At 69.1% G+C, this 57,671-nt stretch carries 48 protein-coding genes (1 of these 48 running past the window's edge); 31 read left to right on the top strand and 17 right to left on the bottom strand.

Annotated features, from left to right (window positions below):
• The 7 genes from ASF30_RS05450 to ASF30_RS05420 all read left to right on the top strand — a co-directional run.
• A protein-coding gene (locus tag ASF30_RS05450; RefSeq protein WP_055902683.1) for a TIGR03842 family LLM class F420-dependent oxidoreductase crosses the window boundary here: on the top strand, positions 1 to 547 show its 3' portion. Its footprint begins 470 nt before the window's first position; the window shows 547 of its 1,017 coding nt (coding positions 471-1,017); its start codon lies off the left edge, out of view; it ends in the stop codon at positions 545 to 547.
• Entirely contained in the window at positions 544 to 1,509 is a 966-nt protein-coding gene (locus ASF30_RS05445) for an ABC transporter permease (RefSeq protein WP_442914951.1), read from the top strand. The genes ASF30_RS05450 and ASF30_RS05445 overlap by 4 nt, the downstream gene beginning before the upstream one ends.
• On the top strand, positions 1,506 to 2,360 hold the full coding sequence (locus ASF30_RS05440) for an ABC transporter ATP-binding protein (protein ID WP_055902680.1): 855 nt from the start codon (positions 1,506 to 1,508) through the stop codon (positions 2,358 to 2,360). The genes ASF30_RS05445 and ASF30_RS05440 overlap by 4 nt, the downstream gene beginning before the upstream one ends.
• A complete protein-coding gene (locus tag ASF30_RS05435) occupies positions 2,357 to 3,127 on the top strand; it encodes an ABC transporter permease (RefSeq protein ID WP_055902677.1) in 771 nt (256 codons plus the stop codon). Before ASF30_RS05440 ends, ASF30_RS05435 begins: the two co-directional genes overlap by 4 nt.
• Positions 3,128 to 3,187: 60 nt before the next feature.
• Complete coding sequence (locus ASF30_RS05430) at positions 3,188 to 4,339, top strand: ABC transporter substrate-binding protein (protein ID WP_055902674.1); 1,152 nt, start codon at positions 3,188 to 3,190, stop codon at positions 4,337 to 4,339.
• Positions 4,340 to 4,468: 129 nt separating this feature from the next.
• Positions 4,469 to 5,791 carry an aspartate aminotransferase family protein gene (locus ASF30_RS05425; protein WP_055902671.1) on the top strand — a complete coding sequence of 441 codons (1,323 nt, stop codon included), beginning with the start codon at positions 4,469 to 4,471 and terminating at the stop codon, positions 5,789 to 5,791.
• A gap of 74 nt (positions 5,792 to 5,865) precedes the next feature.
• Positions 5,866 to 7,359, top strand: coding sequence for a CoA-acylating methylmalonate-semialdehyde dehydrogenase (locus tag ASF30_RS05420; protein WP_055902668.1), 1,494 nt, complete (start codon positions 5,866 to 5,868; stop codon positions 7,357 to 7,359).
• Between the two features lie 110 nt (positions 7,360 to 7,469).
• Here ASF30_RS05420 and ASF30_RS05415 read toward each other — a convergent pair whose 3' ends face one another.
• Positions 7,470 to 8,228, bottom strand: coding sequence for an enoyl-CoA hydratase/isomerase family protein (locus ASF30_RS05415; RefSeq protein WP_055902666.1), 759 nt, complete (start codon positions 8,226 to 8,228; stop codon positions 7,470 to 7,472).
• A gap of 135 nt (positions 8,229 to 8,363) precedes the next feature.
• Complete coding sequence (locus ASF30_RS05410) at positions 8,364 to 9,278, bottom strand: LysR family transcriptional regulator (protein WP_055902664.1); 915 nt, start codon at positions 9,276 to 9,278, stop codon at positions 8,364 to 8,366.
• Positions 9,279 to 9,375: 97 nt separating this feature from the next.
• On the opposite strand from ASF30_RS05410, the gene ASF30_RS23450 reads away from it, so the two are divergent.
• The 7 genes from ASF30_RS23450 to ASF30_RS05380 all read left to right on the top strand — a co-directional run bounded on the left by ASF30_RS23450 (position 9,376) and on the right by ASF30_RS05380 (position 16,311).
• Positions 9,376 to 9,498, top strand: coding sequence for a hypothetical protein (locus tag ASF30_RS23450; protein WP_268765537.1), 123 nt, complete (start codon positions 9,376 to 9,378; stop codon positions 9,496 to 9,498).
• Between the two features lie 253 nt (positions 9,499 to 9,751).
• A complete protein-coding gene (locus ASF30_RS05405) occupies positions 9,752 to 11,068 on the top strand; it encodes a threonine/serine ThrE exporter family protein (RefSeq protein ID WP_055902659.1) in 1,317 nt (438 codons plus the stop codon).
• 10 nt (positions 11,069 to 11,078) lie between these two features.
• On the top strand, positions 11,079 to 11,633 hold the full coding sequence (gene pyrE / locus ASF30_RS05400; protein ID WP_055902656.1) for an orotate phosphoribosyltransferase: 555 nt from the start codon (positions 11,079 to 11,081) through the stop codon (positions 11,631 to 11,633).
• Positions 11,626 to 13,416, top strand: coding sequence for a hypothetical protein (locus ASF30_RS05395; RefSeq protein WP_055902653.1), 1,791 nt, complete (start codon positions 11,626 to 11,628; stop codon positions 13,414 to 13,416). The genes pyrE and ASF30_RS05395 overlap by 8 nt, the downstream gene beginning before the upstream one ends.
• 3 nt (positions 13,417 to 13,419) lie before the next feature.
• The gene (locus tag ASF30_RS05390) at positions 13,420 to 14,412 is read left to right on the top strand and encodes a ribokinase (protein ID WP_082467486.1); all 993 of its coding nucleotides are present in this window, start codon (positions 13,420 to 13,422) and stop codon (positions 14,410 to 14,412) included.
• Entirely contained in the window at positions 14,409 to 15,347 is a 939-nt protein-coding gene (locus ASF30_RS05385; protein WP_055902646.1) for a nucleoside hydrolase, read from the top strand. Before ASF30_RS05390 ends, ASF30_RS05385 begins: the two co-directional genes overlap by 4 nt.
• A 160-nt stretch (positions 15,348 to 15,507) precedes the next feature.
• Positions 15,508 to 16,311 (top strand): LLM class flavin-dependent oxidoreductase, encoded by an 804-nt coding sequence (locus tag ASF30_RS05380; RefSeq protein ID WP_055902643.1) that lies wholly within the window; start codon positions 15,508 to 15,510, stop codon positions 16,309 to 16,311.
• Between the two features lie 6 nt (positions 16,312 to 16,317).
• Here the strand turns inward: ASF30_RS05380 and ASF30_RS05375 are convergent, their stop codons facing one another.
• The 3 genes from ASF30_RS05375 to ASF30_RS05365 are packed head-to-tail and all read right to left on the bottom strand — an operon-like array spanning position 16,318 to position 19,093.
• A complete protein-coding gene (locus ASF30_RS05375) occupies positions 16,318 to 17,115 on the bottom strand; it encodes an HAD-IIA family hydrolase (protein ID WP_055902640.1) in 798 nt (265 codons plus the stop codon).
• A 9-nt stretch (positions 17,116 to 17,124) separates the two neighbouring features.
• Positions 17,125 to 17,766, bottom strand: a complete 642-nt coding sequence (locus tag ASF30_RS05370; RefSeq protein ID WP_055902637.1) for a metal-dependent transcriptional regulator — start codon at positions 17,764 to 17,766, stop codon at positions 17,125 to 17,127.
• Positions 17,767 to 17,788: 22 nt separating this feature from the next.
• Complete coding sequence (locus ASF30_RS05365; protein ID WP_055902714.1) at positions 17,789 to 19,093, bottom strand: Nramp family divalent metal transporter; 1,305 nt, start codon at positions 19,091 to 19,093, stop codon at positions 17,789 to 17,791.
• 323 nt (positions 19,094 to 19,416) lie between these two features.
• Between ASF30_RS05365 and ASF30_RS05360 the strand changes: the two genes are divergently transcribed.
• Entirely contained in the window at positions 19,417 to 20,115 is a 699-nt protein-coding gene (locus ASF30_RS05360; RefSeq protein ID WP_055902634.1) for a TrmH family RNA methyltransferase, read from the top strand.
• A 45-nt stretch (positions 20,116 to 20,160) separates the two neighbouring features.
• Positions 20,161 to 21,714 carry a carboxylesterase/lipase family protein gene (locus tag ASF30_RS05355; RefSeq protein ID WP_055902629.1) on the top strand — a complete coding sequence of 518 codons (1,554 nt, stop codon included), beginning with the start codon at positions 20,161 to 20,163 and terminating at the stop codon, positions 21,712 to 21,714.
• 64 nt (positions 21,715 to 21,778) lie between these two features.
• Here the strand turns inward: ASF30_RS05355 and argG are convergent, their stop codons facing one another.
• Complete coding sequence (gene argG / locus ASF30_RS05350) at positions 21,779 to 23,209, bottom strand: argininosuccinate synthase (protein ID WP_055902626.1); 1,431 nt, start codon at positions 23,207 to 23,209, stop codon at positions 21,779 to 21,781.
• Positions 23,210 to 23,618: 409 nt separating this feature from the next.
• On the opposite strand from argG, the gene ASF30_RS22960 reads away from it, so the two are divergent.
• From ASF30_RS22960 to ASF30_RS05335, 3 genes are all read left to right on the top strand, one after another.
• Entirely contained in the window at positions 23,619 to 24,353 is a 735-nt protein-coding gene (locus tag ASF30_RS22960; protein WP_162240724.1) for a DUF3151 family protein, read from the top strand.
• 7 nt (positions 24,354 to 24,360) lie between these two features.
• Entirely contained in the window at positions 24,361 to 25,647 is a 1,287-nt protein-coding gene (locus tag ASF30_RS05340; protein WP_055902619.1) for an adenylosuccinate synthase, read from the top strand.
• A 277-nt stretch (positions 25,648 to 25,924) separates the two neighbouring features.
• Positions 25,925 to 35,329 (top strand): DUF5979 domain-containing protein, encoded by a 9,405-nt coding sequence (locus ASF30_RS05335; protein ID WP_157497022.1) that lies wholly within the window; start codon positions 25,925 to 25,927, stop codon positions 35,327 to 35,329.
• 43 nt (positions 35,330 to 35,372) lie between these two features.
• On the opposite strand, the gene ASF30_RS05330 is transcribed toward ASF30_RS05335, so the two are convergent.
• From ASF30_RS05330 to ASF30_RS05320, 3 genes are read right to left on the bottom strand one after another with little or no spacing between them, the layout of a single operon-like run.
• Complete coding sequence (locus ASF30_RS05330) at positions 35,373 to 37,382, bottom strand: YhgE/Pip domain-containing protein (RefSeq protein WP_055902614.1); 2,010 nt, start codon at positions 37,380 to 37,382, stop codon at positions 35,373 to 35,375.
• Positions 37,379 to 38,125, bottom strand: a complete 747-nt coding sequence (locus tag ASF30_RS05325) for a hypothetical protein (RefSeq protein ID WP_200918432.1) — start codon at positions 38,123 to 38,125, stop codon at positions 37,379 to 37,381. The genes ASF30_RS05330 and ASF30_RS05325 overlap by 4 nt, the downstream gene beginning before the upstream one ends.
• Positions 38,122 to 38,778, bottom strand: coding sequence for a TetR/AcrR family transcriptional regulator (locus ASF30_RS05320; protein WP_055902611.1), 657 nt, complete (start codon positions 38,776 to 38,778; stop codon positions 38,122 to 38,124). The genes ASF30_RS05325 and ASF30_RS05320 overlap by 4 nt, the downstream gene beginning before the upstream one ends.
• 223 nt (positions 38,779 to 39,001) lie before the next feature.
• Here ASF30_RS05320 and ASF30_RS05315 point away from each other — a divergent pair, with 223 nt between their 5' ends.
• Positions 39,002 to 39,643 carry a GNAT family N-acetyltransferase gene (locus ASF30_RS05315; protein WP_055902607.1) on the top strand — a complete coding sequence of 214 codons (642 nt, stop codon included), beginning with the start codon at positions 39,002 to 39,004 and terminating at the stop codon, positions 39,641 to 39,643.
• Positions 39,644 to 39,725: 82 nt separating this feature from the next.
• Here ASF30_RS05315 and ASF30_RS05310 read toward each other — a convergent pair whose 3' ends face one another.
• Genes ASF30_RS05310 through ASF30_RS05295 form a run of 4 tightly spaced genes read right to left on the bottom strand, consistent with a single transcriptional unit; the run spans position 39,726 to position 43,591 of the window.
• The gene (locus ASF30_RS05310) at positions 39,726 to 41,198 is read right to left on the bottom strand and encodes a sodium/solute symporter (RefSeq protein WP_055902604.1); all 1,473 of its coding nucleotides are present in this window, start codon (positions 41,196 to 41,198) and stop codon (positions 39,726 to 39,728) included.
• Between the two features lie 7 nt (positions 41,199 to 41,205).
• Positions 41,206 to 41,637: a hypothetical protein gene (locus ASF30_RS05305; protein WP_055902601.1), complete on the bottom strand. Its 432-nt coding sequence runs from the start codon at positions 41,635 to 41,637 to the stop codon at positions 41,206 to 41,208.
• Positions 41,634 to 42,389: a LytR/AlgR family response regulator transcription factor gene (locus ASF30_RS05300; protein WP_235480277.1), complete on the bottom strand. Its 756-nt coding sequence runs from the start codon at positions 42,387 to 42,389 to the stop codon at positions 41,634 to 41,636. The genes ASF30_RS05305 and ASF30_RS05300 overlap by 4 nt, the downstream gene beginning before the upstream one ends.
• Complete coding sequence (locus ASF30_RS05295) at positions 42,386 to 43,591, bottom strand: sensor histidine kinase (protein ID WP_055902600.1); 1,206 nt, start codon at positions 43,589 to 43,591, stop codon at positions 42,386 to 42,388. The genes ASF30_RS05300 and ASF30_RS05295 overlap by 4 nt, the downstream gene beginning before the upstream one ends.
• A gap of 195 nt (positions 43,592 to 43,786) precedes the next feature.
• Here ASF30_RS05295 and ASF30_RS05290 point away from each other — a divergent pair, with 195 nt between their 5' ends.
• The 9 genes from ASF30_RS05290 (at position 43,787) to ASF30_RS05250 (ending at position 52,034) form a co-directional block, all read left to right on the top strand.
• Complete coding sequence (locus tag ASF30_RS05290; RefSeq protein WP_055902704.1) at positions 43,787 to 44,143, top strand: DUF485 domain-containing protein; 357 nt, start codon at positions 43,787 to 43,789, stop codon at positions 44,141 to 44,143.
• Positions 44,143 to 45,747, top strand: a complete 1,605-nt coding sequence (locus ASF30_RS05285) for a solute symporter family protein (protein WP_055902596.1) — start codon at positions 44,143 to 44,145, stop codon at positions 45,745 to 45,747. Before ASF30_RS05290 ends, ASF30_RS05285 begins: the two co-directional genes overlap by 1 nt.
• Positions 45,748 to 45,848: 101 nt before the next feature.
• Positions 45,849 to 46,808 carry a DMT family transporter gene (locus ASF30_RS05280; RefSeq protein WP_268765536.1) on the top strand — a complete coding sequence of 320 codons (960 nt, stop codon included), beginning with the start codon at positions 45,849 to 45,851 and terminating at the stop codon, positions 46,806 to 46,808.
• A 110-nt stretch (positions 46,809 to 46,918) separates the two neighbouring features.
• On the top strand, positions 46,919 to 47,278 hold the full coding sequence (locus ASF30_RS05275) for a GntR family transcriptional regulator (RefSeq protein WP_055902593.1): 360 nt from the start codon (positions 46,919 to 46,921) through the stop codon (positions 47,276 to 47,278).
• Positions 47,275 to 48,180 carry an ABC transporter ATP-binding protein gene (locus ASF30_RS05270; RefSeq protein WP_055902591.1) on the top strand — a complete coding sequence of 302 codons (906 nt, stop codon included), beginning with the start codon at positions 47,275 to 47,277 and terminating at the stop codon, positions 48,178 to 48,180. The genes ASF30_RS05275 and ASF30_RS05270 overlap by 4 nt, the downstream gene beginning before the upstream one ends.
• Positions 48,177 to 48,941 (top strand): hypothetical protein, encoded by a 765-nt coding sequence (locus ASF30_RS05265; protein ID WP_055902588.1) that lies wholly within the window; start codon positions 48,177 to 48,179, stop codon positions 48,939 to 48,941. Before ASF30_RS05270 ends, ASF30_RS05265 begins: the two co-directional genes overlap by 4 nt.
• Positions 48,942 to 48,993: 52 nt before the next feature.
• Positions 48,994 to 50,733 (top strand): SulP family inorganic anion transporter, encoded by a 1,740-nt coding sequence (locus ASF30_RS05260; protein WP_055902585.1) that lies wholly within the window; start codon positions 48,994 to 48,996, stop codon positions 50,731 to 50,733.
• Positions 50,734 to 50,775: 42 nt separating this feature from the next.
• Complete coding sequence (locus ASF30_RS05255) at positions 50,776 to 51,129, top strand: chorismate mutase (RefSeq protein ID WP_055902583.1); 354 nt, start codon at positions 50,776 to 50,778, stop codon at positions 51,127 to 51,129.
• Positions 51,126 to 52,034, top strand: coding sequence for an SDR family NAD(P)-dependent oxidoreductase (locus ASF30_RS05250; protein ID WP_055902579.1), 909 nt, complete (start codon positions 51,126 to 51,128; stop codon positions 52,032 to 52,034). The genes ASF30_RS05255 and ASF30_RS05250 overlap by 4 nt, the downstream gene beginning before the upstream one ends.
• Here the strand turns inward: ASF30_RS05250 and ASF30_RS05245 are convergent.
• Positions 51,949 to 52,479 (bottom strand): GNAT family N-acetyltransferase, encoded by a 531-nt coding sequence (locus ASF30_RS05245; RefSeq protein ID WP_235480276.1) that lies wholly within the window; start codon positions 52,477 to 52,479, stop codon positions 51,949 to 51,951. The genes ASF30_RS05250 and ASF30_RS05245 overlap by 86 nt on opposite strands.
• 87 nt (positions 52,480 to 52,566) lie before the next feature.
• On the opposite strand from ASF30_RS05245, the gene ASF30_RS05240 reads away from it, so the two are divergent.
• Positions 52,567 to 52,974, top strand: coding sequence for a hypothetical protein (locus ASF30_RS05240; RefSeq protein ID WP_055902575.1), 408 nt, complete (start codon positions 52,567 to 52,569; stop codon positions 52,972 to 52,974).
• A gap of 85 nt (positions 52,975 to 53,059) precedes the next feature.
• Here the strand turns inward: ASF30_RS05240 and ASF30_RS05235 are convergent, their stop codons facing one another.
• Genes ASF30_RS05235 through purL form a run of 3 tightly spaced genes read right to left on the bottom strand, consistent with a single transcriptional unit; the run spans position 53,060 to position 56,522 of the window.
• The gene (locus ASF30_RS05235) at positions 53,060 to 53,551 is read right to left on the bottom strand and encodes an NUDIX domain-containing protein (RefSeq protein ID WP_157497020.1); all 492 of its coding nucleotides are present in this window, start codon (positions 53,549 to 53,551) and stop codon (positions 53,060 to 53,062) included.
• Positions 53,552 to 53,553: 2 nt separating this feature from the next.
• On the bottom strand, positions 53,554 to 54,207 hold the full coding sequence (locus ASF30_RS05230) for a hypothetical protein (protein WP_055902573.1): 654 nt from the start codon (positions 54,205 to 54,207) through the stop codon (positions 53,554 to 53,556).
• Positions 54,207 to 56,522: a phosphoribosylformylglycinamidine synthase subunit PurL gene (gene purL, locus ASF30_RS05225; protein WP_055902570.1), complete on the bottom strand. Its 2,316-nt coding sequence runs from the start codon at positions 56,520 to 56,522 to the stop codon at positions 54,207 to 54,209. Before purL ends, ASF30_RS05230 begins: the two co-directional genes overlap by 1 nt.
• A 216-nt stretch (positions 56,523 to 56,738) precedes the next feature.
• Between purL and ASF30_RS05220 the strand changes: the two genes are divergently transcribed.
• Complete coding sequence (locus tag ASF30_RS05220) at positions 56,739 to 57,269, top strand: adenine phosphoribosyltransferase (RefSeq protein WP_055902567.1); 531 nt, start codon at positions 56,739 to 56,741, stop codon at positions 57,267 to 57,269.
• Positions 57,270 to 57,671 lie beyond the last annotated feature (402 nt).

The raw sequence follows: 57,671 nt of genomic DNA, 5'->3' as shown, positions 1-57,671 counted from the left end.
GCTCAAGCTCACGGGTGAGGTCGGCGACGGCTTCATCCTGCAGCTCGCCGATCTCGACATCGCCGCCTGGATGATCAAGACGGTCCGGGATGCCGCTGAGGCAGCCGGGCGGGACCCGATGTCGATCAAGTTCTGCGTTGCCGCGCCCATGTACATCGGCGACGACTGGGAGCACATGCGCGACCAGTGCCGCTGGTTCGGCGGGATGGTCGGCAACCACGTGGCCGACATCGTCTCGAAGTACGGCGAGCACGGTGCCGTCCCCGATGCCCTCACCGACTACATCAAGGCGCGCGAGAGCTACGACTACAACGAGCACGGGCGCGCGGGCAACTCGCACACCAGCTTCGTGCCCGACGAGATCGTCGACAGGTTCTGCATCCTCGGCACCGCAGAACAGCACATCGAGAAGCTCGAGGCTCTGAAGGCCCTCGGCGTCGACCAGTTCGCCGGATACCTGCAGCACGACAACAAGGAGGAGACCCTCCGCGTCTACGGCGAGACCGTCATCCCGGCGCTCTCCGACCACATCACGGCGAAGGCGTGAGCGTGTCCGAGGCGCTGAAGGCGGTCGACGCGGGGTCGATCGGCACGGTGCCCGGAATCGTCGAGGCCGGGGTGCCTCGTCGGATGCGGGGCGGTGCCTCCCTCCGCCGGTTCCTCCTCGGTGCGCTCGGCATCGTGCTGCTCGCCGCGGTCTGGGAGATCTACAAGGCCCTGGGTCCAGCCGATGGCGTCGTCATCGGTGGGGTGACAGTGCTGCCGCGCACCACCGACCTCGCCATGCCGCACGTATGGGACATGATCGGGCGCCTGTTCGAGCCTGTCTCCAGCGCAGCCGGCGCGCTGCCGATGTGGCAGGCCGTGCTCCAGGCCTCGGCGTTCAGCCTGGGGGTGGCATCCGTCGGCTGGATCGCCGGCGTCGTGGTCGGTCTGTTCCTCGCCCTACTCATGCAGCGCTTCATCACCGCCGAGGCTGCGCTGTTCCCGTGGATCGTGCTCAGCCAGACCGTGCCGCTCATCGCCATCGCCCCGTTGGTGCGGCGCTGGGGAGCGCAGATCCAGATCGGCTCGTTCGAGTGGGAGCCGTGGATGTCCGTGGCCCTCATCGCCAGCTACCTCGCCTTCTTCCCCATCTCGATCGGTGCCCTGCGCGGACTCAACTCGCCCGACACCAACCACGTCGAACTCATGCGCAGCTACGGCGTGGGCTGGTGGACGACCCTGTTCCGCCTCCGGCTCCCCGCCAGCGTGCCGTACCTGCTTCCTGCGCTCCGCCTCGGAGCAGCGAGCGCCGTCATCGGCACGATCGTCGCCGAGGTGTCCATCGGCCTGCGCGGCGGCATCGGCCGCATGGTCGTCGAGTTCGCCGCAGCTGCCGGCGGCGATCCGGCCAAACCCTGGGCGCCCATCTTCGGCGCCGTCCTCGTGGGGCTCGTCGCCGCGGGCTTCGTCAGTCTCATCGGCGTGTTCCTGCGTCGCTACCGCCGTGGAGAGGTTCCAGCATGAGTCAGTCCGTTCCCGAGGCCACCGCTCCGGCAGCAGCGGCATCCGACGCCGTCACCGTCACCGGCGTCTCGCGCGTGTTCTCCGGGCGCCGCGGCGAGTCGACGGTCACAGCCCTCGACGGCATCGACCTCACGGTCTCGCCCGGCGAGTTCGTGAGCCTGATCGGGCCGAGCGGATGCGGCAAGTCCACCCTGCTGCGTCTCATCGCCGACCTCGACCAGCCCACGGCCGGCGACATCAGCGTCTTCGGGAAGACGGCCAAGAAGGCCCGCCTCGACCAGGAGTACGGCATCGCCTTCCAGCAGGCTGGACTCCTGCCGTGGCGCAGCGTCGCCGCCAACATCGAGCTGCCGCTGCAGCTGCACGGCGTGAGCTCGGCCGACCGCCGGACGCGCACGACCGAACTGCTCGAGCTCGTCGGCCTCGGCGACTTCGGCTCCAAGTACCCCGACCAGCTCTCGGGCGGCATGCAGCAGCGCGTCGCCATCGCCAGGGCCCTCGCCGAGAGCCCCAACCTGCTCCTCATGGACGAACCGTTCGGTGCGCTCGACGAGATGACGCGCGAACGGATGCAGAACGAGCTGGTGCGCATCTGCGGCGAGACGAAGGCGGCCGTGGTGTTCGTGACCCACAGCATCCCCGAGGCCGTCTTCCTGTCCAATCGCGTGGTCGTGATGTCGCCGCGGCCCGGACGCATCCGCGGCATCCTGCCCATCGCGCTCGGCTCCTCGGCCCAGCGCGGCGAGGGGCTGCGCGAGGCCGACGGCTTCTTCGACGCCGTCAGCGAGGTGCGCGAGCTGCTGCACGGTGAGCCCGCAGCGGCCGGGGCGCGAGGGGTCGAGAACCGATGAGGCCCGCGATCGGCTCGACGAGGGCGGTGGTCGCTCCGCTCGTGCTGGGCATCGGGGCACTGCTCATCTGGCAGCTCGCCGTCATGGCCCTCGACATCAAGCCGTTCGTGCTGCCGAGCCCGGTGGCGATCGGCACCCAGTTCGTCGACAACATCCCGACGGTGTGGGCGGCATCCGTGATCACGGGAACGAATGCGCTCATCGGCCTCATCGTCGGCGGGATCGTCGGCGTGGTGGCCGCCGTCATCGCCGCGTTGCTGCCGATCGTCGACGAGCTGAGCGCCGGACTCGTCGCCGCCCTCTCGGTCATCCCGATCGTGGCGCTGGCCCCGGTGCTCTACTCGATGTTCGGCGCCGCCGAGGAGACGGCCCGGCAGATCGTTGCCGCGATCGCCGTGTTCATCCCCGTCTACCTCAACTCGCTCCGCGGTCTGCGCCAGGTGCGTCCGGTGCACCGCGACCTGATGCGCGCGACGGCGGCGACCCCGTGGCAGGCCACCAGGGTCGTCACGCTGCCGACGGCCACGCCGTTCGTGTTCACCGGGCTGCGCATCGCATCGTCGCTCGCCGTCATCTCCGCCCTCATCGCCGAGTACTTCGGAGGCCCGGTCGGCGGTCTCGGCAAGTCGATCACCTCGGCGGCGTCGAGCAGCAACTACGCGCTCGCCTGGGCTTACGTGCTCGGATCCATCGTTCTCGGCCTGCTGTTCTACGGAGCGACCCTGGCCCTCGAGAGACTCGCGTCTCGGCATCGTCCGAGCGCGTAATCGTGCGCCGGTCATCCGGCCACGTTGCACCACACCAAGAGGCACCTGAAGGAGGAAGAAATGAAACGCAGCAGACAGTACGTCATCGGCACGGCAGCAGCACTGGCCGTCTCGGCACTCGTTCTCAGCGGATGCAGCAGCACCGGCAGCGACTCGGACAGCACGTCGGACGCCGGCGGTGAACTCACCCCCGTGAAGCTCCAGCTCCAGTGGTTCTCCCAAGCCCAGTTCGCCGGCTACTACGCCGCCGTCGACCAGGGCTACTACGAGGATGAGGGCCTCGACGTCGAGATCGTGGAGGGCGGCGCCGACATCGTCCCGCAGGATGCGCTGGCCTCCGGCGATGTCGACTACGCCATCTCGTGGGTCCCGAAAGTGCTCGGTTCCATCGAGCAGGGCGCTCACATCACCGACGTCGCGCAGATCTTCGAGCGCAGCGCGACCACCCAGATCTCGTTCAAGGACAAGGACATCACCTCGCCGTCCGACCTGGCCGGCAAGAAGGTGGGCAGCTGGGGCTACGGCAACGAGTGGGAGCTCTTCGCTGGCATGCAGAAGGACGGCGTCGACGTCGGAGACATCTCGCTCGTGCAGCAGGCCTTCGACATGAACGGCTTCCTCGCCGGCGACATCGACGCGGCCCAGGCCATGACCTACAACGAGTACGCGCAGGTGCTGGAGACGAAGAACCCGGCGACGGGCGAGCTCTACCAGCCCGACGACCTCAACGTCATCAACTGGAACGACGTCGGAACAGCCATGCTCCAGGATGCGATCTGGGCGGATGCCGACAAGCTCGCCGACGACAAGGACTACGCCGACACCACGGTCAAGTTCATCAAGGCCTCCATCAAGGGCTGGGTCTACGCGCGCGACAACGCCGAGAAGGCAGCCGGCATCGTGACGGCGGCGGGATCGACGCTCGGCGCGAGCCACCAGCTGTGGATGACCAACGAGGTCAACAAGCTGATCTGGCCCTCGACCAACGGCGTCGGAATGATTGACGAGGCCGCCTGGAAGCAGACGGTCGACATCGCGATGAAGACGAAGAACGAGACCGGCGCGACCATCATCACGACCGATCCGCCGGCCGACGCCTACTCGAACGAGTACGTGGAGAAGGCTCTCGCCGAGCTGAAGGACGAAGGCGTCGACACCACCGGTGCCGACTTCGAGCCCATCGACGTCACCCTCGCCGAGGGCGGCAACTAAGCAGTACTCGTTGATCGAGTAGCGCCCGACGGAGTCGGACGCGTATCGAGATCACCTCACCGGGTCTCGATACGCGTCCTCGCTCCGCTCGGTCGCTACTCGACCAGCGGTGGATGAAAGGCACTCAGCATGACCGACCTGGAACTCTCCGAACTCGACGACCGCACGCGCGAGCTCGACGCTGCGCACGTCTTCCACTCCTGGTCGGCGCAGGCCGGGCTGAACCCGTTGGTGATCGCCGGCGGTTCCGGTTCCCGCGTGTGGGACCACGCCGGGCGCAGCTGGCTCGACTTCTCCTCGCAGCTGGTGAACACGAACATCGGCCACCAGCATCCGTCGGTCATAGCGGCCATCCACGAACAGGCCGACCTGCTGGCGACAGTCGCGCCGGCCACGGCCAACCTCGCCCGCGGCGAGGCCGCCAAGCGCATCACCGACCGCGCCCCGGCCGGCTTCTCCAAGGTCTTCTTCACCAATGGAGGGGCGGATGCGAACGAGAACGCCATCCGCATGGCGCGCCTGTACACGGGCCGCGACAAGATCCTCTCGACCTACCGCTCGTACCACGGCAACACCGGAGCCGCCGTGGTCGCGACCGGAGACTGGCGACGCGTGCCGAATGAGTACGCCCGCGGGCACGTGCACTTCTTCGGCCCATGGCTCTACCGCAGCGAGTTCTGGGCGACGACGCCCGAGCAGGAGTCGGAGCGCGCCCTGCGCCACCTCGAGCGCGTCATCCAGTCGGAGGGACCGTCGTCGATCGCGGCCATCCTGCTCGAGACCATCCCCGGCACGGCCGGCGTGCTGATTCCCCCGCCCGGCTACCTCGCCGGGGTGCGGGCCATCGCCGACCGCTACGGCATCCTCATCATCACCGACGAGGTGATGTGCGGCTTCGGCCGCACCGGCCGGTGGTTCGCCTTCGAGGGCTACGACCTCGTGCCCGACCTCATCACCTTCGCCAAGGGCGTGAACTCGGGCTACGTTCCGGCCGGCGGCGTGATCATCTCCGACGCCATCGCGGCGACCTGGGACACCGCGGTCTTCCCCGGCGGCCTCACCTACAGCGGGCATCCGCTCGCCATGGCAGCCATCGTCGGTGCCCTCGACGCGATGAGCTCGGAGGGCATCGTCGAGAACGCCGCCCGGGTGGGGCGGGAGGCCATCGGTCCCGGACTCGCCGAGCTGTTCGCCAAGCACGAGATCATCGGTGAGGTGCGTGGGGAGGGCGTGTTCTGGGCCCTCGAGCTCGTCGCGGACCGCGAGACCCGCGAGCCCGTGAGCGCCGCCGTCATCGGGCACATCAAGGGTGCGCTGGTGGAACGCGGACTGCTGCCGTTCACCGCCGACAACCGCATCCATGTCGTGCCGCCCTGCACCGTCACCGACGACGAGGTCGCCGAGGCGCTCGCCACCTACGACGAGGTGCTCTCACTCCCGCTGGCCGAGTAGCGCCGACGACGTCGACGCGCATCGAGACCACATCCACCTCACCTCAGAACCCACGAACACAGATCGGACCCATCATGACCACCACGCTCGACCACTGGATCAACGGAGCTGCCAGTGCTGGGGAGTCGACGCGCACAGCGCCCGTCTACGACCCCGCGAAGGGCATCGTGCAGAAGGAGGTGCGGCTGGGCAGCGTCGCCGATGTGGGCGCAGCGGTCGCTGCAGCGGCAGCAGCGTTCCCGGCCTGGAACGAGACCTCGATCGCGCGTCGCCAGCAGGTGATGTTCGCGTTCCGCGAGCTGCTGAACTCACGCAAGGGCGAGCTCGCCGAGATCCTCACCAGCGAACACGGCAAGGTGCTCTCGGATGCCGGCGGTGAGATCGCGCGCGGCCTCGAGGTGGTGGAGTTCGCCTGCGGCATCGCCCACCTCACCAAGGGCGACTACTCCGAGAACGTCTCCACCGGCGTCGACGTCTACACGGTGCGCCAGCCGCTCGGGGTCGTCGGCATCATCTCGCCGTTCAACTTCCCGGCCATGGTGCCGCTCTGGTTCTTCCCCATCGCTATCGCGGCCGGTAACACCGTCGTGCTGAAGCCGAGCGAGAAGGACCCGTCGGCCGCCATCTGGATGGCCGAGCTGTTCGCCGAGGCCGGGCTGCCGGCCGGCGTCTTCAATGTGGTGCACGGCGACAAGGAGGCCGTCGACGCGCTGTTGACGCATCCGGATGTCGCCTCCATCTCCTTCGTCGGCTCGACGCCGATCGCCCAGTACATCTACGAGACCGCCTCGGCCAACGGCAAGCGCGTGCAGGCCCTCGGCGGCGCCAAGAACCACATGCTGGTGCTGCCGGATGCCGATCTCGACCTCACTGCCGACGCCGCCGTGAACGCCGGCTTCGGGTCTGCGGGCGAGCGCTGCATGGCCATCTCGGTGGTGCTCGCCGTCGACTCCATCGCCGACGAGTTGGTGGCGAAGATCACCGAGCGCATGGCCGGACTGACGACCGGCGACGGTCGCCGCTCCTGCGACATGGGACCGCTGATCACCGAGGTGCATCGCGACAAGGTGGCGTCCTACATCGACGTCGCCGCGACCGACGGCGCGACCGTGGTCGTCGACGGACGCGACGGCGAGTTCGACGGGGCGGCCGAGGGGTTCTGGCTCGGCCCGACCCTCATCGACAAGGTGCCGCTCACGTCATCGGTCTACACCGACGAGATCTTCGGCCCCGTGCTGTCGATCGTGCGCGTCTCCTCCTATGAGGAGGGGCTCGGCATCATCAACGACGGGAAGTACGGGAACGGAACGGCCATCTTCACAAACGACGGCGGCGCCGCGCGGCGCTTCCAGCGCGAGGTGCAGGTGGGCATGGTGGGCGTCAACGTGCCGATCCCCGTGCCCGTGGCGTACCACTCCTTCGGCGGCTGGAAGGCCTCCCTGTTCGGCGACGCGAAGGCCTACGGCCCTGCTGGCGTCCAGTTCTTCACCCGCGAGAAGGCGATCACGTCGCGCTGGCTCGACCCGAGCCACGGCGGCATCAACCTGGGCTTCCCGCAGCACGACTGAGCGTCATCTCGCTGGTTGAGTAGGCCGCGAGCGCAGCGAGCAGCCGTATCGAAACCACCCGTCACGGCGGATCTCGATACGCGTCCTCGCTGCGCTCGGGCGCTACTCGATCAGCGGGTGGCGAACGCCGCGATGCGCGCCTGCGCCTCCGGCGTTCCGAACGCGGCGCCGATGGTGCGCGCCTCGTCGTCGAGGTTCTGCTGGAAACTGCGCCCGCTGCTCGCCAGCAGGAGCCGCTTCGCCTGGCCGAAAGCCCCGGTCGCGCCGGCCAGCCAGGCCTCGGCGATCGCCCGTGCTCGCTGGCCGACGGCGTCCGCGTCCACGACCTCGGTCACCAGGCCCCAATCGAGAGCCTCGGCTGCCGTCAGCCGGCGTGACGTCAGGGTGAGCTCGAGTGCCCGCCGCATGCCGACGGCCTCGGGCAGCAGGGTGCTCACGCCGCAGTCCGGAGTGAGGCCGATGTCGGAGTACTTGCTCGCGAAGCTGGCCTGGTCGGACGCCACGATCACGTCGGCGCACAGCATGAAGCCGAGCCCGCCGCCGGCGACGGCGCCCTGCACGGCAGCCACGATGGGCTTGCCGCTCTCCCGGAAGAACACGTGGCCGGCGTGGATCACGTCGGCGTGCGCGGCGATGGCCGATCCGTCCCCCACCGTCGTGCCCATCTCGCGCACGTCGCCCCCGGCGCAGAACGCCCGGCCGGCCGCATCGAAGAGCACGGCGCCGATGTCGTCGCGCTCGGCGATCTCGCGCCCGATGTCGCGCCATCGTTCGGCGGCCTCGGGGTTGATCGCGTTGAGACGCTCGGGACGGTTGAGGGTGACGTGGGCGAGCCCGTCCGTCACCTCGAGGAGAATCGTGTCGCTCATCAGCGGCAGCCTACTCACCCGTCGCTCGGGCGCGGCACGCACTGTGGCATCCGACATCCGAAGCCGCCGTCGAGGGCCGACGAGTGACGGATATCGACGGGCGGATGCTGTTCCCGTGGTCCCTGCGCCGCCGCGCTACGCGTGCGCGGCCTCGATCTCGGCCGCACGAGTGCGCAGGATGTCGACCACGGTGCGCACCGCGAGGCGTTCCGCCACGTCGGGTCGCAGCAGCGCGACGATGTCGCGTTCGGCATCCACTCCCCGCAGAGGCTTCAGGATGACGCGACTCGGGTCGATGCCCCCCGAGGTGTAGCGCGGGATGAGCGAGATGCCGAGCCCCGCCGCCACGAACGACTCCACCATGCGCAGGTCGCTGATGCGCTGGAACACCGTCGCGCGGTGCCCGGCCACCTGCTCGATGTCGTGCAGGATGCGCTCGAACGGGAAGCCGACGGGCACCCCGATCCACGGATCGTCGATCACGTCGGCCGGCGTCAGGTAGCTGCGACCGGCGAGCCGATGATCGGGCGGGATGGCGATGTCGAGGGGCTCGATCATGAGCGGCACCGCACGCAGCCCGCGCCCGCCCCAGGCGCGCGTGCCGCGCAGCGAGTGCGCCAGCACGATGTCGAAGTCGGCGGTGAGCGAGGGGAAGTCGAGAAGCTCGGCGTCGCCATCGGAGCAGTGCACCACGAGACCGGGGATCAGCGACACGTCGGCGAGGACGCCGGGCAGCAGCACCTGACCGGCCGACGGGAACGTGGCCAGGCGCACCTCGCCGCTCGGATGGTTGCGGAACTCGTCCCACAGGGCCGTGGCCCGCTCGAGTGCGACGGCCACGTCGGTCGCGCTGCGGGCCAGCGCTATGCCTGCGCCGGTGAGCTGGATGCCACGACCGACGCGTTCGGTCAGCGGCATCCCGGCCTCCCGCTCGAGCACCTTCAGCTGCTGCGACACCGCCGACGGCGTGCGATGGGTCGCCTCCGCCACAGCTGTGACGCTTCCGCGTTCCGACAGTTCACGGAGCAGATCGAGTCGTCGAACATCCATGTAGTCAACCTACATCCACTATGCAGAACCATTCGATTGTGCTGCATGGTTCGGGAGAGCAGAATCAAAGTACCCACCCAACTCGAAAGGCTCCATCATGATCGCGCTCCTCGTCATCCTCGGCATCATCGCGGTCGGCGCCATCGCCGGGACCATCACCCTTCTCGCGTCGGACGGCTACGGCCGCACCCCCAAGCGCGAGTACGTCCGCATCTTCTAAGAGGAAAGCGGGCATTCGCATCCGCTCGGTTCGCCGCACAGACGAACCACGGATGCGCTGAGGCCGCCACCACGCCAGGGACGGCGCGGGAGGCGGGCTTTCTCATCGGCGGCCGCTTGCCGCGCCACGGGCGCCGGGCATAGCGTGACAACCCTCGGCGATTCTCGCGAACGGGGGATGTAGTGGCGCATCTGGTGGACACCATGACTGCCGTGGGCCCGCGCCCGGTCGCAGGCATCTGAGCGGGGCGCGGATGCCGGAGCGCACCCCGACGGACGCCGAGCTGCGTCCGTTCCTCGTGGGACTGGCCGAGGGGATGACCGCGGCCGGCGAGTCCGTCGACAGGGTCGGCAGGATCATGCACGAGATCGCCGCCGCCTACGGGGCGCCGGGCACGGGTTTCGTCGTGCTGCCGACGGTGATCCTGGTGCAGACCGGCCCCGCGGCCGACACCCATGTCGCGATCTCGACGCAGGTGCGATCCGGACTGCGTTTCGACCAGATCGCTCAGCTCTACAGGCTCATCCACCGGGCACAGGACGGCAGCGTCGACCCTGCCGACGGCATCCGCGAGCTCAATGCCATCGGGGAGGCGAAGCCCCGCTTCGGTTGGGTTCTGCGCACCCTCGGTCACGGTATCCTGACCCTCGGTCTCGGCCTGCTGCTGTTCCCGACGGTGGAGGGAGCCGTGCTCGCGTTCCTCCTGGGTCTGTTGGTCGGGCTCATGAAGCTGGTGCGATCGTCGACGCTCGACCTGATCTTCCCGATCGTGGCCGCCTTCACCAGCTCGCTGGCGGTGTTCCTCCTCGCCGACGTGTTCGACCTGTCCGATCCGCTGCTGGTGCTGATCCCACCGCTCGTGACCTTCCTGCCGGGCGGGTTGCTCACGACGGGAACCGTCGAACTCGCGAGCGGCCAGATGATCGCCGGCGCGAGCCGACTGGTCAGCGGGCTCGTGCAGTTGGCGCTGCTCACCTTCGGTATCCTCGCTGCAGGCACGCTGGTCGGCGTCGACGACTACAGCTACCTGTCTGAGAGCACTCCGGCGCATGAGTGGTGGCTGCCGGTGCTCGGCCTGCTGCTGTTCGCAGTCGGCAACTACCTGCACTTCTCGGCGCCGGCGAAGACCTTCGGCTGGGTGCTGCTGGTGCTGGTCGTCGCCTACATCGGGCAGTTCGTCGGCAGCGTGTTCTTCGGGGCGAGCCTGAGCGGCTTCTTCGGGGCCGTTCTGATGACTCCGGTGGTGCTCTGGATCGACTCGCTGCGCCACGGCGCCCCGTCGCAGATCACCTTCCTGCCGGCGTTCTGGCTACTGGTGCCCGGGGCGGCGGGGCTGATCGGCGTGACGGAGCTGCTCGGCGCCGACCAGAGCGCCCAAGACCTGAGTTCTGCGCTCAGCACGGTGATCTCGATCGCCCTCGGCGTGCTCATCGGTACGGCGGTGTACCGCACAGTGCGTTTCGGGGCTCAGGAGATCGGCCAGTTCCACATCGACCTCCCCGCTGTCGTGGCACCACAGAAGCCCGGAACGCCGGGCTTCTGGAAGCGCGTATTCCGACGCGGGCAATAGAGTTGACGCCGTGACTGACGCGCGCACCAAGCTCATCGAACTCATCTCATCGGATGCCGTGTTCCACGGTGACTTCACCCTGACGAGCGGCAAGAAGGCGACGTACTACGTCGACCTCCGCAAGGTCAGCCTCGACCACCGCGCCGCGCCTCTCATCGGCCAGGTCATGCTCGACCTCATCGCCGAGATCCCCGACGTCGCCGCCGTCGGAGGCATGACCATGGGAGCCGACCCCGTGGCATCCGCGATCCTGCACCAGGGCGTGGCCCGCGGTCTCGCCTACGACGCCTTCGTCGTGCGCAAGGAGCCGAAGGACCACGGCCGTGGTCGCCAGGTCGAGGGTCCCGAGCTCGCCGGCAAGCGCGTGATCGTGCTCGAGGACACGTCGACCACCGGCGGATCGCCGCTGAAGGCGATCGAGGCGTTGCGAAAGGTCGGCGCGGAGATCGCCGCCGTGGCCGTCGTCGTCGACCGCGACACCGGCGCCCGCGAGATCATCGAGGCCGAGGGCGTCCCCTACTTCTACGCCATCGGACTCGACGACCTGGGCCTGCGCGATGCCTGACGGTCCCGACCAGCACGACGGGCACGTCGAACCCGACGCCGACACTGAGCACGATCCCGAGATCGGCGGGGCCGAGTGGCTGCTCGCTCAACTCTCCGGCGGTCGTCGAGCACGTCGAGAGGTCGAGCCCGAGGCGCCGAACCCGGCGCCCGCTGCCGCCGAGGACGAGGCGGTCATCCCGGTCTGGTACGCGGCACCGAGCGCCACGGGCACGGTTGCAGCGGAGCCGTCGGAACCAGCGGCGCCAGCAGCGCCAGCAGAGCCAGTAGCGCCAGCAGAGCCACTGGCCTCAGCCGTATCCGAGCCGGAGCCCCAGGTCGAGCCGGAGCCCCAGCCCGAACTCGAGCCCGAGGCGGAACCCCAGCCTGCGCCTGAGGCGGAAGCCGAGCCCGAGTCCGCCGCCCCGGTCGCCCGCGCGGCCGGGGCGTCCTCGGCCGTGTGGTCGCTGTTCGCCGACTTCGACACCGATGAGCCGGCCCAGCCCGCTCCGGTGGAATCCGATCAGGACTCCGACCCCGCCCAGGCGCACGATTCCGACGACGACGCCTCGACGTCGAGCGTCGAGACCGAGGAGGAGGCAGCCGCTGCTGCCGGATTCCACTGGGGTCTGCGAGCCGGCGAGGATCCGGCCAAGTACTCGTCAGCGGATGCCGCCGCCGACGCTGCGCCGTTCCTTCCCGCCCCGTTCGTCGCGGCCCCGTTCGTCGCGCCGGTCTTCGGGGCGCCGGCCGCCGAACCGCCGCGTTTCCCCACCCCGGTTCCACCGCCGCCCGTCGAGGATGAGCCCGAGCCGGAGCCCGAGCCCGAGCCCGAGCCCGAGCCCGAGCCCGAGCCCGAGCCGGACGACGCGGAGCCCGCGGCCGCTTCAGCCCCAGAGACTTCCGACCCGATCGATTTCGCCGACGCCGACACCGCGGCGACGGCCCTCCTCGCCACAGCCGAGTCGGAGCAGTCGTCGTTCATCGACACCCAGGCGGCGAACCCTGCGCTCAGCGGCCTGGTGCTACCCCCGGCCGCTCTCGTCGCGCCGCCCGCATTCGCGGCTGCATCCGACCCGTCCGATGATGCGGCGAACCAGATCCCCGGTGCAGCGAACGACGCCGGTGGGGCGGATGACGCCCAGGTGCCGACCGACGTCGACTCCACGAGCGACGGCACACCGCCGGGCGGCACTCCGCCTGATGGCACGCCCCCTAGAGGCAAGCCGCCGGTCGACCGCCGCCTGCTCTGGATCGTCGGCGTGCTCGGGCTCGTCGTCGTGCTCGTCGGCCTGTTCTTCCTCGGCACCCGCCTCCCGACCATGTTCGGGGCGGCCCCGACGCCCACGCCGAGTGCGTCGAAGACTCCGACCCCCACGCCGACCCCCACCGTCGCTCCCGAGGTGACGGGTCCGGCCGCGGCAGGAGAGCACCCCTGGGACCAGCTCGGTGGAGGCGAGTGCATCGACCCGTACACCGGGCCGTGGGCCGAGACCTTCACTGTCGTCGATTGCGCCGCGCCGCATGCCGCGCAGCTCGTCTACCGCGGCACCTTCAGCGGCGACGCCACGACGGCGTTCCCCGGCGAAGAGGCCTTGGCATCGCAGATCAACCTGCTCTGCAGTGCTCCCGGCGTCATCGACGTGAACGCCGCAGGCGGCTACCCCGATCTGCAGCTGCAGGGCAGCTTCCCGGTCACCGAGGAGCAGTGGACCACCACGAAGCGCTACTACTACTGCTTCGTCTCCCGCTCGGGTGGCGAGCCCATCACGGCGAGCGTCGCCGGACCAGGTCCGGCGGCCTGACCCGTGACAGGTCGCGTGCTCGTCCTGGGATCCCTCAACGTCGACTCCACGAGTTACGTCGCCGACTTCCCGGCGCCCGGTGAGACGATCCCGAGCACGGGCTACGCCGTGGCGCTGGGGGGCAAGGGCACCAACCAGGCCGTTGCCGCGCACCTGGCCGGGGCATCCGTCGACCTCGTCGCCCGTGTCGGAACCGACGCCGCGGCCACCTTCGCGCTCGAGACCGTGCGCGGGTTCGGGCTCGCCCTCGATGCCATCGACTCGGTTCCGGATGCCGCGACGGGCGTCGCCCAGATCACGGTCGCCTCCTCCGGCGAGAACACCGTGATCGTCTCGGCCGGGGCCAACGCCTTCGTCACGGCCGCCGCCGTGGAGCAGCACCGCTGGGATGTGGCCGCTGCGGATGTCGCCCTCACGCAGGGCGAACTGCCCGTCGAGGCCGTCGAGCGGCTGGCCATGCTGAGCTCGGAGGTCGGCACCCGCTTCGTGCTCAACCTCGCGCCGCCGGTGCAGATCTCCGCGGTCGCCCTCGCCGTCTGCGATCCGCTGGTCGTCAACCAGCACGAGGCCGTCGCCCTGGGCATCGGCGACTCCGAGACCGCAGGGCTCGCAGCCTGGCGTGCTGTCGCCGAATCCGTCGCGGGGCGACTCTGCCGCTCGGTCGTCATCACGCTCGGAGCCGAGGGAGCGGTCTCGGCCGCCGGACCGGAGTCGGCATCCGTCGTCGACGCCGACGCCGACGCCGTCGACACCGAAGTCACGTCGCGCAGCTCGCAGTGCGAGGCGCCGCGGGTCACCGCCGTCGACAGCACGGGGGCCGGCGACTGCTTCACGGGAACTCTCGCCGCGTTCCTCTCGGAGGGGCGATCACTGGGCGACGCGGTCGCCATCGCCGTCGCCGCGGGAGCGCTCTCGGTCACCTCCCGCGGAACCGTCGGCTCCTATGCCGGGCGCGTGGACCTGCTGGCGTTCGCCGACCGGATGGGGATGGCGTGACCGATCGCATCCCGGTGATCATCGACTGCGATCCGGGTCACGACGACGTCTTCGCGTTGTGGCTGGCCGCTGGCAGCGAGCTCCTCGACCTGCGGGCCGTCACTGCCGTCGGCGGCAACGGCACCCTCGTGCACACCGAGCGCAACGCCCGCATCGCCCTCGGTGTCGCCGGGGTGACCGGTGTCCCTGTCGCAGCCGGCGCCGATCGTCCCCTCGTGCGCGAGCTCGTCACAGCCGAGTGGATCCACGGCGAGAACGGCCTCGGCGGACCGGCGCTGCCCGAGCCGACAGTGCTCCTCGACCCGCGTCCGGCCGTCGAGCTGATGGCCGACGTGATCGCAGCATCCGTCGAGCCCGTCGCCATCATCGCCACGGGCCCGATCACCAACGTGGCCGAGCTGCTGCGCGATCGCCCCGAGACGGCATCCGGAATCCGAGAGATCGTGTGGATGGGCGGCTCCACGGGCCGCGGCAATGTCACGCCCGCGGCCGAGTTCAACGCCTGGGTCGATCCCGAAGCCCTCGCCATCGTGCTCGCCCGCGGCGTGCGCTTCACGATGGTCGGCCTGAACGTCACCCACGAGGCCCTCGTGACGCCAGAGGTGCGCCGTCGCATCGCGGCCGTCGGCAATGCCACGTCGGCATTCGGAGCCGAGCTGCTCGACTTCTTCTGCGCCACCAACGACGAGGTGTTCGGGCTGCCAGACGGCCCGCTGCACGATCCCGTGGCCGTGGCCGTCCTCGCGGCTCCGGACGCCGTCCGCACTGTCTTCACCCGCCTCGATGTCGAGGTCGCCGGCGTCCACACGGCCGGCGCCACCCTCGTCGACCTCGACGGCATGCTCGACCGTCCGGCGAACGCCCATGTGGCCGTCGGCCTCGACGTGCCCCGCTTCTGGGACGCCGTCGAGGCCGCGATCGGCCGGCTCGCGTAGGGACCACCGCTCCGGTCCGCTTCCGCGCGCCGGCAGTGACCCTCCGCGGGTAGGGACTCCCGCTCGCAGGATCCAGCTCGCACGATCCCGCTGGCAGAGACAGCGACGACCTCGCCGTCGAAGCCGAGGAACCCGGCGCGACCCTGCGTACGCTGGAGTGATGAGCACCCCACTGGCAGACGTCTCCCTCGGCCTCGCGGGCGCCCTCGACCGCGCCGCCATCCGTGAGCTGGCCGTCGCCGCCGAGGCGGCGGGACTGCACGCACTCTGGTTGAACGACACCCCCGACGGCGAGGCGCTCGCCGGGCTCGCCGCCGCTGCGGAGGTCACCGATCATCTGGTGCTGGCGACGGGGGTGATCCCGTTCGACAGGCGTCCGGCATCCGTCATCGCCGAGCGGGTACGCGATCTCGCACTTCCGCAGGAGCGCCTCGTGCTCGGCGTCGGCTCTGGAGCCGCTCGGCGCCCGCTGGCCCTGGTGAGCCCGCAGCTCGACGAATTGCAGCGCAGCGTCGAGGCGCCGGTGCTGCTCGGGGCGCTCGGTCCGAAGATGCGCGAGCTGGCAGCGACGCGCGCTTCAGGTGCGCTGCTCAGCTGGCTGCCGCCGGCCGTGGCCGCCGAGACTGCTGCCGAGCTGCGGGAGACGGCGACGGATGCCGACAGTCCGCGCCCGCGCGCCGTGCTCTACGCCCGCGGCATCGTCGAGTCCGCCGCGGCCGAGGCTCTCGCCGAGGAGTCGGCGCGCTACGCGTCGTATCCGAGCTACGCCGCGAACTTCGACAGGCTCGGCATCTCGGCCGAGGACACCACCATCTCCGGAACGACCGCGGAGACCCTGCGGGCGCGCGTGGGCGACTATCGCAGCGGCGTGGACGAACTCGTCTTCAGGGCCATCACGGCCGAGGGATCCACGCCGGCCTACCGTCGCATCATCGACGCTCTGGCTGCAGCAGTCGCCCGCTGAGCGCGATCACACCTCGGACTCGATCGGCTCCTTCGCCACGAGTTCGTGCACTCCGCTGAGGATCTCGTCGGGACGGAACGGGTACCGGTTGATCTCGGCCTCGTCGCTGATGCCCGTCATCACGAGGATGGTGTGCAGGCCGGCCTCGATGCCCGCGACGATGTCGGTGTCCATGCGGTCGCCGATCATGGCCGTGTTCTCGGAGTGGGCGCCGATGCGGTTCATCGCCGAGCGGAACATCATCGGGTTCGGCTTGCCGACGACGTACGGGTCCTTGCCCGTCGCCTTGGTGATGAGTGCCGCGATGGCTCCGGTCGCCGGCAGCGGGCCGTCGGCGCTCGGGCCGGTGGCATCCGGGTTGGTGACGATGAAACGCGAGCCTGCCGCGATGAGCCTGATGGCCTTGGTGATGGCCTCGAACGAGTAGTTGCGCGTCTCACCGACCACCACGTAGTCGGGGTCGGTCTCGGTCATGATGAACCCGGCTTCGTGCAGTGCCGTCGTGATGCCGGCCTCGCCGATGACGAAGGCCGATCCGCCGGGGATCTGCGAGGCGCAGAAGTCGGCTGTGGCCAGTGCGCTGGTCCAGATGCGCTCCTCGGGCACGATCAGGCCGGATGCACGAAGACGCGCGCTGAGGTCGCGCGGCGTGAAGATGGAGTTGTTCGTGAGCACGAGGTACGGGGCGTCCTGGTCGCGCCACTGCTGCAGCAGGGCGGCCGCGCCGGGGAGGGGCTCGTTCTCATGGACGAGCACGCCATCCATGTCTGTCAGCCAGCATTCGATCTCGTCACGACGGTGCATGGCACCAGCCTAGAGCGTGACCCAGATCGACGAGAGCGCGTCCTCCGACAGCTCGAGGCGAGTGCCGTCCGGCAGCTCCAGGCCGTCGATCGTGAGGGCGACCCTGGCGTCGGGCCCGATGCCGGCATCCGCCAGTACCCGCAGCAGTCCGGGGTCCCTGTCGCTGATGCGCACGACGTCTCCGGCATGCCCGGCCGGTGCTTCGGAGAGCAGCACCGATGGCACGCGAACCGTGCTGCCGTCGGCCTGCGGGATCGGATCGCCGTGCGGATCGCGGGTGGGGCGGCCGAGGTGGGCGTCGATGGCCTCCAGCAGCCTGTCGCTGATGGAGTGCTCGAGCACCTCGGCCTCGTCGTGCACGGCGTCCCAGTCGTAGCCCATGTCGCGCACCAGCCAGGTCTCGACCAGCCGGTGACGGCGCACGACGCCGAGAGCGCGTGCGAGTCCGGCATCCGTCAGCACGATGGCCCCGTACGGCCGGTGGCTGACGAGGCCCTGCGCGGCGAGCTTCTTCACCATCTCGGTGACCGACGACGGCGCGACGGCTAGCCGGGTCGCGAGCACGGACGGCGTGATCGGGTCTGGCTGCCACTCCGTGTGCGCGTGGATCGTCTTGAGGTAGTCCTCGGCCGCGGGAGAGGTGGTCGCCATCGGAATCAGACTATCCGCACGCTCAGGCCGTGAAGACGAGCCAGAGCAGCACGCCGTTGAGGGTCACGAGGAACACGGATGCCGCCACTCCGGCCGCCGTCGTCGCCCAGTGGTTGCGCCAGCGGCCGAGAACACTCGACCGTGCCGTGAGGATGACGAGCGGGATCAGGGCGAACGGGATTCCGAACGACAGCACCACCTGGCTGAGCACCAGCGCGAGCGTCGGGTCGAAGCCGAGGGCGAGCACGATGAGCGCCGGGATCAGGGTGACGAGACGGCGGGTGAGCAGCGGGATGCGGGCGTGCAGCAGCCCCGACATGATCTCGGCACCGGCGTAGGCGCCGACCGAGGTCGACGCGAGTCCCGAGGCCAGCAGGCCGACGGCGAACAGGGTGGCGACCGCCGGGCCGAGCGAGGCGCCGATGGCGGCGTAGGCGCCCTCGAGGCTGTCCGTGCCGGCGATTCCGGAGAGGTTGGCGGCGGCCAGCAGCAGGATGCAGAGGTTCACGGTGCCCGCGATGGCCATGGCGATCGACACGTCCCAGCGGGTGGCGTGCAGGAGTCGCCTGGTGCTCAGACGACCGTTCGCGGTGTCGGCCACTGTCGCGGCGCTGTCGTTCAGCACCGGCGCTGTCGACGTTTCGACCGCGCCGCGGGGATTCGGCAGCGCGCTGTCGGCATCAGCGCGTTCCCGGGCGGCATCCGCGTCGCCGAACCTGTCCCGCGACAGTGCCGAGTGCGCGTAGATGGCGTGCGGCATGATCGTGGCGCCGAGGATGGACGCGGCGAGAAGCACGGAGCCCGAGTCCTCGAAGCGGGGGACCAGCCCGCCCAGTACGCTTCCGGGCTCGGGCGGGGCTATCACGACGCCCAGGCTGAAGCCGATGGCGATGATGACGACCAGTCCCATGATGATGAACTCGAAGGTGCGCGGACCGCGTCTGCTGTGCACGGCGAGCAGTACGAGGGACACGAGGCCGGTGATGAGGCCGCCGACGACGAGAGGGGTGCCGAACAACAAGTTGAGCGCCACGGCACCGCCGATGACCTCGGCGAGGTCGGTGGCCATGGCCACGAGTTCGGCCTGCAGCCAGTACGCGATGCGAGCGGGACGGCGACGGATGCGGCGGCCGAGCACCTGCGGCAGGCTCTGCCCGGTGACGATCCCGAGCTTGGCCGACAGGTACTGGATGAGCCAGGCCATGACGTTCGCCAGCGCGACCACCCAGACCAGCAGGTAGCCATAGCGGGCGCCGGCAGTCATGTTGCTGGCGACGTTGCCCGGATCGAGGTAGGCGACGCCGGCGACGAGCGCCGGGCCGATCAGCCAGACGACGCGGGTGCCCGCCGCGGAGCGCGGTGGGCGTTGGCGTGGCTGGCGAGGGCGTGGAGGGCGCGGGCGCGGCGCGCGCGCGACTGCGTCGCGAGCATCCCGGGGCGTCGTCGCCACCACATCTTTCGGCACACCGAAACCCTAGCTCCTTTTAGGGGACCCGAAAAGGTCGCCCTGCCGCCGTATGAAGGCAATTCTGCCGCCGTGTGAAGGCACTCGCGCCGCCGTGTGAAGGCATGCCGCTGCCGATCCGCGGAATGGCGGGGGAGCTGCGTGCAGGATGCCTTCACACGGCGGCAGCGCCGTAGCCTTGGGGAGTGCCCGACACCGAGACGCCAGAGCCGAACCCGACCGCAGCGCCGACACCAGCGCCGACCCCGACGAACGAGCTCAGCACCCACGGCGTCGGCCCCTGGCCCGGTGGCGAGGCCGAGTGGCCGGACGAGCCCCGGCTCGACCCCGAGCTGCTGCGCGACGGCGACACCCGCAACGTCATCGACCGCTACCGCTACTGGCGCATGGACGCCATCGTCGCCGACCTCGACGAGCACCGGCATCCGTTCCACGCGGCCATCGAGAACTGGCAGCACGACATGAACATCGGATCCATCGTGCGCAGTGCCAATGCCTTCGCCGCCGACACCGTGCACATCGTGGGCCGTCGGCGCTGGAACAAGCGCGGTGCCATGGTCACCGATCGCTACCAGCACGTGCTCAACCACCCCGACGTCGCCGACCTGGTCGCCTGGGCGCGCGCCCGCGACCTCCCGATCATCGCCGTCGACAACGTGCCGGGATCCGTGCCCATCGAGACCTTCGACTGGCCCGAGCGCTGCATCCTGCTGTTCGGGCAGGAGGGTCCCGGTATGAGCGACGAGGCCATCGCCGCGGCGGATGCCGTGGTCGAGATCACGCAGTACGGCTCGACCCGCTCGATCAACGCCAGTGCCGCCGCCGCCGTCGCGATGCATTCGTGGGTGCTGCAATGGGGAGCGCGTCAACCCCTGACGCCGTGACGGCTGCCGTGGTTCCATGAATCCCATGGGGGAACTCGGCATCTGATGGACCGGCGCCTGCTCGACGAGCGCCTGGCCACCGTGCGCGTCACGGGAGGCACCGTCAGGGGTGTGCGGGTCGGCCGCAGCAGGGTGTGGCGCGGTGTGCCGTATGCGGCGGCTCCAGTCGGCCCGCTGCGCTTCAGGGCCCCGCAACCCGTGCGGCCGTGGCCCGGCACCCGCGATGCGTCGAGCTACGGCCAGATCTCCCCGCAACTGGTGCGCACGGGCCTGGGCTCGCGCGCCACCGTGTCAGGCGGCGAGGACTGCCTGACCGCGAACATCAGATCCCCGATCCTCGGTCCACGCGAGGCCGGCCCGCTGCCGGTGACGGTGTTCATCCACGGCGGCGGCTACAGTTCCGGTTCGTCGCGCGACTTCTCGGGTCAGGGCGAGAGCTTCGTCGACAGTCGCCGGGTCGTCTACGTGAGCTTCAACTACAGGCTCGGGGCGCTCGGCTACCTCGACTTCAGCCGCTACTCGAGTCGCTCCCGCCGGTTCGACAGCAACCTGGGCCTGCGCGACCAGCTCGCCCTGCTGCGCTGGGTACAGGCGAACATCGCCGCGTTCGGCGGCGACCCGCACAGGGTCACGGTCTTCGGCGAGTCGGCCGGAGGCAATGCCGTCACCACGCTCATGGCGACGCCCAGTGCGCGCGGGTTGTTCGCTCGGGCCATCGCCCAGAGTCCGCCGTCGGATGCCGTCTACCCGGCGGACCGCACGGCGCAGTGGGCCGGCGAGTACGTCGAGATCCTGCGTTCGGTCATGGCTGAGCGTGCCGCGGGCGTGACCACGACGAACCTCCTCGCCGATGCCCCCGTCGGCGACCTCCTCACGGCGTGCGTCCGGCTGCAGATCCGCACGCCCGACCTGTATCCGGGGGAGTTCTGCCTGGCGCCGGTGATCGACGACGACCTCGTTCCCGAGAGCCCGATGTCGGCCTTCAGGGCGGGGCGGGCCCTCGGCATCCCCCTTATCATCGGCACCAACGACAGGGAGGGCTCCATCTTCCGAGGGCGCATCGACATCCTCCCGAGGAGTGCCGCGCGCATCGCGGCACTGTTCCGACAGGCCTCGCCGCAGGCCGGCGCGGCTCTGCGCCGGGCGTACCCGGGGCTCCCGGCTCGGAGGCCAGCCGCCGACCTCAGCGGGGACTTCGGGTTCTGGTACCCGAGCACGAGGGTCGCCGACCTGCACTCCCGGTACGCCCCGGTGTTCGCCTACCGCTTCGACTTCGCGCCGCGCCTGCTCCGGCTCGTCGGCCTCGACGCCACTCACGGTGTCGAGATGTTCGCGCTCTTCGACAGGCTCGACGAGCCCTTGGCCAGGGCCATGACATCGCTCGGCGGCAACGAGTCCTATGCCGCTGCCGGGGAACGGATGCGGCGCCACTGGCTCGCCTTCGCCGAGGGCGGCGAGCCCGAGTCGTCGTGGCCGCGCTACGAGGCGCAGTCGCGGCGCACGTTGATCATCGGCGACGTCGACAGGGTCGAGGCCGATCCGCGACGCGAGCGGCGGGAGGCATGGGAGCGCTTCGACCGCGGACTCGACGGGACCTGACGTCGAACCGAGCCTGGCGATATCGCCGCCGTCCACGCAAGTCGCGGACCCGGCGGCTCAAGGCCTAGTCGGTGCCGAGGTCGAAGGCCGAGCCCTCGTTGGCGGCATCCGTCGCTGCCTCGAGGTCGGTCTCGGGTGATCCGGCGAGGATCTCCGACGCCTCGCCCTCGGTGAGGTCGCCGACGAGAGCGGCGGTCGCGCCGCCGACGATGCCGAGGTGCGCGTACTGCTCCAGGCGGGCGCGCGAGTCGGCGATGTCGAGGTTGCGCATGGTCAGCTGGCCGATGCGGTCCTCGGGGCCGAAGGCGGCATCGCCGACACGCTCCATCGAGAGCTTGTCGGGGTGGTAGCTGAGCGACGGACCCGTGGTGTTCATGATCGTGTAGTCGTCGCCGCGGCGCAGACGCAGCGTGACCTCGCCTGTCACGGCCGACGCGACCCATTTGACGATCGACTCGCGCAGCATGAGCGACTGTGGGTCGAGCCACCGGCCCTCGTACATGAGGCGGCCGAGGCGACGGCCCTCGTTGTGGTAGTTCGCGATGGTGTCCTCGTTGTGGATCGCGTTGAGCAGCCGCTCGTAGGCGATGTGCAGGAGGGCCATGCCCGGAGCCTCGTAGATGCCGCGGCTCTTGGCCTCGATGATGCGGTTCTCGATCTGGTCCGAGACGCCGAGTCCGTGGCGACCGCCGATGCGATTGGCCTCGAGCACGAGCTTCACGGCATCGCCGTCGAAGTCATCCCCGTTGAGCGAGACGGGCCGGCCCTGCTCGAAGCGCAGCACGACGTCCTCGGTCTCGATCTCGACCTCGGGATCCCACGAGGCGACACCCATGATCGGCTCGACGCTCTCCACGCCGGTGTCGAGGTGTTCGAGGGTCTTGGCCTCGTGCGTGGCGCCCCAGATGTTGGAGTCGGTCGAGTACGCCTTCTCCACCGAGTCGCGGTAGGGGAGGTCGCGTGTGCTCAGCCACTCGCTCATCTCGGTGCGTCCGCCGAGCTCGGTGACGAAGTCGCGGTCGAGCCAGGGCTTGTAGATGCGCAGGCGCGGGTTGGCCATGAGGCCGTAGCGGTAGAACCGCTCGATGTCGTTGCCCTTGTAGGTCGATCCGTCACCCCAGATGTCGACGCCGTCGTCCATCATGGCGCGCACGAGCAGGGTTCCCGTCACGGCGCGACCGAGCGGCGTGGTGTTGAAGTACGTCTTTCCGCCGGAACGGATGTGGAACGCCCCGCACTGCAGGGCGACGAGGCCCTCCTCGACGAGAGCGGCCCGGCAGTCGACCAGGCGGGAGATCTCGGCGCCGTAGGCGATGGCCCGGCCGGGGACGGCCTCGACGTCGGGCTCATCGGGCTGGCCGAGGTCTGCGGTGTAGGTGCAGGGCACAGCACCCTTCTCTCGCATCCAGGCGACGGCCACGGAGGTATCGAGCCCTCCGGAGAATGCGATGCCGACGCGCTCGCCGACGGGAAGGGAGGTGAGGACCTTGGACATGCCTACGATTTTAGGGCGTCGCGGTGCCGGGGCAGTACCGGGCAGGCATCCACCCCGGTCAGGGGCCATTTGCGCCCCAGGAGTGCTTTCAGGGGCGTTGCGGATTCCGAAGGCATGGAGAGCGCTTTCATGCGTGAAAGATGCATTTCGCGACGAAATCCGTGGCCGGGACCCCTCTTGTCGGCGGTTTGCAAAGTTGAGTGACCCTCATAGTGGGGGGTGTGCACGCGCCCCCGGACGGGGCACACTCTTCTCAGACCCGTTGTCATCCCGACAACACCCGGGCGAGGTCGTGAAACCCGAATCCACGACCTCGCACCGGAGGGTCGTTTCTCTTGTCAGGGGGCATGTACGCCCTCGTCGGCTCGCGCCTTCCGACCCGCGGAAAACCCGTGCGATAAGGTGGAGTGTGACCGGAGAAAACCTGCCCGTGGCGGCATCCGCGCCTGACGCGGTCGACTCTGACGAACCCACCACGATCGATTCCGGGACTGATTCCGCCCCCGACGATGCAGTCGCAGACGAACCCGGCACGGACCATTCCGTCGCAGCTGAGGCGGACGACTCGGGCAACTCCGTCGAACAGGGCGCTGACGTACCCGAGATCGATGTAGACGTGCAGGGCGACGATCCCGACGAGGTCGACCAGGCTCCGGCATCCGTCGTCGTCGCCGATGACGAGGTGGTTCGCTCCCTCATCTCCTCTGTGCACCGTGAGGCGCTGCCGGGCTTCGTGCTCGCACACGTCACGTCACCGCTCGCGTGGGCCGAGCTCGCCGACGTCGCTCACTCCGAGGGCCGCGAGGTCGAGGCGTACGCCTATGCGACTGTCGCGCACAAGCGCGGTCTCGAGCTTCTCGAGGCTGCCGGCTGGTCCGAGGGCGACGCCATCAGCTGGTCGGATGCCTCCAACCGGGCCGTGCTCCGCGCCGCGTACGCTCTGCACGCCGCCGCCGCCGCCATCGGCCTCGTCTTCGAGGCTGACGCCCTGAGCGGGTTCCTCGCCGCCGCAGACCCGACCGCCGTCGCCCGCATCGAGTCCGAGCACACGGCCACGCAATTCATCACTATCATCCCGCCCGGAGCCACCGCCCCGGCCACCATGCCTCCGACGGAATCCTTCGTCATTCGAGGAGAGGACTGACACCGATATGCCAGCCATCGTTCTGATCGGAGCCCAGTGGGGCGACGAGGGCAAGGGGAAGGCGACCGACCTGCTCGGTTCGCGTCTCGACTACGTCGTGAAGTTCAACGGCGGCAACAACGCCGGCCACACCGTCGTGATCGGCGACGAGAAGTACGCGCTGCACCTGCTGCCATCCGGCATCCTGAGTCCCAACGTGATCCCCGTGATCGCCAACGGCGTCGTCGTCGACATCGAGGTGCTGTTCGAGGAGCTCGACGCCCTCATCGCGCGCGGCGTCGACGTGTCCAAGCTCAAGGTGAGTGCGAACGCCCACATCATCACCGCCTACCACCGCACCATCGACAAGGTCACGGAGCGCTTCCTCGGCAAGCGCCAGATCGGCACGACGGGGCGAGGCATCGGCCCCGCCTACGCCGACAAGATCAACCGCGTCGGCATCCGGATGCAGGACCTCTTCGACGAGAACATCCTGCGCCAGAAGGTCGAAGGCGCCCTCGACAGCAAGAACCACCTGCTGGTGAAGATCTACAACCGCCGTGCCATCGAGGTCGACGAGATCGTGCAGGAACTGCTGGGCTACGCGGAGCGCCTGCGCCCGATGGTCACCGATACCTCGTTGCTGCTGCACCGCGCGCTCGACGAGGGAAAGACCGTGCTGTTCGAGGGCGGCCAGGCCACCATGCTCGACGTCGATCACGGCACCTACCCCTTCGTCACCTCGTCGAACGCCACCTCGGGCGGCGCCGTGACGGGCTCGGGCGTCGCGCCCAACCGCATCGACCGGGTGATCGCCGTGATCAAGGCGTACACGACCCGCGTCGGCGCCGGCCCGTTCCCCACCGAGTTGTTCGACGAGTGGGGAGATTTCCTCACCGAGAAGGGCCACGAGTTCGGCACCACGACCGGACGCAAGCGCCGCACCGGCTGGTACGACGCCCCGATCGCCCGCTACTCGGCGCGCATCAACGGCGTGACCGACTTCGTGCTCACCAAGCTCGACGTGCTCACGGGCCTTTCGACCATCCCCGTCTGCGTCGCCTACGACGTCGACGGCGTGCGTCACGACGAGGTTCCGGTGTCGCAGTCCGACTTCCACCACGCCACTCCCATCTACGAGGAGTTCCCGGGCTGGACCGAGGACATCACGACTGCGCGCACCTTCGACGACCTTCCGAAGAACGCGCAGGACTACGTGCTGGCGCTCGAGGCCATGAGCGGTTCGCGCATCTCGGTGATCGGCGTCGGCCCCGGCCGTGAAGAGATCGTGGTGCGCCACGACCTCATCGACTGAGCGTCTCGCCTGCTTTTCCCGTGAACGGATGCTGATCGCGGCGCCCCTCGCCGTGCTCGCCGCCGGCGGCCTGCTGGCCATCTGGGCGGCTCGGCGCGCCCGGAGGCGCCGCGCGCGCTAGAGCTCTACACGCCGCATCACGGCGGCATCGCGGCGGGTCGTAACGATCGCAGGCCCCGATCACGGCCGGTATGGTCAGGCGACAATCCCTCAGGTTAGAGTCGAGATGAGGTGTCGTCTCGTTCTCGCGACGCTTCGTGTGAGCGTGGGGAGCCGCATGTCGAAAGTACGCCGGACGCTGGCCGGACTCGCTGCGATGGCGCTGACGCTCGGTTTCATCGCCGCTGGGGCGGCGCCTGTCGCCGCGGCACCGGATGACGCTGAATTCACCACCTTCTCGAAGGTCGTGACGCCGCCGGACACGTCGCCATATGAGGCCGGCGAGCAGTTCAGTTACACCATCACGCTCACGTGCAACAGCCCGATCGTCGACATCTGCGTCGGCGCCCAGGTGGCCGACACGCTTCCAGCCCCGCTGATCTTCGACCCCTCCGTGCCCAATCCCGTCGTCGTGGCTCCGGCCGGCGCAACGGTGACGAGGAGTGAGGACGGCTTCACCGCGGCGTTCACCGAGATCGGAACGGCAGGCACTGGTCTCGAGACCGGACAGCAGGTGAGCATCACGGTCTTCGTGAAGGTTCCCGACGACGTCAGCGCCGACTACAACGGCGAGATCGTCAACACGGCGACGGCATCCGCCGACAATGCCCTTCCGAAGGATGCCTCCGTTCCGGTGGTGATCGACGTGCCGGTCGACCTCGACTCCACCGTCGTCAAGTCCGTCGACGACCACCTCCCCGATGGCGAGACCGTGCCGTCACTGCCGGGGCAGCCGATCGACTACACGATCGGCGGGGGAAACGCCTCGAACCAGTCCGTGGACTCCGTCGTCGTGCAGGATCCGGCGGATGGCGTCGCCAGTCCCTTCGACAGCTACCTCGACTTCACGGGCATCACCTCCATCACCCCTCCGCCCGGAGCCGATCAGGTCGAGATCGAGTATCTCGACGCTGACGGCAACTGGGTCGTGGCCTATCCCACGGGCCCGATCCCCACCGACTTCACGGACATTCCCGGCGTTGATCCACCCTCCGACGTCAAGGGCCTCCGATTCACCTTCACGTCGACGACCGGCCAGATTCCACCGGGTGAGAACGGAACCATCGGAATCTCGTCGGAGACCAACGACAGTGTCCTCGACCTCCCTCTCGACGAGTCGGTCGACGTTCCGAACACGGCCTCCTCGTCGGTGACCGTCGACGACACGACCACCGATCCGAACACAGCCGATGGTGACGTGGTCATCAGCAACACAGGCCCGACCGTCGATGTCGAGAAGTCCTTCGCCGACCCGACGCTGCTGGCCGGCGACTCCACCACCGCGACCATCGAGGCCGCCAACGGCCCGAGGCCGGTCACCTCGATGACGATCGACGAGCCGACGGCGGGTTCTCCGAATCTGGCCGACCAGGGGCTGACCTTCGATGGATTCGGTGACATCACCTGGCCGCAGAACGCCACGAGCGCGTCGATCACCTACACCTATGCCGATGGCTCCTCCGAGACCCTCGACACGACCACGCCCGACACCCTGCCCGACCCGACCGGGGACGTGGTCGGCTTCTCCGTGACCTTCTCCGGTCCCATCCTGCCCAACGCATCAGCCGCGCTGCCATTCAACGTGACTGCACAGTCCGTCGACGGTGAAGACGACGTCGTCAGCACGAACGACACCACCTCGACCGTGACCGATTCGACTGGCCAGACCGGAACCGACGAGGACGCCGCCGATGTGACGCGCCAGCCGGTGCGGGTCTCGACGGTCATCGACAAGAACATCGTCCAGAGTGACGTCTGGGACGTGCCGGGCAGCGTCACCGACGTGACCTTCCTCGCCTCGGTGAACGACCAGGGCGAGAATGCCTCCACTGTCGGCGTGAACGAGTTCATCGTGAGCGATCCGGCCGATCCTGTCGCGGGAGATCCGCCATCGGCGTTCTGGAACACCTTCAACCTCACCGAGGTGACCGTCGGCGTTCCCGCGAATGCGAACCTCACGATCGAGTACTGGGACGGGGAGACCTGGCAGACCCTCGAGGGACCCATCGAAGGCCCGTCGCCCGACACCTCGTACCCGATCCCCGCCGATCTCCAGGATGACATCGAGGGCATCCGCTTCGTCTACACCCCGAAGGACGGCGAGACCCTCCCGCCCGGCTTCGAGGTCGCTCCCAGCATCTCCGTGGCCACGCGCGACCAGTTCCGCACCGGCGGCAGCGTGCATGACGCCGCGGTCGCAGCGGACCCGCTGGTCGTGGACAACACGGCATCGTCGACCATCACGAATCCCGATGACACCTCGCCCGAGGACAACTCAGCCACCGACGGCGACACCATCAACGTCAACCCGTTCGATCCCGACCAGGGCGTGGACCTGCTCGAGAAGCAGTGGCTCGATGACGACGTCAACGCCTTCAGCGACGACCAGCGCACAGCCCGCATCTCGTGGGGTACCGAGGGACTGCCGTTCGATGCCGTGGCCATCACGGACGACCCGACCGCCGGAGAAGACTTCGCGAACATCGCGGCGTCGACCTTCGACGCGTGGGACCTGGCTCGGATCGAGCCGATCGACGGGGCGCTCGATCCCGTCATGGCCTACGACCGCATCTCAGCGGTCGAGCTGTACGACAGCGAGGCGAACGACTGGGTCGACATCACGGCTGAGGCGTGTGGAGCTGTCGACACCACCGGGACCTCCTGCGATGGAGGATTCCCGGGCTACGAACTCACGGAAGCCGAGCGCGCGAGCACCGTCGGCGTACGACTCACCTACGTGGAGGGCACGAACCGCGGGGGAGCCGGGGGCCCCGCAGCCGGCACCGGCGTCGCGGCGTCGAACGACTTCGAGCGTAACCTCGACCTGACCTTCCAGCTCCGCGAGGAGAAGCGCAGCGGCGGTCCCGTCGTCGGCAGCCTCCACGACGACACCTACAACTCCGGCCTGGCCGGCGTGGTGACCAACACCGCGCAGGCCGACGGCGACGGGCCCCAGCCGGTCACCGATCAGGGTTCCGACGACATCACCATCCTCGACACCGTCATCAACACCTCCGTGACGAAGGAATTCGATCAGGACAGCCTCCCGATTCCCCCGGACGATACGGCGCAGAGCGCCTATCCCCTGGTGACCGCCACGCTCGTCGGCACGAACGAGACCGAGGCGAACATCGGCCAGCTGCGCGTCGACGACCCAGCCACGGTGCCGGATGCTCCGACGCCACCGCCGGCCGAGACGACGACCTACGACTACCTCAACCTCTACAGCATCGACTCGATCAGCGTGCCGGTCGATGCGACGCAATCGACGGTCACCCTCACACGCGAGGGTGGTGGCACGAACGACTACTCGATCGACGAGGCCGCGGCCCTGACGCCAGACGACCTCGCCGACGTCATCGGCTTCAGCGTCGTGCACAGCGATCCCGACGGTGTGGCGATCCAGAGCGAGGAGAGCACCGTCATCTCGCTCACCTATCAACTGCGGCAATTCCTGCGCGATGAACCGACGGTGAGCCCCACGACGGCCGACACTGTCACCAACGTGGCTTCGGTCGACGCGTCCCGACCCGGCGGCGACCCGGACCTCGACGAGGCCTACACCACGGCCACCGACTCCCTCACCTTCGCTGACGCCACCTATGGCGTGAACGCCGACAAATCCATCTCTCCGGCATCCCGCTACGAGGACGAGTCAGCTGACGGGTACACGGTGACGATCAGCGGCCAGCCGACAGGTAATGTGCGCACCACGCTGCTCACCATGACCGACGACACCCCGACCTTCTGGAATGCATACGAATTCAATTCCTTCCCCGCCTCGCTGCTGCCAGAGGGGATCGGCCAGCTGCAGGTGTCGGCGCTGGTCGGCGTCGACTATTCGGTCGATGGCGACGACGCCCTCGTCGCCGACTGCCCAGCGGGCACCCTGGAACAGTGCTGGGTCGCCGGCGAGTGGCAGGATGCAGCACCGGGGGGTGCGATCACGCCTGAACTCCCTGACGGCGTCGCTGCCGCCGACGTGCGCGGCCTCCGGTTCGACATCCGTCGCGACGCGAAGGGGTCGAACTGGGAGTCGCCCAGAACCCCCATCATCACCCTGTCCTTCACGGCTGATCGGCTGGAGAACCTGCATCTCGGGCCGAACGGGGAGATCGACAGCTATCCGGTGCCGTCGACCCTGCCGGGCCTCGAGACGGCGCCGGGCGAGACCGTTCAGGGAACGACCTCGGACGACGTCGACGTTCACGGCACCGGATCCTGGCAGGCGCCCGACGGCGTCACCTGGGAGGCCGACGACAGTGCTCAGGACGATACGCGACTCCTGCACCGCGTCAACTCGATCAGCGTCACGAAGTCTCCGGGCAACGGGTCCGGGGGAGCCGCGTCCCAGCAGTTCCCGCCCGCCAGCGACATCCCCTACGCCATGACGATCACGAACACCGGCGAGTGGGACATGACCGGGCTCGAACTCACCGACCAGGTCGGTACGGACGCATCGGGTTCCTACCTCGTCGCCGACCCGACCGCCGATCCGGTCTTCGAGTTCACCCTCACCGACGCCAACGGCGCTACCCTGCCCAGCGACGGCTTCAGCGGTGAACTCGACGAGACCACGGGCGTCGTCACCATCACCGTGCCCGGCGGCTTCGTCTTCAGCCCAGGTGACGTGCTGGTCATCCAGGCCCATCTCGTCTTCCGGGCCGGCCTCGCCCCGGGCACCCCCGTCGGCAACACCATCTCAGCGACCAGCGACCGCGACTTCGAGACCTGCGAGCACACCTCGAATAACGTGCCGGCCGATGACACCACGAATGTCGATGACTGTTCAGCCGACACGACGGTCACCCCTGCCGCAGCCGCCCCGATCAGCATGGTCAAATCCGTGAAGGGTGTGGGTGCCGGCGTTCCCGGCGTGGAGGAGGACGACCCCAACTACGACGATCTCGGCGTGCTCAACACGTCGGCGACGCCGTCCGTCGATGCCTGTGCGACGCCCAACGCCCCCGACGGGTACTACGTCAACGAGTGCGTGCCGATCACCAGACCGGGCGGAGTCGAGCAGTGGCGCCTCAGCTTCACCAATCGCGGCAACGTGCCAGCCGATGCCGTCGGTGGCATCGACGTCCTGCCGGCGATCGGCGACACCGGAGTGGTCGTCGGATCGGCCCGCGGGTCGCAATGGGCACCCATCTTCCTCGGCAACTTCGCCCTCCAGGCGACGTCGGCGAACATTCAGGCCTACTACATGACCACGGTGCCGGATGTCGCTTGCAACGCCGCGGACATCCAGTACAGCACGCTCGGCACGCCGATTCCCGACTCGGATTCCTGCTTCGCCGACGTCTCGACGCGAGCCTGGATCCCCTACGACAACGACACGCCCGCGTCAGAGCTGGCGATCGCCCGCGCGTTGAAGACAGTCGTCGAGTATCCCGAGGGGCAGGGACTCGCGCCGGGCCAGACCGGGTCGATCACCTACGAGACCCAGACCCCCACCTTCATCCCCGAGGCTTACGACACCGGTCTGCCGATCGCGTGGAACACCGCGGCCGCGGGGTCGCGTGCGACGTTCCAGGGTGCTGAGATCTACGAGGGACCGGTCGAGCCGGTGCGATCCGGCGTCGCATACCCGACCGGCGAGGTGCAGCTCCAGAAGGCAGTGGACGTTCCGGAGACCTGGTCGTTCGGCGTGCCGGACTCCTACGACTTCGACGTGCAGTGCACCTCCGACGGTGAACCCGTCGACCTGGTCGATACCGAGGGTGCCGCCGTCTCACCGATTGCGGTCCCCTCCGACGGATCGCTCGTGGCGGTGGGTCCTGCGACGAACCTCCCGCTGTTCTCGAGCTGCACCGTCGCCGAGAACTTCGCGCAGGGTTCCACGGTCAGCTACGACCCGCCGGGTGTCGGCGACAGGTCGGGCGAGGTCATGGCGACTCGCGATCTTGTCGGGCGCGACGACATCGCTCATCCGTTCCCCCCGGATCCGGTGGAGGACGTGACGCTCCAGGTGACGAACACGTACGAGATCGGGGGATTCTCGATCACGAAGGATGTCGAGAGGTCGACGGCTGTCGACCAGGACGGCAACGCGATCGAGTATGACCCCGAGTTCACATTCACGGCGAGCTGCATGTGGCTTGGAGCGGATGTCATCCCCGAGGCCGACCATGAGTTCACCCTCGGCGATGGCGATTCGAAGAACTTCGGCCCGCTGCCGGTCGGAGCGGACTGCACCGTCACGGAGACCGATGCCGCCGGTGCGACATCGACGGGAGTCGTGGTCACCGAGGACGGCGTCGCCGGCGACCCCGTCGACGGCGCTGCCGACTTCACGATCCTCCCCGACGAGGCGGACGGCACCCACCTCACAGCCATCGCGGTCACGAACACCTACACGGCCGGAAGCATCGCGATCACGAAGGACGTCACCGGCGCCGGCGCCGAGGAGTGGGCCGCCGACGACTTCCAGGTCGGTCTCTCCTGCACCTGGGACCAGGCGACGCCGCAGCTCGTCTACGAGGACTCCCACACCATCGTCGATGGCGAGACCTGGACGGTCGACAATCTCCCGACCGGGGCATCCTGCACCGTCACTGAGCCCGACGACGGCGGAGCAACGGAGTTCGCCGTCTCGCCGGCCCAGCCCGTCATCATCGGAGTGGACGGAACCGAGGGTGATCCGATCGAGGTCGTGGTCACCAACGACTACCGTGTCGGCGGATTCGTGATCGAGAAGAGCATCACCGGTCCCGGAATCGGTTTCAGCACCGACGTCGACTTCGACTTCGACTACCAGTGCACCTACGACGGCGGCACCGTCGGCTCCGGTGAACTCACGATCACGGGAGACGGCACGGCGGGCCCGCTCGCCTCGAGCACCGTGGACGGACTGCCCGTCGGAGCCGTGTGCGTCGTCACGGAGACGGATGACGGTGGCGCCGATGCGACGCCGGCTCCCGTGACGGTCACGATCCCCGACGAAGATGCCGGGGTGGCCCAGGTCGAGACGGCCGCCTTCACGAACCGTTTCAGCGCCGGGACCATCGCCGTGACGAAGACCGTCGACGGAACCGGGGCCGGTCTTCCCGACGTGGGTGACGCGACCTTCACCGTGCATCTGACCTGTGCTCTCACCGACGGCGGCGACCCGCTCTACGACGCCGACGTCGAGGTGACGGGCGGCGAGACCGTCACGATCCTCGATGATGCGACCGGCGAGCCGCTGCTGCTTCCAGTCGGCACGCACTGCTGGGGTGAGGAGACCGACGATGCCGGGGCGACCGACTCGTCTGTCGACCACGACTCCTTCGACGACGCCGTGATCGTGGTGGCGAGCGCCGATGACGCACCGCAGGCACTCGACGTGGCCGCCACGAACACCTTCGACCTGGGTGACGTCTCCATCGAGAAGGAGATCGGCGGCGACGCAGCCTTCGCCGAGGGAGTGACATTCGAGATCCTCGTCACGTGCACCCTCGACCGCGGCGCAGCCAACCCACCGCTCGTCGTGCTCGACGCGTATCCGGTCGAACTCGAGGGCGGCGAGTTGACCACCCTCTACGAGATCCCCATCGGATCCGAATGCTGGGCCACTGAACCCGATGCTCACGGGGCGACCGATGTGGTGATCAGCGCGACCGAGGCCGACCCGATCGTCATCGGGACCCAGGAGGGCATCACCATCACGGTGACGAATGTGTTCCCGGATGCCGGATTCACAGTCACGAAGCAGGTCGATGACGGCGGAGCCGTCGATCAGGACGGTGAGCCGATCGAATACGACACGGCCTTCTCGTTCTCCGCGACGTGCGAGTTCGAGGGCGCCACGGTGCTCGACGAGTCGTTCGAGTTGACCGACGGACAGGTGGAATCCTTCACCGACCTGCCGGCCGGGTCCGACTGCGTCGTCACCGAGACCGATCAGGGCGGCGCGTCGACCTCGATCGTCGTCACCCAGGAGGGCGTCGATGACGACCTCGGCGGTGTGAGCGAGGCCGAGTTCGCCCTCGCTCCCGATGATGACGATGCCGTCGCGACAGCGGTCACAGTGACGAACGCCTTCACCGTCGGCTCCGTCGAGGTCACGAAGACCGTCACCGGCACCGGAGCCGATGCCTGGGGTGGTACCTTCGGCGACTTCGACGTGCGCATGGTGTGCACGCTCGACTCGGCCGACCCCGACACGGTCTTCGACGAGACGCACACACTGACGAAGGATGTGCCCGGAAACCTCTGGGTCGTAGACGACCTTCCGACCGGAGCCGACTGCACTGTCACCGAGGCTGACGACGCCGACGGTGGCGCGACCGAGTCGACGGTCACACCTGAGTCGTTCGTCGTCGGGAACGACGGCACAGACGAGCCTGCGACCGTCACGGTGGACAACGAGTTCCGCACGGGAGGGCTCAACGTCGTCAAGGCCGTCACCGGTCCCGGCGTGCCGGAGTTCTCGAACGGGCCGTTCGTCTTCCACGTCAGGTGCCTGTACGAGCGGCAGACCGTCGTCGATCGGTCGCTCGTCGTCGTCGGCGATGGCACGGAGGGGCCGTTCACGAGCCAGACGATCACCGGGATCCCGGTCGGCTCCGTCTGTCTCGTGCGTGAGACCTTCAGCGCCGACGCCGACGTGACGCCGCCGCCTGTCACTGTGACGATCACCGATCAGGAGCAAGACGGGGTCGAGACCGTGGTCTCCGCCGGATTCCTCAACGTCTTCTCGCTCGGCACCATCCAGTTGACGAAGGCCGTCACCGGCACCGCCGCCGACGAGCCCTACGTGCGCGACGCGGTCTTCACCTTCCAGGTGACCTGCCAACTCGAGGTTCTCGGTACCCGGGTGACTCTGTTCAGCGGGCCAGTGGAGGTGAGCGCCGGAGAGACCGTTCCGGTGCTGCGCGACGACGGCCGGCGACTCAAGCTGCCCTACCTGACGCACTGCTTCGGTGAGGAGACGGACTCCGGCGGTGCTTCGGACAGTGAGATCGACGACGACTCCTACGACAACGCCGCGATCATCGATGTGCAGGACGAACCGCAGGAACTGACCATCTCGGCGACGAACACCTTCGATGACGGATCGATCGAGATCACGAAGACCGTGAGCGGTGACGTCGCTCAGGCAGCGGGCAAGCTGTTCCGCGTCGAGGTCACCTGCGTGCTCGACCAGGGATCCAACGACCCGTATGTCGCGCTGGATCGCTCGCCTGTGCTCATCGCCGGAGGGCAGACGCAGACCATCGACGGCCTTCCGGTGGGAGCCGACTGCTGGGCTGACGAGACCGATTCCGGAGGAGCCGACGCCGTGACGGTCAGCGCCACCGAGGCGAGTCCTGTCGCGGTGGATTCCGGTCAGACCGTGACCATCACGATCGACAACAGCTTCGACCCGATTCCCCCGATCCCGCCCGCGCCCCCGATCCCGCCGGCGCCCGCGACATCCGGTGGACTGTCGGGCACGGGCGTCGACGTGCTGCCGTTGCTCGGGGTCGTGATGGTGCTCTTCCTCGCGGGCGGAGTGCTGATCATCACCAGGCGTCGGAGGACCTCGAACCGGTGAACCGCCGGGTATGGCCCGCCTGAAGGGCGGGCCATACCCGGCCTCAGCCGATCAGGCTGGGCCGCAGGTCGCGGAGCGTGCGGTGGTGCGTCATCCGCGTGACGCCGATCGCAGCCAGGGTGAACGCCCCGATGAGCCAGAGCAGCAGCACGCCCACGTCGCTCCAGGCTGCGGCGGCGTTGCCGCCGTACATCGCCTGGCGAAGCGCGTCCACCACGAATCCCATCGGCAGCACGTGGTGCAGCGAGGCGAGAGGGCCGGGCAGGGTCTGCCACGGGAACGTCCCGCCGGCCGTCACCAACTGCAGCACCATCAGCACGAGACCGAGGAACTGCCCGACGCTGCCGAGCCACACGTTCAATGCGAGCACGATGGCAGCGAACGTCGCCGAGGCGAGCAGCATGATGCCGAGCATCCCCGCCGGGTTCGTGATGTGGAAGCCCAGGGCCCACGACAGAACCAGGTAGAGCGACGACATCTGCACGGCTCCGAGCAGGGTCGGAGTGAGCCAGCCGGCCAATGTCACGCGGATGGGTGAGTGCAGTGCGGTCACGGCTCGGCGCGAGACCGGCTTGACGATGAGGAAGAGGGCGTAGATGCCGATCCAGCCGGCGAGGGCGGCGAAGAACGGGGCGAGGCCGGCGCCGTAGCTGCCGGCGCTCGTGACGGCACCGGTCTCGAGGGTGACCGGGTCGGCGATGTTCGTGGCCTGTGCGTCCCGGGTGGCCTGCGTGCTCTCGGGGATCTGGTCGCGCCCTGCCGCGAGTCCGTCGCGCAGTTCAGCCGCTCCGGACTCGAGGGCGGGCAGCTTGTCGGCCAGTTCTGTGGCACCGCTGCTGAGCTTCGCGGCGCCATCGGACGCCGTGGCGGCTCCCGTGGCCAGCTGGGCGGCTCCGGATGCCGCTTCGCCGGTCTTCGCTGCGAGGGTGGCGGTGCCGTCGGCGAGGCTGCTTGCGCCGGTCGAGAGCTGGGCCGAGCCGTCGGCGACCTGCTGGGTCCCGGCGGCGACCTGGGCGGCGCCGTCGGAGAGCTGGTCGATCTGGCCGACGGTGTCCTGCACCTTCGTGTTGGCGTCCTGGATCCTGCTGTCGAGAGGGTCGAGCAGCGCGAGGGCCTCGTCCACTGTCGCCGGGGCTGCTCCCGCGTCGATGAGGCGTTGACGGATGTCGGCCTTCGTCTGCGGGAGGGCTGCGGCGGCATCGCCCACAGCCGCACCGATCTGGTCGGCCTGAGCAGCGAGGGCGGCGTTGCCGGCTGCCACCTGTGCGGCGCCGGCGGCCGTCTGGGCGGCTCCGTCGGAGAGCGTCGACGCACCCGTCGACAGCTGCGCGGCGCCGTCGGCAGCGCTGCCGGCGCCGGTCGCGAGCTGGGAGAGCCCGCTCGAGAGGGTCGACGATCCCGTGGCCAGCGCCGCGTTGCCGTCCGCCAGTTGGGCCGCACCGTCAGCGAGCTCGGCGCTTCCGTCGACGGCCTGGGCTGCGCCATCCGCCAGCTGCGAAGCGCCGTCAGCGGCCTCGGCGAGCTTGCCGCGGATCTCCGACAGCGAGTCGAGGAAGGTGATGGCGGCGTTCTCGCCCACGCTCCGCACGATCTGGGTCTGGATTGTCTTGACGGCCTGCTCGCCGATGGTGCTGGCGAGGTAGCTGTTGGCGTCGTTGGTGCTGAGGATCACCTCGGCCTTGCGCGGGTCATCGGTCGACGACGACTCGAGGTCGGCGCTGAAGTCCTCGGGGAAGGTGACGCTGAAGTCGTAGGTGCCATCAGCGACGCCGGCCTCGGCATCCGCCGCCGACACCTCGTGCCAGTCGAAGGTGGCGGCGTCGACGAGGGTGTCCGCCACGTCGTCGCCCTTGTTGCCGTCGGCGGCTCCGGTGTCATCGACGACCAGCGCCACGGGGATCTCGGAGAGCTTGGCGTACGGGTCCTGGTTGGCCCAGAGGTACAGGCCGCCGTAGATGACGGGCACGCACACCAGTGCGATGAGGGCAATGACCGACATGCGCGACGAGGTGAGTCGCCGCAGTTCGGCTGTGATCATCTGCGGAACCTTCATGCCGCACCTCCCTCGGTCTGTCGTGATTCTGTCGGGGTCTCGGTCGGGGCGGTGTCTCTTGGGCCGGTCTCGTCCGGAGTGGTCTCGACCGGCCTGGCTTCAGCCGGCCGGAATCCCGTCGCCCGTGCGTCGCTCTCCAGCCGGGCGAGCAGCCCCTCGGCACCGATCGCGGCAGCTGAGGCGTCGCCGGCGATCACGAGCACGGCGTACCCTCGGGCCGCGAGTCCCTGGGCGATGCGCCACCAGTCGAGCGGATCGCCGCCGTGCCTGTCCGGTGCGGCGAGCACGATCCCCTCGACGCCGTCACGCAGGACGGCGAGCTCGGTGAGCAGACGGATGCGCACGGCCGGCGGCAGGTCGGCCATGGCGGTCTTCGCGACGTCGCCGAGCTCGAGCTGCGCCAAGGTGAGGGCGGCATCCTTGCGGCTGCCGGGGAGCCCGGCGAACATGAGCTCCTCCATGACCACGCCGGTCACGGTGACGTCGGCGGCCGGGTCGCTCACGTCGGGGGCGTCGACCAGGGCGACGCGGGTGCGCAGCTCGGAGGCGTCGGCGGCGCCGTCGATGAGCACGCGGCCGGTGTCGGGGCGCATGCGGCCGGAGGCCAGCAGGCCGAGCACCGTGGGGCGGCGTTCGGTCTCGGCGCGGGCGAGAGTGGCCGCGTCGGTCTCGAAACGCACTGTGGTCTCGGGCAGCGACGAGCCGTTGCGGCCCATGCTGACGCCGATGAGTTCGATCTTCATCGTGTGGAGTCCTCGGGGAGGGGGTGGTGGAGTTCCGGGGTGGCGTCGATGAGCGCGTTCGCCTCGCGCCACGACAGTCCGGCGGTCGAGAGGGCGACGAGCATGACCAGCCTGTGCCCGTCGTCGCGGGTGAAGCCGCTCTCGGTCGCCTCGATCAGCACCGCGATGGCGGCCTGCTCGATGAGGCGGCTGAGCGAGTCGACGGGGATGTCATCGCGGAGGGCTCCGGATGCCGCGCCGGCCGTGACGATCGCGTGGAGGCGGGCGCGCACGGGCGCCAGCGCCTCGCCGACCACGGCCAGCGACGGTCCGCGGACGGCCAGGCTGGCCAGCACGCGCACCTGTTCGACGGAGTCCCACAGGCGAGCGCCGAGCAGCGCGAGGGCCACGCGGGCGTCATCGCGCTCGATGCCGGCGGTGGCGTCGCTCAGGCGCACGGCGCCTCGCGCGACCGAGGCGGCGACGAGTTCGTCGCGGTTCGCGAAGTGTCCGTATACCGCTCGCCGGCTGAGCCCGGCTGCGGCGGCGATCGCCTCGAGGGAGGCGTCGGGATCGGAGCCCAACGCGATGGTCGCGGCGTCGAGCAGCGCGGTGCGGTTCTCTTCAGCGTCTCGCCGGGGAGCCCGGCGGGCGCCGACGGCGGCGGATGTCATGATTCGAGTGTACTAACTTGCACACTGCTGTGCAAGTTATTGTGAGCCAGCTGAAAGCGGTGCGGCTAGTCGGTTCCGACGGCCTTGTCGGCGGCATCCTTCGCGCCGTCGATCTGCGACTCGAACTTCGCCATTGAGGGATGCTGTCACGCTACATCCGCGAAACGCGGCGCGGCAGTCTGCTGCGGTGACGCCCGTGCCGCACCGGTGCCAGAATCAGTGGATGACTGCCGTGCTTCCCCCGTTCGAGCCGATCGTCGGTCGGTTCATCAGGATCGATCCCCTCACGCGTGCCGACCTGCCGGAGCTCTACGCGGCGCTCGCCCATCCCGAGGTGTTCGCCGGCGGATTCGGCGGCGGTCCGGCGGGCTTCCGGGCCGATCGCGCGGGGTTCCTGGCTTGGGCCGAGACCGGTTACCGCTTCGACTCCGAGCTCGCCCAGCCCTACGGCATCCGCCTGGTGGGAGGCGAGCACGACGGGCTGTTCGTCGGGTCCAGCACGCTCGCCGATTTCGATCTCCCGCTCGAATCGACGCACATCGGCTGGACAGCCTACGACCCGCGTGTGTGGGGGACGGCCGTGAACCCCGAGGCGAAGCTGCTTCTGCTCGGCCGTGCGTTCGAGAGCGGCTTCGGCCGCGTCAAGATCCAGGCCGACGCTCTCAACGACCGCTCGCGGGCGGCCATCCTCAGGCTCGGCGCGCAGTTCGAGGGCATCGTGCGCCGAGAACGCCCGCGCGCCGACGGCAGTTGGCGCGACACGGCGGTCTACTCGATCCTGATCGATGAGTGGCCGACGGTACGAGCGGGCCTGCTCGCACGGCTCGACGCACTGAGCGACCACCCGGTGAACCTCACTCGCTGAGCGCCGGTGAAGCGACCGCCGGAAGCGCGCCTCGACGGCGCTTCGGCCGCGGACTGCATCCGGGCCTCAGCGACCGAAGGGGTCAGCGCGCCGACCCTCGTTCCGGCACGTGCAGCCGCGCCAGGAGGTGGTCCACCCCGCGCGGCACCCGGCGTCGATCGAGCAGCGAGACCGTGACAGTCACCACGACCGCCAGCGGCACCGACCACGCCGCAGGCAGCTCGAGCACGGTGCGCAACGCCGGCACCGACTGCCCGATCGCCGGTCCGGCGAGGATGGCGGCACCGCACAGCAGTGCTCCCGTCGTCATGCCGGCGATGGCTCCGTGCGCCGTGAGTCCGCGCCACCAGATGCCGAGCAGCAGCACCGGGCAGAGGGTCGACGCCGTGAAGGCGAACACCAGCCCGACGCTTCCCGCCAGGCCCGCCGACGCTGTCATCAGCGCCACGGCCAGCGGCACCAGCGAGCAGGCTACGGCCGCGATCCTGAAGCCGCGCACGCTGCCGCCCAGCAGCTCCTGGCTGATGACCCCGGCGAGCGAGACGACGAGCCCAGAGGTCGTCGACAGGAAGGCGCCGAACGCCCCGGCGATGACGAGGGCCGTGACGGCGTCGCCCAGCAGCCCCGGCAGCATCCGCCCGGGCAGAAGCAGCACCAGCGCATCCGCGGTGCCGGCATCGGCGATGTCGGGAGCGAACGCCCGGCCCAGCAGGCCGATGATCACCGGGAACAGGTAGAACACCGACAGCAGCCCCAGCACTATGAGCGTGGTGGTGCGGGCGGCGTCGCCGTCGGGGTTCGTGTAGAACCGCACGAGCACGTGCGGCAGGCCCATTGTTCCGAGCAGCAGCGCCACGAGCAGTGACACCGTGCGGTACGCGTCGAGGGATTCCGGGCCGACGGATGCCGGGAAGGCGACGGACGGATCGAGTGCGGCCGGGCTGCCGTCCGTCACGGCGAGTAGGACGAACACCACCGGAACGGCGATGGCGACGAGCTTGAGCCAGAACTGGAACGCCTGCACGAAGGTGATCGAGCGCATGCCGCCGGCGGCCACGACGATGCCGACGATCACCGCGACGGCCACCGACCCCGCCCACGGCGGCAGCCCCGTGGTGATGTTCACGGTGAGGGCGGCGCCCTGCAGCTGCGGCACGATGTAGAACCAGCCCACGACGATGACGATCACGCTGGTGAGCCGCCGTGCCGTGCGCGACTCGAGTCTGGCCTCCACGAAGTCGGGGATCGTGTACGCGCCGGAGCGTCGCAGCGGCGCCGCCACGAACAGCAGCAGCATCAGGTACCCGGCCGTGTAGCCGATCGGGAACAGCAGCCCGCCGGAGCCCGAGAGCAGGATGAGTCCGGCGATGCCGAGGAAGCTGGCAGCCGAGAGGTACTCGCCGCCGATCGCCGAGGCGTTCCACCACGGCCGCACCGTGCGCGAGGCCACATAGAAGTCGCTCGTGGTGCGCGAGACCCGCAGGCCGTAGAAGCCGATGAGCGCCGTCGCCAGGGCCACGATGGCGATCGAGACGTAGCCGAGGGCGGCGTTCACGAGGTGATCACGAATCCTCGGCCAGTGAGCTGTAGCCGCTCTCGTTGCGCCGTGACGCCCTCCGGTAGAGCACGGCGATTCCGAGAACGACGGGGTAGGCGCCGAGCCCGAGCAACAGCCACGGGAGCGGAACACCCATCCACGAGGCGTCGGCGAGGACCGGCAGCGCCGAGATCACGATGAGGACGGCGAGCGAGACGATGAAACCCAGTGCGCACACCACGGCCAGGCGCAACTGCGAGCGGATGAGTGAGCGCACGAAGAGTCGATCGGCTTCGGAGGGCTGCGGCCTCACGGCCGGAGTCGATCCGGTTCCGGTCGATGGGCCGATCGCGCCGCCGAGACCCCCTCGCGACGCCGCGGTCTGCGGAGCCGTCACGCGCACCCGCGGGAGCGGCACCGGACCCGTCGGGCGCTCGGGCCCCGTCGCGTCGGTCATGCCGTCGGTCGGATGCGGCGGGCCTCGAGGGTCTCGCGCAGGGTCGGCAGCAGGCGGCGGCTCACCGGCAGCTCGGCGCCGTCGACCGTGACGGTCGGCGGTACTGCTCCGAGGCGCATGCGGGTGACATGGGTGAGCGCGACGAGGTAGGAGCGATGGATGCGCACGAAACCGGCATCCGCCCACTGCCGTTCGAGGTCGGCCATCGGGATGCGCACCAGGTAGCTCGCCTCGGCCGTGTGCAGCCGGGCGTAGTCGCCCTGCGCCTGCACGTAGCGGATGTCGTCGCGGCGCACGATGCGGGTCGTGCCGCCGAGGCTCACCGAGATCATCGCGTCCTCGCTGTGCGGCTGTTGCTGTCCTGAGACGGATGCCGCCCGCAGCGCGTCCAGCACCCTGGTGACCGAGCGCTCCAGGCGTTCCGGGCGCAGCGGCTTCAGCAGGTAGTCGACCGCGGCGAGGTCGAACGCCTCGACGGCGCCCTCCTCGTCGGCGGTCACGAAGACGAGGGCCGGCCTGTGCTCGAAGCGAGCGAGGGCGCGGGCCAGGTCGAAGCCCGACAGGCCGGGCATGTGGATGTCGAGGAAGACGGCGTCGATGCGTTCGGTGGAGAGCAGTCGCAGAGCCTCGGCTCCCGACGAGGCCAGGTGGATCGCCCCGATGCGCACGTCGCGGCGCAGCAGGAACGCCAGCTCGTCGAGGGCGGGACGCTCGTCGTCCGCGATGAGCACGCTCATGTGCCGGCCGGTCATCGCAGAGCCCCCATCGCGAGCTCGTGGTGGGGCTGCGACTTCGGCACCCGCATCCGCACCAGCATCCCGCTGCCGACGTTGGTCTCGACGACGAGGCCGTACTCGTCGCCGTAGACCTGGCGCAGGCGTGCGTCGACATTGTGGAGGCCCACGTGTTCGCGGGCGCCACCGGCCAGCACCTCGGCGACGACGGCCGGGTCGATGCCGACGCCGTCGTCCTCGACGCTGATCTCGGCGAACCCGCCGGCGTCGTTGGCGCTGATGGTGATGTGTCCTCCGGTCTCGCGCGCCTCGAGTCCGTGCCGCACGGCGTTCTCCACCAGCGGCTGCACACTGAGGAACGGGATCACGGTCGAGAGCACCTCGGGGGCGATCTTCAGGGTCACGGCGAGGCGCTCGCCGAAGCGGGCGCGCTCGAGCTGCAGGTAGCTGTGGATGCTGCGCAGCTCCTCGGCGACGGTGGTGAAGTCGCCCTGGCGACGGAACGAGTAGCGCGTGAAGTCGGCGAACTCGAGAACGAGCTCACGGGCCTTGGCCGGGTCGGTGTTGATGAACGAGGCTATGGCGTTCAGGGCGTTGTAGATGAAGTGCGGACTGATCTGGGCCCGGAGCGCCCGCAGCTCCAGCTCGGCCAGCGCCGTGCGGGAGGCGTCGAGTTCGCCGAGCTCGAGCTGGGCCGACACCCAGTCGGCCACCTCGCCGGTCGCGCGCACGAGGCCGGCCCTGGCGCGCGGCGCGAAGGCTATGACCGAGCCGCTCGCGACACCGCCGCGGGTGACCGGCGCGACCACGGCGTCGAGGTGCGTCCGTCCCGATCCGATGGCGTCTCGGAACAGCGCGGCACGCCGGCCCGGGGTCACTGCAGACGCCGTCGCGGCCAACCGCTCGGCCTCGGCCCGCACGGTGTCGTCGCCGCCGTCGAGCGCCACGACGAGGGCGCCGTTGGTGATGGCCAGCGCCTCGCAGCCGAGCAGGGTGCGCAGCGGCCGCGCAGCCTTGGCGGCGTCACCGACCTCGAACCCGCCGCGCAGGTGCCCGGCCGCGCGGGAGGCCAGGTGCAGCGTCGTGTAGGTCGCACGCTCGGCGTCGGTTCCGAGCTCCCGCGATCCGCGCACCAGGCGTCGGGCGACCGCGAAGGCAGCGGCGATCGCGACGCCGAGCAGGATCCCCGCGGCGCCGATCATCAACACTGACTCCGACATTGCTTCAGACCCTATCCGCTGGGCCGACGTCGTTCACCGGGTGACGGCATCCGCTCGTCGCACGGAGCACCCCGTTCGACGACGACGAACGGATGCCGCTCCCCACCCCCGCCGCCCGGCAGCAGAGTGGGGCTCGAACCGCAGCGGCGCGGCATGGCAGCTGTCGTCGCTCCCCCTCTCTCGAAGGAGATCGCCATGGGCAACGACGCCCCCAGCGCCGAGACGACGGAACCTGCCGTCGACTTCCGCACCGTTCAGCAGTCACCGGAGTTCCAACGGCTGCGCAGCCGCCACCGCCGCTTCGTCTTCCCCGTCACGGTCGCGTGCCTGCTCTGGTACTTCGCCTACGTGCTGCTCGCCGGCTACGCGCACGACTTCATGTCGACGCCGGTCTTCGGCAGCATCAACATCGGGCTGCTGCTCGGCCTCGCCCAGATCGTCACGACCTTCGCCGTGACCATGTGGTACGTCAGCTTCGCCAACCGCCGCCTCGACCCGCTCTCGGCCGAACTGCGCGCCGAGCTCGAGCCGGCCACGGAGGTGACCCGCTGATGCTGCACCTCGAGACCAGCGCATCGCCCGGAAATCCGTGGCTCAACATCGGCATCTTCGCCGCTTTCGTGGCACTCACGCTCATCATCGTGTTCCGCGCCAGCCGCAACAACAAGACGGCTGCCGACTACTACGCGGCCGGCCGCTCCTTCACGGGCGGGCAGAACGGATCGGCCATCGCCGGCGACTACCTGTCGGCGGCATCCTTCCTCGGCATCGTCGGAGCCATCGCCATCACGGGCTATGACGGATTCCTCTACTCCATCGGGTTCCTCGTGGCCTGGCTGGTGGCGCTCCTGCTGGTGGCGGAACTGCTGCGCAACACCGGGCGCTACACGATGGCCGACGTGCTGTCGTTCAGGCTCAAGCAGCGACCCGTCCGCATCGCCGCCGCCACCACGACGCTCGTGGTGTGCTTCTTCTACCTGCTCGCGCAGATGGCCGGGGCCGGAGGGCTCGTCTCGCTGCTGCTCGGCATCAGCGACGGCGTCGGCCAGGCCGTTGTCATCACGGTGGTGGGTGCGCTCATGATCCTCTACGTGCTCATCGGCGGCATGAAGGGCACGACCTGGGTGCAGATCATCAAGGCCGTGCTGCTCATCGCCGGCGCCGGCGTGATGACTGTGTGGGTGCTCGCGCTGCACGGCTTCAACCTGTCGACGCTGCTCGAGCACGCCGTCGCCACCGCCGGGACCCCGGCCATCCTGGAGCCGGGTCTCAAGTACGGCGTCAGCGACATCTCGAAGCTCGACTTCCTGTCGCTCGGCCTCGCGCTGGTGCTCGGAACCGCGGCCCTGCCTCACGTGCTGATGCGCTTCTACACGGTGCCGACGGCGAAGGAGGCACGCAAGAGCGTGGTCTGGGCCATCTGGCTCATCGGCATCTTCTACGTGTTCACCCTCGTTCTCGGTTACGGCGCGGCCGCCCTCATCGGCGCCGATGTCATCGCGGCGGCTCCCGGAGGCGCGAACTCGGCGGCTCCGCTGCTGGCCTTCGAGCTCGGCGGACCGATCCTGCTCGGACTCATCTCGGCGATAGCCTTCGCGACGATCCTCGCGGTGGTCGCCGGCCTCACGATCACGGCGGCGGCGTCCTTCGCCCATGACATCTACGCGAGCGTCATCAAGAAAGGCAAGGCCGAGCCCGGCTCCGAGGTCAAGGTGGCCCGGCGCACAGTCGTCGTCATCGGCATCGTCGCGATCATCGGCGGCATCGGCGCCAACGGGCAGAACGTCGCGTTCCTGGTGGCGCTGGCGTTCGCCGTCGCGGCATCCGCCAACCTGCCCACGATCCTGTACTCGCTGTTCTGGAAGCGCTTCACCACGCGAGGTGCGGTCTGGAGCATGTACGGCGGGCTCATCTCGGCGATCGTGCTCATCATCTTCTCGCCGGTGGTCTCGGGCAACGAGCTGGCGATGATCAAGGGCGCCGACTTCGACATCTTCCCGCTGTCGAATCCGGGCATAGTCTCGATCCCCCTGGCGTTCTTCCTCGGCTGGCTCGGCACTGTCCTCGACAAGCGTCTCGAGTCGCCCGAGAAGCAGGCCGAGATGGAGGTTCGCTCGCTCACCGGCGTCGGGGCCGAGAAGGCGACGGAGCACTAGGCCCGGCATCCGGGGAGCGGATGCGGCCATCATTCGGCGGATTCCGGACAACGTGCTCGCGCGCGTCGTCCGGGGTCCGCCGTCGGCCGTAGTGTCGGGGAGTGAAGACGCGCGGCTCCCTCGGCATCTGGCTCCAGTTCCTCGGCATGGGCATCATCTGGGGAGCGAGCTTCCTGTTCATGAAGGTGGCGCTCGTCGGGGTCGGATTCGGCCAGATCGCCTGGTCGCGACTGGTGCTCGGAGGACTGGTGCTCGGCGCCGTCGTCCTGGTCACCCGCCCGCGCGTGGATGGCGGCGCGGTTCTGCCGCGTGAGCCGGTGGTGTGGCTCCACTTCGTCGTCATCGCCATCAGCGGCTGCGTCGTGCCGTACCTGCTCTACGCCTGGGCCGAGCAGTACGTCTCGTCGAGCCTCGCGTCGATCTACAACGCCGTGACGCCCATCATGACGGCGATCATGGCCACGGCGGTCTTCCGGGTGGAGAGGCTCGCGCGCGACCAGGTGCTCGGCGTCGTCATCGGAGTGCTCGGCGTCGTCGTGATCATCGGGCCGTGGGGCTACGCGGCGATGACAGGCGACCTCTGGGGTCAGCTCGCCTGTCTCGGGTCGGCTCTCAGCTACGGCTTCACGTTCGGGTACACCCGCCGCTTCCTCAGCGGGCGCCCGATCGCCGGAGCCACCTTCGCCTTCCTCAACATCGGAATCGCCGGCGTGATCATGCTGCTGCTCACCCCCGTCGTCGCGCTCGGACCCGTCGCGCTCGATTGGCCCATCACGCTCAGCCTGCTCGCGCTCGGCGCGCTCGGCACCGGTGTCGTCTACATCTGGAACATCAACGTGCTGCGTGCCTGGGGGCCGACGAACGCCTCAACGGTCACCTACGTCACGCCGGTGGTCGGCGTCGTCCTCGGAGTGCTCCTGCTCGGTGAGACGTTCTCCTGGCATGAGCCCGTCGGAGCGGGGCTGGTGCTGGTCGGCATCCTGCTGACGCAGAAGCGGCTGCGCATCGCCTCGTTCGCGGAGCGACGCAGACGAGACCAGGCTGCCCCCATCCCGCGCTGAGGTTCCCATGCCGGCGGAGCGCGAAAGTGAATTCGGCTCGCCTCTTGACATGCCACCCTCCACATGGTTGGTTAGTTACATAAGTAACTAACCAACGAAGCTAGGACGGCGTGGACGACTCCAGACCGATCTTCATCCAGATCGCAGAACAGGTCGAGAACGACATCATCGATGGCGTACTCCCCGAGGACACGCAGATCCCGTCGACCAACGAGCTGGCCATGTTCCACCGCATCAATCCGGCCACGGCTCTCAAGGGCGTCAACCGCCTCGTCGACGACGGCGTGGTGGAGAAGAGGAGGGGGATCGGCATGTTCGTGACTGCCGGTGCCCGGGAACGGCTGGTGGCGAGGCGCAAATCCGACTTCGCCGCCGAGTACATCCGCCCGCTCGTCATCGAAGCGGAGAAGCTCGGAATCAGCATCGAAGAACTCGCGGAACTGCTCCGCGCGGAAAGGATCTCATCATGACCGCCCCTGTCGTCCGCGTCGGCGGACTGGTGAAGCGCTACGGCTCGTTCACGGCCGTCGACGGCGTCGACTTCACACTCGAGGAGAACCGCATCTACGGACTCCTCGGCCGCAACGGTGCCGGCAAGACCACCATCATGCAACTGCTCACAGGCCAGCTGTTCCCGAACGCCGGCAACGTCGAGGTCTTCGGCCGGGCGCCGGCCGAGCACGCCGACGTGCTTCGTCGGCTGTGCTTCATCGCCGAATCGCAGCGCTACCCCGAGAGCTTCAAGCCGGCTCACGTCCTCCAGGCCGCGCCCTGGTTCTTCGAGCACTGGGATGCCGCTTTCGCCCAGCGCCTCGTCGCCGATTTCCGGCTGCCACTGAACCGCCCCATCAAGAAGCTCTCCCGCGGGCAGCTGTCGGCCGTCGGCGTGATCGTGGGGCTCGCCTCCCGCGCGCCGCTCACCTTCTTCGACGAGCCCTACCTCGGCCTGGACGCCGTGGCCCGGCACATCTTCTACGATCGCCTCCTCGAGGACTACGCCGAGCACCCGCGCACGATCGTGCTGTCGACGCACCTGATCGACGAGGTCTCGAACCTGCTCGAACACGTCATCCTCATCGACGAGGGTCGGATCATCCTCGACCGGGACGCCGAGGAGGTCCGGGGTTCGGCCACGACCATCGCCGGCGCCAGGGATGCCGTCGAGGCCTTCGTCATCGACAGGCCTGTCATCGGGCGCGAGACCCTCGGCGGTCTCGCCTCGGTCACGATCGACGGCCCGCTCTCGTCGAGCGAGCGCCTCAAGGCGGCGGAGCTCGGACTCGAGCTCGCGCCGGTCTCACTCCAACAACTCATCATCCACATGACCGGGCCCGACCTGGCCGTCCGCACCGATCAGGAGGCAGCAGCATGAGCGCCGTCGTCACCTCAGCACCCCCGCGCACCGAGGCTGGATTCCGGACCCGGGAGATCTGGCGGATAGCACGCCTGCACACGGTCAATCCCTCCGTGCTCTTCGGGATCCCGTGGCTGATCCTCGGTGCCGCGTGGGCCGTGAGCGTGCTCATCGCCGTGATCATGACGGCCGCCGGTGCTCCGCCGCAGGCCTTCGACGGCCTGCGCTACAGCTGGGCGGTGCTCTCGCCGCAGTGGTACATGGTCGCCGTCGGCGTCCAGGCCGTCTCCTTCACCTTCTCGTTCGCGCTCGGTTTCGGCGCGACCCGGCGCGACTTCTGGCTCGGCACTGCCGGGATCTTCGTCGTCGTCTCCCTCGTCAACGCGATAGCGATCGCGACGCTCGTGCAGCTCGAGAAAGCCACGGGAGGCTGGTGGGTCAACGCTCACATGTTCGATGCGCTCTGGTACGGCATCGACGGTTGGGTCGCCGACGCCTTCACGACCTTCGTGCTGCAGTTGACGGTCCTGTTCCTCGGGGCGTCGGTCACGACCGTGTACATGCGGTGGCGCATGCGCGGGATGATGGTGCTGCTCTTCGCATCCCTCCTCGCCCTGGTCGCTGTGACGGCGGTGCTGACCTTCACGAACAGCTGGCCCGCGGTCCTCACGGCCGTCGCAGGCCTCGGGGTCATCGGCTTCTTCGGATGGCTGCTCGTCGCCGCGCTCGTCTTCGCAGCGCTCGGATACGTGGTCGTCAGGCGCGCCACCCCGCGCTGATCCGTTCCGCTCCAGTCCGGCATCCGACAGACTGGTGCCGGGCGGGAGGTCCATGGCCGAGCAGCAACCGACGACGGGGACGCCGTTACGGCGACTTCGCGCCCGGTTCTCGCGCGACGTCCTCGGACGCGACGCCGTCGCCGGCCTCGTTCTCGGCGTCGAGAGCGTGCCGGACGGCCTCGCTGCCGGGCTCCTGGCCGGACTCAACCCGGTCTCCGGCCTCTACGCCTACCTGTTCGGCATGGTGGGGGCCGCCTTCTTCACCAGCAGCTCGTTCATGGCGGTGCAGGCCACCGGTGCGATGTCGCTGGTCGTCGCCGACGCGAAGATCCTCGACCGGCCGGACCCTGCCGGAGCCCTGGTCACGCTCGGCCTGCTGACGGGCGTCATCATGATCGTCGCCGGGCTCCTGAAGGGCGGACAGCTCCTGCGCTTCGTGCCGACGGCCGTCATGACGGGCTTCATCTCCGCCGTCGGCGTCAACATCGTGCTCGGCCAGCTCGGGAATCTCACGGGATACTCCAGCCAGGGCGCGGGTCGTCTGCAGCGCACCTTCGACCTGCTGCTGCACGTCGTCGACATCAGCTGGCCGACCCTGCTGGTCGGGCTCATCACCATCGGCGGAATCATCGTGCTGCGGCGCACGCCGCTGAAGGCGATGGGCATGGTCGTCGCCGTGATCGTCGGCTCCGCGCTGGCCGTGCTGTTCACCGAGGTGCTCGGCCTGCCCGTCGCCCTCGTGCGCGACATCACCGATGTTCCATCCGGACTGCCGGGGCCGGTGCTGCCCGACCTCGACCAGGTCGTCTCCCTGTTCGTGCCCGCCCTCTCGCTGGCGCTCGTCGGCCTCGTGCAGGGAGCAGCGGTGTCAGGAGCATTCCGCAACGAGAACGGCCGGCCGGCGAACGCCTCGCGCGACTTCATCGGGCAGGGCGCGGGCAACATCCTGTCCGGCCTGTTCCAGGGAGCTCCCGTCGGCGGATCCATGTCGGCCTCCGCGCTCGTGGTCGCGGCGGGCGCCCGCTCGCGGTTCGCGCTCTTCGTCGCCGGCGGCGTCATGGCCCTGGTCATCCTCACGCTCTCCGGGATCGTCGGATACGTCGCGATGCCCGCCCTCGCCGCCCTTCTCATCACAGTGGGCGTCGCCACGGTCAAACCGGCGAAGATCCTCTCCGTCGTGCGCACCGGCCCAGTGCAGACCGTCGTCATGGCGACGACCTTCGTGCTCACCCTCGTCATCCCGTTGCAGTTCGCCGTGCTCGTCGGCGTGGGACTCGGCATCGTGCTCTACGTCGCGCAGCAGTCGAATCGGCTGCGGGTGGTACGGCTCGAATTCGCCGAGGGACGACGGATGCGCGAGACCGAAGCACCCGGAACCCTTCCGCGCGCGGAGGTCGTCGTCGTGCAGCCCTACGGCAGCCTGTTCTTCGCCAGCGCGCCCACGTTCTCGGCCGGACTCCCCATGGTCACAGCCGAGAGCACGGGCTCCGTCGTGGTCATCCGCCTGCGCGGCGTCGACGAGATCGGGCTCGCTCTCATCGACGTGCTGCGCGGATATGCGACCCGGCTGCATTCGCGCGGATCCATCCTCAAGCTCGTCGTCAGCAGCGATCACGTGCAACGCCAGTTGGAGCATGAGAACGTCGTGGAGCTGATCGGTGAGGAGAACGTCTACCGCAGCACCGAGTGGGTCGGCGACGCCGTCCTGGAGGCCGTGGCCGATGCCGAGGCCTTCGTAGCGGCCGGGGCCGCGAAGGATGCATACGGTGACGCGCCCGATGATGCGCACTGACGACTCGTAATGCGCACTGACGACTCGTAATAGGGTCGAGACATGCCTGAAGAGACGTCGCCCGATCCCGAACGCGAGGCGGCGCTCGCCGAGCTCGGCGGCATCCGTCAGTCCATCGACAACATCGATGCCGCACTCGTGCACCTGCTCGCCGAGCGCTTCAAGTTCACCCAGCAGGTCGGCCGCTTGAAGGCCGCCCACGAACTGCCGGCAGCCGATCCCGAGCGCGAGAGGCGCCAGATCGCGCGCCTGCGGGCCCTGGCCATCGACGCCAACCTCGATCCGGCCTTCGCCGAGAAGTGGTTCAACTTCGTCGTCGCCGAGGTCATCCACCACCACGAGCGCTTCGCCAGCGACGCCGCGGGCAACGAGGGACCGGCCGGCGACGCCTCGTGAGCTGGAACCCGCGCCGCATCCCCTCCCAGTCCGGCAGGACCTTCGTCATCACGGGGGCGAACGCCGGTGTCGGCTTCTTCGCGGCCGCGCAGCTCGCCGTGGCCGGAGCCTCGGTCGTCCTCGCCTGTCGCAATGACGAGCGAGCGGATGCCGCGGCGCGGGCCATCCGCATCCGTGCACCGCACTCCAGCGTCGGCACCCTGCGCCTCGACGTCTCCGACCTCGCCTCCGTGGCGGCGGCGGCGGATGCCATCGCCGCGCTGCCCCGACTCGACGGCCTCATCGCCAACGCCGGCGTCGTGCATCCGCCCCGCGATCGCGAGGTCAGCCTCGACGGCAACGAACTCGTCTTCGCCACCAACTACCTCGGCCACTTCGCCCTGGTGAACCGGTTGCTGCCCACCCTCGAACGCACGAAGGGGGCACGAGTGGTGCTGCTCGGCTCGATCGCCGCGCGGCTCACCCGCTCGGCACTCGACGACCTGCAGCTGACAGACGCCTACGACTCCTGGACCGCCTATGCGCAGTCCAAGCTCGAGGTGGAGTCCTTCGGCTTCGAACTCGATCGACGGCTGCGGGCCGCCGGCAGCAGCACGAGTGCCCTGGTCGCGCAGCCCGGCTACTCCGTCGGCGGCCTCAGCCCTCGGGTGCCCGGCGTCAATGAGCCCAGTCGCGGCAAGCGCTTCGGTGATGCACTGCAGGGGCTGTGGGCGCAGGGCAAGGACCGAGGCGCGTGGCCGGTCGTGCGGGCTCTGACGGATCCCGCGGCCCGGAGCGGCTGGTACTTCGGGCCGAGCCTGCTGACGCAGGGGGCGCCCATCAGGCGACAGCCCATCCGGGCGTCGACCGATCCCGTGATCGGCGCACGGCTGTGGGAACGCAGCGAGGCCATCCTCGCGGGTTGAACCCGGTCCGGCTGAGCCACAGCTCAGAGCGGCTTGACCCAGCGGCCCCACTCGTCCTGCCGGTGGTACCGGCCGCGAGCCAGATGCGCTGGCCGAGATCGTTGCCGTCGAGCACCATGGCATCGATACGGGACGCCCCCAGTGCGACGAGTCGCGCCTCCGCGGCGGCCAGTAGGGCGCGCCCGATTCCATGGCGGCGCAGGGCGGGGTCGACGGCGAGCCTGTAGAGATGGAAGCGCCATCCGTCCCAGCCCGCGATGACGGAACCGACGATGCGATCACCGATCGTGGCGACCACGAGGGCATCGGGGTCGCGCTCGATCAGGCGACGCACGGCCTCGGCGCTGTCGGCCGGCCTGGAGTCGTTCTCGGCCGCGCGCGCCCAGAATGCCAGCAGGGCGTCGACGTCGGCATCGATGGCGGCTCGCAGCGGGTACTGATCCACGGCGCCATCCTGTCAGATGGCTGTCGGTCCGACCGCCATCCGGGTGCCGCCCTATCGCGCGTCGCGGCGCTCGGGCACGATGGTCACATGATCTCCCGCGAGCTGGCCGCCGAACTCAGAACCGCCGGCCTGCTCTGGCGGCCGGAATCGGGCGATCGGTTCCAGATCGACATCCCCGACCTCGATGACGACATCTTCACCGTGAGCGAGATGACCATCGAGGCCCAGCACCATCCCTCGGGCACGGTGCTCGGCTTCAACGGCACGACGGAGTGGGCGCTCGACTCCCTTCCCCTGGCGGATGCGGTCTGGCTGCCTCGCGAGGACCAGCTGCGCGAACTGCTCCGGTCGAGGTTCCGGTCTCTGCGGCGGCTTCCCGACAGCTTCGAGGTGACGATCGAACTCGACGGAGCCGAGCGCTCCTTCGAGCATCCGGAGCCGGCCGAAGCCTACGGTCAGGCGCTTCTCGTGGTGATAGCCCGAGCGACAGCCTGACCGTCGCGCCGCTCGCCGGGGCCGCCCCAGAGCTCGCTCGCAGAGGCCCGCGCGCAGCGCGCGGCCGAAGCGCCCAACGGATCCGTCAGAACCCGAACACTGTCACCGGCTGCAACGTCCCGTCGCGCCACGCCTCGAGCACGGCCACCTCGTGCGGAACCACCTGGTCCGGCAGCGCATCGAGCGCGAACCAGCGCAGGTCGCTCGCCTTGTCCTCCTGCAGGGCCGGGTCGCCCGTCCATCGCGTGCACGCGAAGAACACGTCGAGCCTCTCGTCGATGGCCGCGCCGGTTCCTCCGGTGCGGTGCATCACGGTGAGCGTCGCGAGATCGTGCACCTCCACGTGCACGCCGAGCTCCTCGAGGGCCTCGCGCGCGGCAGCGGCCAGCATGGACTCCCCCTGCTCGACGTGGCCCGCGGCCCCGGCGGCCCAGTACCCGTCGTAGTAGCCGGTGCCCGAACGTCGCTGCAGCAGCACCTCGTCCCCACGGCGCAGCACGACGTAGGCGGCCGGAATCACGGCGAAGCGCCCGTGCTCGCCGGCGTACGCCTCGCTGTAGTCCTCGACGGCAGCCACGGTCAGCCCGCCGCGAGGGGAGCGACGATGCCGAGCTTGCCCTCGGCCGTGGCGATCGCGGTGCGCACATCGGTCCCGGCGGCGCACTGACCACTCACGCCCACGGCGGCATCGGCTGAGCTGAACACACGCAGGAGCACGAACCACGCCGAGCCGTCCTGGCCGCCGGCGCTCACCAGCAGCGCCTCGGTCGGGTCATCGCCGCCGGCGAACTCGTTCACCTCGGCGCGATCCTCGATCACCTGCTGGTCCTCCTGCAGCACCGCGGCGAGGTAGGCGCGCGTGGCCTCGAGGTCGTCGGTCTGTCCGACCATCGAGTCGGGCAGGATCTTCTGGCTGAGCGTGATGGTGCACGCGCCGTCGGTGGAGGTGTAACCCCACGAACCGGTTCCGTCGTCGGGACTGGTGAGGGTCCACCGGGAGTCGGCCATCAGTCCGTCGGCGATCTGCGGACGCTTGCCGTCCTCGAAGCGCGGATTCGCCGCGAACGACAGTGGCGAATCGGATGCCGCGGCATCCTCGCCGGCCGTCGCCCCGGGCGTCGGTGCAGCGGTCGCCGCCCCGCCGTCAGCGCCTGCCGACGGGGAGCAGGCCGTGAGCGCCAGCACGGCGATCAGCGCCGCCGAGGCTGCGAGACCGGCCGCGCGGTGCGGCATCAGTAGCCGACGACGGGACCGAAGGCGTCGGCGAGGGGCGCGCGGTTCGTGCTGCGCAGTTCGTCGATCGTGATGGTGAAGGCATCCTGCACCTCGAGTGCGCCGAGCTGGGCATCGGTCACGCCGATGCGGAGCACCGGGTAGTCGCGACCCTCGCAGAGTCCGCGGAACTTGACGTCGTCCTCGCGCGGAACCGTCACGATGACTCGGCCGGCCGACTCCGAGAACAGCGCGGTGGCCGCGTCGACTCCGTCGCGCTCGACGATCTCGCCGAGCCAGACTCGGGCGCCGAGGCCGAAGCGCATCACGCTCTCCGACAGGGCGACACCGAGGCCGCCGTCGGACAGGTCGTGGGCGCTGTCGATCAGGCCCTCGACGGCTGCTGCGCGCAGCAGCTCACCGAGGCGCTGCTCGCCGAGCAGGTCGACCTGCGGGGGAACGCCGCCGAGGTGGCCGTGCACGACGTCGGCCCAGGCCGAACCGTCGAGCTCCTCGCGGGTCGTCCCCAGGAGGTAGATGTTGTGACCCTCGTCCTGCCAGCCCGACGGGATGCGGCGGGCGACGTCGTCGATGACGCCGAGCACGGCGACGACAGGCGTCGGGTGGATCGGCACGTCGCCGGTCTGGTTGTAGAAGGAGACGTTGCCTCCGGTCACCGGGATCTCGAGTTCGAGGCATCCGTCGGCCAGGCCTGTCACGGCCTCGGAGAACTGCCACATGACCTCGGGGTTCTCCGGGGAGCCGAAGTTCAGGCAGTCCGAGACGGCCACGGGCACGGCACCGGATGCCGCCACGTTGCGGTACGCCTCGGCCAGCGCCAGTCGCGCCCCCTGGCGCGGGTCGAGCTGGCAGTAGCGACCGTTCGCATCCGTCGCCACCGAGAAGCCGAGGCCGGACTCCTCGTCGACGCGCACCATGCCGGCGTCGTCGGGGAAGCTCAGCGCCGTGTTGCCGAGAACGTACTTGTCGTACTGGCTGGTGATCCACGATGCGTCGGCCAGGTTGGCGCTGCCCACCAGCTGCAGCAGCTGGGCACGGAGCGCCGGACCCTCCGAGGTGCGGGGGAGAGCGGATGCCGAGTCTGCCTGCAGCGCGTCGATCCAGGTCGGGTACGCGACCGGGCGGTCGTAGACCGGGCCGTCGACGGCGACGGTGCGCGGGTCGACGTCGACGATCACGCCGCCCTGCCACTCGATGATGAGGCGGCCGGTGTCGGTGACCTCGCCGAGAACGCTGGTCTCGACATCCCACTTCGACGTGACGGCGAGGAAGCCCTCGAGCTTGTCGGGGTGCACGACGGCCATCATGCGCTCCTGGCTCTCCGACATGAGGATCTCCTCGGCGTTCAGCGACGGGTCGCGCAGCAGAACGTTGTCGAGGGTGATGTGCATGCCGCCGTCGCCGTTCGAGGCGAGCTCGGAGGTGGCGCAGGAGATGCCGGCTGCGCCGAGGTCCTGGATGCCCTCGACGAGCTCGCCGCGGTACAGCTCGAGGCAGCACTCGATGAGCACCTTCTCGGCGAACGGGTCGCCGACCTGCACGGCGGGGCGCTTGGTGGGGCCGCCCTCGGCGAAGGTGTCCGAGGCGAGGATGGATGCTCCGCCGATGCCGTCGCCGCCGGTGCGGGCGCCGAACAGCACCACCTTGTTGCCGACGCCGCGGGCGTTGGCGAGGTGCAGGTCCTCGTGGCGCAGCACGCCGACCGCGAGGGCGTTGACCAGCGGGTTGGCCTGGTACACGGAGTCGAACCAGGTCTCGCCGCCGATGTTCGGCAGGCCGAGGCAGTTGCCGTAGAAGGAGATGCCCGAGACCACGCCGTGCACGACGCGGGCCGTGTCGGGGTGATCGATGGCGCCGAAGCGGAGGGCGTCCATCACGGCGACCGGGCGGGCGCCCATGGAGATGATGTCGCGCACGATGCCGCCGACGCCGGTGGCTGCGCCCTGGAACGGCTCGATGTAGGAGGGGTGGTTGTGCGACTCGATCTTGAAGGTGACAGCCCAGCCCTCACCCACGTCGACGACGCCGGCGTTCTCGCCCATGCCCACCATGAGGTTCTTCTTCATGGCGGGTGAGACCTTCTGGCCGAACTGGCGCAGGTAGTTCTTCGAGCTCTTGTAGGAGCAGTGCTCGCTCCACATCACGGAGTACATCGCGAGCTCCCCGCTCGTGGGGCGACGCCCCAGGATCTCGCGGATGCTCTGGTACTCGTCGGGCTTCAGCCCGAGAGCCGCGTACGGCTGCTCCTTGTCGGGAGTTGCTGCTGCGTTCTCGACGGTGTCGAGCACGGGAACGACGGGGGAGGAAGTGGTCACGGGTGGCGAACTCCAGAAGAAGGGGGACGCGTCGAACGAGCCCGGCGCATGGCACGGGTGGTTCTCAGCGGGACAGCCTGACCGGCCCAGTCTATCGTCGGCAGACCGCGCCCCAGCCCGTGCGGTCGGTGGTCGACGCTCGGCGGTACCCGTGCTGTGACAGCCCGGAAGCCGACGGGCCGTGGGCCGCCCTCGAGGGCGGGATACCCTGACTGCGTGACCAACCCGAGTGCAGCCGAGCAGGTATCCGCCCGCATCCACGTGATCCCCGACTTCCCTGAGAAGGGGATCCAGTTCCAGGACCTGACACCGGTGTTCGCGGATGCCGCAGCCTTCAGGGTGATGTGCGAGGCGCTGGTGGAGCCCTTCGCCGGACGCTTCGACATCCTGGGCGGGCTCGAGGCCAGGGGCTTCATCATCGCCGGGGGCGCCTCGGTCCTCACCGGAGCGGGCGTGCTGCCCGTGCGCAAGGCCGGCAAGCTCCCCCGCCGGGTGATCACCGAGACCTACGAGCTGGAGTACGGCGTCGCCAGCCTCGAGGTTCACGAGGACGAGTTGCCCGCGGGCTCGAGGGTGCTGGTCATCGACGACGTCCTCGCCACGGGTGGAACGGCGCAGGCCGCGTGCCGGCTCATCGAGCGTGCGGGCTGGCGGGTCGCCGGCGTCGCCGTCACCCTCGAACTCCTCGGCCTCGGCGGCCGTGAGCAGCTCGCCGACTATGAGGTATTCAGCCTCCTGCAGGCGTGAAACCGACCGACACGCCCGGGCTGCGTCTCAGATTTGCGAGCCCCGTTCTCGCCACGTAAGTTATTACTCATCACCCCAAAGGTGCGGCAGAGCGCCAAGGTTCATCAGAATCGTGCTCGCCGGCCTCAAGTGGGGATCACCCCCTGAAACACACAGACGAAAAGTCTTCGGACCACATCTGTGTCCAGGGGTTCACCCGCTCTCGTGCAAGCGTCAAGCTTCGAGTCGCGAAGGTCGAGTCAGTCCGAATCAGGATGCTCGATCCGGCGCGAAACACTCGATTTGACAGCGAGAACGAGACGGGTAAGATAGAGAAGTTGCCTTCGAGTTGATCGCCTTTTTGGGGTGTGAAGCGGGGAGCATCCGATCCTTGAGAACTCAACAGCGTGCACAATGTCAAAT

Origin of the sequence: Leifsonia sp. Leaf264 (assembly GCF_001422325.1) — a bacterium.
Taxonomy (GTDB): Bacteria; Actinomycetota; Actinomycetes; order Actinomycetales; family Microbacteriaceae; genus Orlajensenia.
The sequence above is the reverse complement of the archived record's forward strand: the minus strand, read 5'-3'. Positions and strand labels throughout refer to the sequence as shown.

What these genes read in the sequence shown, in the direction of transcription:
- ASF30_RS05440 (WP_055902680.1), top strand. Translation starts at nt 1,506, where the DNA reads ATGAGTCAGTCCGTTCCCGAGGCCACCGCTCCGGCAGCAGCGGCATCC.
- ASF30_RS05435 (WP_055902677.1), top strand. Translation starts at nt 2,357, where the DNA reads ATGAGGCCCGCGATCGGCTCGACGAGGGCGGTGGTCGCTCCGCTCGTG.
- ASF30_RS05430 (WP_055902674.1), top strand. Translation starts at nt 3,188, where the DNA reads ATGAAACGCAGCAGACAGTACGTCATCGGCACGGCAGCAGCACTGGCC.
- ASF30_RS05425 (WP_055902671.1), top strand. Translation starts at nt 4,469, where the DNA reads ATGACCGACCTGGAACTCTCCGAACTCGACGACCGCACGCGCGAGCTC.
- ASF30_RS05420 (WP_055902668.1), top strand. Translation starts at nt 5,866, where the DNA reads ATGACCACCACGCTCGACCACTGGATCAACGGAGCTGCCAGTGCTGGG.
- ASF30_RS05415 (WP_055902666.1), bottom strand. Translation starts at nt 8,228, where the DNA reads ATGAGCGACACGATTCTCCTCGAGGTGACGGACGGGCTCGCCCACGTC.
- ASF30_RS05410 (WP_055902664.1), bottom strand. Translation starts at nt 9,278, where the DNA reads ATGGATGTTCGACGACTCGATCTGCTCCGTGAACTGTCGGAACGCGGA.
- ASF30_RS23450 (WP_268765537.1), top strand. Translation starts at nt 9,376, where the DNA reads ATGATCGCGCTCCTCGTCATCCTCGGCATCATCGCGGTCGGCGCCATC.
- ASF30_RS05405 (WP_055902659.1), top strand. Translation starts at nt 9,752, where the DNA reads ATGCCGGAGCGCACCCCGACGGACGCCGAGCTGCGTCCGTTCCTCGTG.
- ASF30_RS05395 (WP_055902653.1), top strand. Translation starts at nt 11,626, where the DNA reads ATGCCTGACGGTCCCGACCAGCACGACGGGCACGTCGAACCCGACGCC.
- ASF30_RS05380 (WP_055902643.1), top strand. Translation starts at nt 15,508, where the DNA reads ATGAGCACCCCACTGGCAGACGTCTCCCTCGGCCTCGCGGGCGCCCTC.
- ASF30_RS05375 (WP_055902640.1), bottom strand. Translation starts at nt 17,115, where the DNA reads ATGCACCGTCGTGACGAGATCGAATGCTGGCTGACAGACATGGATGGC.
- ASF30_RS05370 (WP_055902637.1), bottom strand. Translation starts at nt 17,766, where the DNA reads ATGGCGACCACCTCTCCCGCGGCCGAGGACTACCTCAAGACGATCCAC.
- ASF30_RS05355 (WP_055902629.1), top strand. Translation starts at nt 20,161, where the DNA reads ATGGACCGGCGCCTGCTCGACGAGCGCCTGGCCACCGTGCGCGTCACG.
- argG (WP_055902626.1), bottom strand. Translation starts at nt 23,209, where the DNA reads ATGTCCAAGGTCCTCACCTCCCTTCCCGTCGGCGAGCGCGTCGGCATC.
- ASF30_RS05340 (WP_055902619.1), top strand. Translation starts at nt 24,361, where the DNA reads ATGCCAGCCATCGTTCTGATCGGAGCCCAGTGGGGCGACGAGGGCAAG.
- ASF30_RS05335 (WP_157497022.1), top strand. Translation starts at nt 25,925, where the DNA reads ATGTCGAAAGTACGCCGGACGCTGGCCGGACTCGCTGCGATGGCGCTG.
- ASF30_RS05330 (WP_055902614.1), bottom strand. Translation starts at nt 37,382, where the DNA reads ATGAAGGTTCCGCAGATGATCACAGCCGAACTGCGGCGACTCACCTCG.
- ASF30_RS05325 (WP_200918432.1), bottom strand. Translation starts at nt 38,125, where the DNA reads ATGAAGATCGAACTCATCGGCGTCAGCATGGGCCGCAACGGCTCGTCG.
- ASF30_RS05320 (WP_055902611.1), bottom strand. Translation starts at nt 38,778, where the DNA reads ATGACATCCGCCGCCGTCGGCGCCCGCCGGGCTCCCCGGCGAGACGCT.
- ASF30_RS05315 (WP_055902607.1), top strand. Translation starts at nt 39,002, where the DNA reads ATGACTGCCGTGCTTCCCCCGTTCGAGCCGATCGTCGGTCGGTTCATC.
- ASF30_RS05305 (WP_055902601.1), bottom strand. Translation starts at nt 41,637, where the DNA reads ATGACCGACGCGACGGGGCCCGAGCGCCCGACGGGTCCGGTGCCGCTC.
- ASF30_RS05300 (WP_235480277.1), bottom strand. Translation starts at nt 42,389, where the DNA reads ATGACCGGCCGGCACATGAGCGTGCTCATCGCGGACGACGAGCGTCCC.
- ASF30_RS05295 (WP_055902600.1), bottom strand. Translation starts at nt 43,591, where the DNA reads ATGTCGGAGTCAGTGTTGATGATCGGCGCCGCGGGGATCCTGCTCGGC.
- ASF30_RS05290 (WP_055902704.1), top strand. Translation starts at nt 43,787, where the DNA reads ATGGGCAACGACGCCCCCAGCGCCGAGACGACGGAACCTGCCGTCGAC.
- ASF30_RS05285 (WP_055902596.1), top strand. Translation starts at nt 44,143, where the DNA reads ATGCTGCACCTCGAGACCAGCGCATCGCCCGGAAATCCGTGGCTCAAC.
- ASF30_RS05270 (WP_055902591.1), top strand. Translation starts at nt 47,275, where the DNA reads ATGACCGCCCCTGTCGTCCGCGTCGGCGGACTGGTGAAGCGCTACGGC.
- ASF30_RS05265 (WP_055902588.1), top strand. Translation starts at nt 48,177, where the DNA reads ATGAGCGCCGTCGTCACCTCAGCACCCCCGCGCACCGAGGCTGGATTC.
- ASF30_RS05260 (WP_055902585.1), top strand. Translation starts at nt 48,994, where the DNA reads ATGGCCGAGCAGCAACCGACGACGGGGACGCCGTTACGGCGACTTCGC.
- ASF30_RS05255 (WP_055902583.1), top strand. Translation starts at nt 50,776, where the DNA reads ATGCCTGAAGAGACGTCGCCCGATCCCGAACGCGAGGCGGCGCTCGCC.
- ASF30_RS05240 (WP_055902575.1), top strand. Translation starts at nt 52,567, where the DNA reads ATGATCTCCCGCGAGCTGGCCGCCGAACTCAGAACCGCCGGCCTGCTC.
- ASF30_RS05230 (WP_055902573.1), bottom strand. Translation starts at nt 54,207, where the DNA reads ATGCCGCACCGCGCGGCCGGTCTCGCAGCCTCGGCGGCGCTGATCGCC.